Origin of the sequence: Mucilaginibacter aquaedulcis (assembly GCF_030409325.1) — a bacterium.
GTDB lineage: Bacteria > Bacteroidota > Bacteroidia > Sphingobacteriales > Sphingobacteriaceae > Mucilaginibacter > Mucilaginibacter aquaedulcis.
The window spans coordinates 1,730,148-1,787,818 of sequence record NZ_JAUFPR010000002.1 but is presented as its reverse complement, the minus strand read 5'-3'; the positions used below and the strand labels follow the sequence as shown (position 1 = coordinate 1,787,818).

Genomic DNA, 57,671 nt, shown 5'->3' with positions numbered 1-57,671 from the left:
TAAGCAAGTTATCAAGTTTTTTACTTGTTTTCGCTCCAGGGAAGGGATGAGGCTTTGCCGCTTAAAAGATCAGCGCGGCGTTGTTCAAGGTCGATGGAATGTTCTGTAACCATGTCCGGCACGCCTTCAATCCGGTATTCATATTTCAGTCCGTCTAAAAATGCTATGAGGACTCTTTTTTGCTGATCGTCCTGAATGTCAACTTTTAACGTTTCCATACACAAATTTAATTTTTATTTGATTAAAACTCAATAGTAACAATAGAACGCTATAGGTGTTTTTGTATTGCCTGTTTAAGCTGTTGCCGGTTCAATTGAAGGACGCTTGAACTGACTATAGCAGATAGCACAAATCCGAAATCGAAAATCCCACATCCGAAATCCTGTAAAATCCTATCTTTGCACACTATGACAGCTTCACAGATACGACAGGCTTTTCTTGATTTTTTTGTTTCCAAGGGGCACACCATTGTACCCTCTGCACCAATTGTAATAAAAAACGACCCAACCCTGATGTTCACCAACGCGGGGATGAACCAGTTTAAAGATATATTTTTAGGCGAAGCACCCGCCAAATCATCACGGGTAGTAGATACCCAGCGTTGCCTGCGCGTAAGCGGCAAGCACAACGATCTGGAAGAGGTAGGTATCGATACCTATCACCACACCATGTTTGAAATGCTGGGCAACTGGAGTTTTGGTGATTACTTTAAAAAAGAAGCCATTGCCTGGAGCTGGGAGCTGCTTACCGAAGTTTACAAATTACCGAAAGACCGCCTTTACGTTACCTATTTTGAAGGCGACGAAAAAGAAGGACTTGAAAAAGATACCGAAACCTATGAGTTTTGGAAAGCCCTGGTTGCCGAAGATCATATTCTGCCGGGTAATAAGAAAGATAACTTTTGGGAGATGGGCGAAACCGGCCCTTGCGGCCCGTCGTCAGAGATCCATTATGATAGCCGCCCAGACAACGAGCGTGCCGAAGTAAGCGGAGCAACTTTGGTAAATGCCGATCATGATCAGGTTATAGAGATCTGGAATAACGTATTTATGCAGTTTAACCGCTTAAAAGGCGGCAACCTGCAGCCACTGCCTGCAAAGCATGTGGACACCGGTATGGGCTTTGAGCGTTTGGTACGCGTACTGCAAGGTAAAACCTCTAACTACGACACAGACGTCTTTCAGCCTATGATTCAGTTCATTGCTGAAAAAAGCGGTAAAACTTATAACAGTGCCGCCAAACCCGGCGATGCCGATTGGAACGAAGCCGTTGCCATGCGTGTACTGGCTGATCATATCCGCGCCATTAGCTTTGCCATAGCTGATGGACAGTTGCCATCGAACAATAAGGCGGGCTACGTGATCCGCAGAATATTACGCAGAGCTGTTAGGTATTCATACCAATATTTAGGATTCAAAGAACCGTTCTTAAATCAGCTGGTGCCTTTATTGGCTGATCAGTTTAAGGCTGTATTTGATAATCTCTACAGTCAGAAAGATTTTGTGCAGAAGGTGGTTTTGGAGGAGGAAAATTCTTTCTTGAGGACATTGGAGCAGGGTATAAAATATTTTGATGATTATTACGAAAAAACATTTGTTAGGACAGGAAAAACTCCTGACGGGAACGAGATTCAATTATTATTCCCGGGAGAAATGGCTTTTAAGTTGTATGATACCTACGGTTTTCCTATAGATTTAACTCAACTCATGGCTCGTGAGAGGGATACTTTGATTAATATGGAGACATTTGAAACTGCTCTCCAACAACAAAAATCCCGTTCCCGTGCTGCTACTGCCATTGATACTGGTGATTGGGTTGTTTTAAAAGATAATGATACAGTTGAGTTTACCGGTTACGATGAAACTGAAACGGTTGCTCATGTGGTAAAGTACCGCAAGGTAACTGCCAAGGGTAAAGAGCAGTATCAGATTGTTTTGGATAAAACTCCTTTTTATGCAGAAAGCGGCGGACAGGTAGGGGATAAGGGCGAATTAGTTTTCCCGGATGGCGAAATTGTAAAGGTAACCGATACTAAAAAAGAGAACGGCCTTATTGTACATTTTGTTGATCAGCTGCCCGAAGATATTGACGATGCCCTAACCGCCATTGTTGACCCGGCCCTACGCAACCAAACCAACAGTAACCACTCGGCAACGCACCTGCTGCACGCCGCGTTGAAACAGGTATTGGGCAGCCACGTGAACCAAAAAGGTTCATTGGTGAATCCGGATTACCTGCGGTTCGACTTCTCGCACTTTGCCAAGGTAACCGATGAGGAGCTGGCGCAGATCGAGGCTATCGTGAACCAAAAAGTACGTCAGAATATTCCGTTGAAAGAAGAACGCAGCGTATTATATGCCGAAGCTATCAGCAGCGGTGTAACCGCCCTGTTTGGTGAAAAGTATGGCGAGTATGTACGTGTAATTACTTTCGACGATGAATTTAGTAAAGAGCTTTGCGGCGGTACGCATGTAAAGGCAACCGGGCAAATAGGCTACTTTAAAATTATTGCCGAAAGCGCTGTAGCCGCCGGGGTTCGCCGTATTGAGGCCATAACCGGTGTTGCTGCCGAAAACTACATCAATGCGCAAACCCTGCTGCTTAACCAGCTGAGGGAATTGTTAAAGAATCCGAAGGATCTGCCTAAAAGTGTAGAGAGCTTGCTTGATGAAAATTCAAAGCTCAAAAAAGAGATCGAAAAAACGGTACTTGAAAAATCATCAGGCTTAAAAAATGAACTGGCACAAAAGGTTGAGGTGGTAAACGGTATAAACTTTATTGCTCAAAAAGTAGCACTGCCTAATGCTGAAGCTGTTAAGAACCTTGCCTATCAGTTAAAAGACATCGTAACTGATCTGTTCCTGGTACTGGCAGCCGAGTTTGATGGCAAACCAAGCCTTACTGTAATGATAGCGGAAAACCTGGTGAAGGAAAAAGGCTTAAATGCAGGTAACATAGTTCGCGAACTGGCTAAGGAAATAAAAGGCGGCGGCGGCGGTCAGCCATTTTTTGCCACCGCTGGCGGCAGCGATGCCAGTGGTCTTGATGCTGCATTGGCAAAGGCTAAAAGCTTTATAGGGTAACTACAACTAAAATAATAAATCATCATTATTGTCATTGCAGGCGCAGTGTGCAATTGCGAATATTTGTCTGAATCAGGATTAAACAGATTTATCGGATTGAAGGATTTTACTTTTTTTTCAAATAATCGAGGTAATCAATCAATCCTAAAAATCGTGGTTCAGACAAATTCGCGATTGCTTTGTCGTTCCTCTTCGCCATGACAAATTTTTCATATAACAGTATAAAGATAGAATCGCTATTAAATCAATAGGTTTAATAGCGATATGAATTGCTTTTATGATATGGATAATGTTGTTTAATTAAAATTTTTCGGCTTGTTTAATAGTTAAATGGTGTTTATACTGTATTAACTTTTATATATTTGACCTTACAATCAGTAAAATTTTAGCTGAATTTTTATTTTATGACAGTTATTAGCAATGAGGTAAGTGACAAGTACGAATTGGTCATAGGCCTCGAGGTACATGCGCAGTTATCTACTTTAAGTAAGGCGTTTTCAGCAGATTCTGCCGCATTTGGCGCCGAACCTAACCACCACATCAGCGCTATATCGCTTGGGCACCCGGGTACTTTACCATTTTTGAATAAAAGGGCTGTAGAATACGCCGTAAAAATGGGCTTGGCCTGCAATTGCACCATTAATCTTAATAACTCTTTTGCCCGTAAAAACTACTTCTACGCCGATTTGCCAAAGGGCTACCAGATAACTCAGGATCAGGCGCCGGTTTGTTTAGGCGGATATGTACCCGTTCGGCTGTCAGACGGTACACAAAAAGACATCGCCATCCATCACATCCACATGGAAGAGGATGCCGGTAAAAGTATGCACGATCAGCACCATGCTGATTCATTGATCGACCTGAACAGGGCAGGTGTGCCGCTGGTTGAGATTGTATCACAACCGGATATGCGCAGCGCCGAAGAAGCTGCTCAGTTTATGACCGAAACACGCAAGATATTGCGTTACCTGGATATATGCGATGGCAACATGGAAGAGGGAAGTATGCGTTGTGATGCCAATATTTCGGTAAGGCTGAAAGGAGCCACCGAATACGGAAACCGTTGCGAAGTAAAAAACCTTAACTCCATACGCAACCTGCAGCGCGCAATTGAGCATGAGTTTGCCCGCCAGGTAGATATTATAGAAAATGGCGGTCATATTGACCAAAACACGCTTAATTTTAATGCCGATACAGGCGAAACATCGGTTTTACGTTCAAAGGAAATGGCAAATGATTACCGCTATTTCCCGGAGCCGGATCTGCAACCATTGAAACTTACCACCGAATATTTGGAAAAGATCAGGGAAAGCTTGCCTGCCTTACCAAACCAGCTATATCATAAATATACAAATGAGCTTGGCTTATCTGCTTATGATGCTTCGGTAATTACAGCCGATAGGGATTTGGCCTTTTATTTTGAAGATCTTATTACACATACAACCTTATATAAAGCTGCTGCCAACTGGGTTATGGGTTCGGTAAAGTCATATCTGAATGATCATGATGTTACTATTAGTAACTTTGGTGTTACACCGAAGCATCTGGCGGGGTTGATTAAACTTGTTGACGCTGGCGTGATAAATAATTCTGTAGCTTCGCAAAAATTATTTCCGGCAATAATAAAGGAGCCCGGGAAAACTGCTGAGGAACTGGCTAAAGAGCTTAACCTGCTGATCAGTTCGGACAATGACGATGTGAGCCGCTTTATACGCGATGCCATAGCCAAATTTCCGGACAAGGTAAAGGAATACCAGAAAGGCAAAAAAGGCGTTTTAGGCTTGTTTATGGGCGAGATCATGAAAAGTTCAAAAGGAAAGATCGACCCGCAGAAAACAAATCAGTTGCTGATAAAAGAGTTAGAATCAAAATAAAAGAGCCTCACCCCGCCATCTCCAAAGGATAGGGATGCAAAGGAGCGATTTAAAAAGCCCTCTCCTTTGGCGAGGATTAGGTGAGACCATTGAAAATCAAAATTAGATAATGAAGAACCGCATTATAGCATCAGGAATACTACTAAGCGTATTCCTTTTTTCATGTAAGGATAAAACCGCTTTTAATATTTCAGGAACACTTAAAAATCCAACAAGCGTAAAGATAGTTTACCTGCTTGAGGCCGATAGCAGCCAGGTAAAGGTTGTTGATTCAACCACTTTAAGTGAAGATGGCAGGTTTAAGTTTAAGCACGACGCACCATACGCCAACCTGTATAAACTGCGCACCGGCGATAATATATTTGACCTTATTGCTAAAAATGGCGATGACATTGAATTTACTACTGATTTAAAAGATAGCAGCCATGCTTACACCATTACCGGATCGGATGATTCTGAAAAGATAAAGGAATTTAATAAGATCAGTAATTTTTACGGTGATAAAAATAATAAGGTAGTATCTGAGTACCAGGAAAAATCACAGGCCCTGGGTAAACAGTCAGATTCGCTGCTGAAAGTTTATATGCCCGTATTTCAAAAAAACATGGCCGATTACAGCAATGCCGTGTTGAAGTTTGTTAATGATAACAAAAACTCGCTGGCGGGTTTTTACGCAGCTACATCGCTTGATGTTATTAAATATGAGTCGCAATTGATTGCTTACAGCGATGAAATAAAGGGAAGCTTTCAGGACAATCCGGGCGTGCAGCAGTTCATCAAACAAATGGAGAAAGCAAAGCCTATTTCCATAGGTCATAAGGCGCCTGATTTTACAACTGCCGGTATTGATGGTAAACCAATTAAACTGTCAGATTATAAAGGTAAATACGTGATGATTGATTTTTGGGCCTCATGGTGTATGCCTTGCCGCCAGGAAAATCCTAACGTGGTAAAGCAGTACAATACCTTTAAATCAAAAGGGTTTAATATCATTGGTATTTCATTGGATAAAGAGAAGGCTCAATGGCAAAAAGCTATTAATGATGATAAATTAACCTGGGCACATGGATCTGATCTTAACGGCTTTGAAGGTGCCACAGAAACGCTTTACCACGTTGAGGCCATACCTTCAAATTTTATCATTGATCCTCAGGGAAATATAGTTGCCAAAAGTATCACCGGCGCCGATTTGGAAGCTTTTTTAAACAAAACATTTAATAAGGTTCAATAAATCGTTAATATAAAGTAACCTTTAACAATTTGTTAATATTGAATTAACTTTTAGCTTTTGTAAAGCGTATACTTTTATACAAAAAATTTAACGTGCCATGAGCAACTCTTCCAAACAGAAAATACTTATTGTTGATGACGAACCAGACATTTTAGAGCTAATAGAATATAATTTGAAAAAAGAAGGTTATCAGGTGTTTTTGGCCCGCAACGGACAGGAAGCCGTGGCCGAAGCAAAAAAAGCATTACCTGATCTTATTGTACTGGATATCATGATGCCTAAAATGGATGGTATTGAAGCCTGCCGTATTATGCGCACCATGCCCGAGTTTAAAAACACCTTCATGGTATTTTTAACTGCCCGTAGCGAAGAGTATTCTGAAATTGCCGGTTTTAACGTAGGAGCCGATGATTATATAGCTAAGCCTATAAAGCCACGTGCTTTGGTTAGCCGTATAAACGCTATACTGCGCCGCAATGCACCTGCCGAAGATACCCCTGATAACAAACTGGAAATTGGCAACCTGGTTATTGACCGCGAAGCTTACCTTGTTTATAAAGATGGAGTTAAAGTGGTATTGGCTAAAAAAGAATTTGAACTGCTTTACCTGCTGGCTTCAAAACCCGGTAAAGTTTACACCCGCGAGGTGATCCTAAAAAACATTTGGGAAGATTCGGTAGTGGTTACCAACCGTACCATTGATGTGCATATCCGTAAACTACGTGAAAAATTAGGAGATGATTGTGTAGCCACCGTAAAAGGTGTGGGCTACAAGTTTGAAGCTTAAGACTGCAATATCCCACGCGAGGGATTTAGAATGGTATTTATAAATTTCCGAAAAGATAATTATAAAAAAGCGGCCCTGATTTCAGGGCCGCTTTTTTGGCTATTGTGGGCTACATAGATTAGCCGGTAAACTTGCCGGTAATGTCTTTGAATTTGTCGGCAGCTTTTTCCTTCAGATCATCGGTGATCTCCTGGATTTTGCCACCTGCAAGGTCTGATGCCTTTTCTTTTAACTCATCTATCTCGTCGCCAATTTTATCCTTGGCGTTTTCCCACATGTCGCCGGCTGATTCTTTGATCTTATCAAAAAAACCTTTTTCTTCTTCTGGTTCAGTACTCATGATGCTTTTCTTTAAGTTATGAATGATCGTATCTGATTAATGGTACCCTTGATAATTAAAGTTAGTAATTGTTTTTCAGTTAATTAACTATTACAGTATACATTTTTTTCACAAAATATTGGCAATAAAAAAAGGGTACCAGATCATGATCCAATACCCTTTTTTGTAAGTTTTGATAAGTGCTTACTTAGCAGATGCAGCCTTTTTCTTCACGGCTGTAGCTGCTTTTTCAGTTTTAGCAGCTACGGCTTTTTTTGCGCCCGCTGCTTTTGTTTTAGCGGTAGCTGTAATTGTTTTTGCCTTATCAGCCGCTTTGGCTTTTACGTTAGCCGCGGTTTTTTTTGCTGTCGCGGTTTCTTCTTTGGCTTTGGTTGTTATAGCTTTTGCTTTGGTATCGGCTTTGGCTTTCACATCGGCGGCGACGGTTTTTGCCTTAGCTGCTGCGGTATCGGCCTTTTTAACAACAGTTGTTTTGGTTGCAGCAGCTTTTTTAGCAACAACTTCTTTTTTATCAGCTGCTTTTTCTTTTATCTCTTCTATTTTATCTTCGGCTTTATCTTTAAGTTCTTCGGCTTTGTCTTTGGTGCTATCCCAAAACTCTTCAATAGTTTCTTTAACCTTTTCAAAAAATCCCTTTTCTTCAGGTTTACTTTGTTGTTTGCTCATGATTGTTTTTTACAGATTAGGTGTGTACAGTTTGTTTAATTATGATATTTAACCATTGCAATTAAGGTTTGTTTTACAATGTGTTAACAAATGGTATTAATAATACCAACTGTAATAGGTGTTTAAATTATAAACCGTAATTTTGCCGGCTATATTTAAAATATGAAGTTTCCGAAATTTGCCGACCTGATATTGTTTGAGAATGATGATGTGATAGTTGTGAACAAGCCACCTTTTTTAAGTTCACTTGATGAACGTGAGGGTGGAGAGGTCAATCTACTGCGCCTGGCCAAAGCTTACTGGGACGATGCCCAGATCTGCCATCGCCTGGATAAGGAAACTTCCGGAGCGCTAATTATCGCTAAAAATCCTGAAGCCTACCGCATGGTATCTATGCAGTTTGAAAAACGACAGGTAAAAAAAGTATATCATGCCATTATTGATGGTACACATACTTTTGATCACCTGTTGATTGATCTGCCTATTTTAAACGTAGGCAAAGGTAACGTAACCATCAGCAGGCAGGAGGGGAAGAGGGCTGAAACCTGGTTTCAGTCGTTAAGATACTTTAAACACTACACCCTGGTTGAGTGCCGCCCGGTTACAGGCCGTATGCACCAGATCCGTATACACCTGGCCACGCAAAGAGCTTCTATAGCTGGCGACGAAATGTATAAGGGTGAGCCGGTTTTTCTATCTAAAATAAAACGTAAATATCATTTAGGTAAAGATCAGGAAGAACTGCCGATCATGAAACGCTTCGCGCTGCACGCTTATGAGGTTACCTTCCGCATTAATCCCGAAACTGAGATCACCATACACGCTCCCTATCCTAAAGATTTTGAAACGTTGTTGAAACTGCTCGAAAAGTTTGATAGTTAGCATACAGATTAAATAATTAGCAGTTGCATGTTTAAAATGCCTCGTTTTACGCTTTTACTATTATTTATTTGCTGTTTTAGCACTGTTTTTGCGCAGCAGCGTGTAAAAAATGATAGTCTTTTGAACTTTATACAAATAAAGGACGAAAACTTGCGTGAACAAAAGCTGGTAACTTATATTAAAACAAACTTTCAGGACTTACCGCTTGACGGACTTAGATTAGAAAAGGATTCTTTAATTGGCTTGATCTCCAACTCCAAAATTTACAATAGTGATGCCCTGATCCTCTTAGCTGAAAGCATTTATGAAAAAAGGTTGTTGCGGTTTAGCGAGGCAAAAAAACTCATGCTGAGCGCTGTTGAGAAAGTTCAAAAAAAATCAAATCACTTTTTACTGTATACATTTTTTAGCCAATTGGCATTTATACAAACCGATGAAGGGGATGCTATTGATGCTGTTTACAGTTACGAACTGGCCAAAGGTGAGGTAAAAAAGCTGAACGATCCTTATTTGGAGGCTATATTGTATGTTAATATCTCTGATATTTATTACAGGATAGGTTTATATAGCCAATCATTGTTTTATTTGGATAAGGCCCAGGATTTAAGCAGCAAACATCAACTGCATCAGGTAAATTTTTTGAGGCTGGTGAATTACAACAAGGCGGAGAATTATTTTCGTACCAATAATTATGATTCATTAAGCTTTTATCATAAAAACTTACTTGCGCTCAAGGGCCAAAGCAACAAGCTTTATACTTCACAAAAACGTACAGGATATTATTTACTATTGCTAAAGCATGATTACAAGGCCGCTATCCTGAACATTAATTTATTGCTGAAGGATAGTTCATACGTAAAAGATGACATTGACGAGCAGCACCTGGCAAGTTCGTATTTTTTTAATAAGCAGATTGATTCGGCCGGCTATGTAATTAATGATTTACTGCAGCGCCCAATGCTAATTAATCATCCCGAAATAAAATTTCAGTTATATGAAATGCTTGGAGAAATTGCCCAGATAAAAAACGATAATAAACAGGCTGCTTTGAACTTTAAGTTATCGCTTCAGCAATCAAAACAAAACATTAATAATTTAACGCAGGTGGGTAATGTAGCTTCGCAGATGAAAATAAGCGATGTGCAAAGTTTATACTACGAAAACATGCTAACCTATAAAAAGGAGCAGCTAAAGCTGAGGTTTATAGTGGCTGTAGCCTTTTTAATAGTCATAATTATTGCCATATCATATCGTACCACAAGGCAAAAGCGCCATTATGAAAAGCTTTTGCATACGGCCCGGATGCATGAACTGGCCAATATAAACTCGCACGAGGTACGTAATCACCTGTCAAATATACTGGGTTTGCTTGATCTCATGAATGATGAAGATAATGAGGGAAGCGAACTCTATAGAACAAAACATTATCTGCACTACTCGGCCGAACAATTAGATAAGGCTCTGAAAAATGTTTCCAAAAAACTAAGTAACTAACAGCTAAGCACAGTTGTAGCTTTCTTATAGTTATCAAAAAATAACAGTTCAACTTTTCCTGCTTAACTTAATTAATAACTAAGTTTTTATTTTAGTAACTTATTAAAATGGTCTGTATTTTAGTATTTTACGTTTTTGATAAAATCGGTGTGTTTTTCGGGGTGGAAAATATGAAATTGTTAAAAGTTGTTTTTATTAACCCTGATTTTATGTATTTGAGCGGAAAAAGTGTGGTTTGTTGAAAAAAATTATAAAAATTTCACAAAAAAATAATGATTTTTATAAAAATAGTTTAAATTCGCCTTAATAATTAGCTGGATTAACAGAAAAACTATAATTAGAACCACAACTTTACAAATTAACTTAAAAATGGCAACTAAACTCGAGTACATTTGGCTTGATGGGTACAAACCAACACAAAGCCTGCGTAGCAAAACTAAAATTGTAAAAAGCTTCAGCGGTAAAGTTGAAGATTTAGATAACTGGAGCTTTGACGGTTCTTCAACAGAACAGGCACCTGGTGGCTCATCAGATTGTATCTTGAAACCAGTTTTCACTGTTCCCGATCCACAAAGAAAAGATGCTTATTTAGTAATGTGTGAAGTGCTTAGCGCTGATGGCCAACCACATGAATCAAATGGTCGTGCTCACATTGAAGATGATGATAACGATTTTTGGTTTGGTTTTGAGCAAGAGTACTTTTTATGGGATCCTAAAACCGACAAACCTCTTGGTTTCCCGGCAGGTGGTTACCCAGCCCCACAAGGCCCTTACTACTGCTCAGTAGGTGCAAACAACGCTTTCGGCCGCGAAATTGTTGAAGAACACTTAGATGCTTGTTTAGAAGCCGGCTTAAATGTTGAAGGTATCAACGCTGAGGTTGCTGCTGGTCAGTGGGAATTCCAAATTTTCGCTAAAGGTGCTAAAGAAGCTGGTGACCAGATCTGGGTTGCACGTTACTTATTAGAAAGAATTGGCGAAAGCTACGGTGTGGCTATCAACTGGCATTGCAAACCATTAGGTACTTTAGACTGGAATGGTTCTGGTATGCACGCTAACTTCTCAAATACAACTTTACGTACTGCTAACAGCAAAGAAACTTTCACCGCTATCTGCGAAGCTTTCCGTCCTGCAGTTGCTGAGTGTGTTGCTGTATATGGTGCTCATAACGAACTGCGTTTAACGGGTAAACACGAAACAGCTTCAATCAATGATTTCAGCTATGGTGTATCTGACCGTGGTGCTTCTATCCGTATTCCATTGTACACTGTAGATCATAACTGGAGTGGTTACCTGGAAGATCGTCGTCCTAACTCTGCTGCCGATCCGTACAAAGTAGCTGCAGTTATCATCAAAACTGTAAAATCTGCGAAAGTTTAATCCCCTTATATACTTTAACTCCTTCCCCCGGTTCAAAAAACCGGGGGATTTTTTTTGTAATGGGAAATGATTTTGCAGATACTATAGCGAAAATGACGCTTGTTTAAAGAAGAAATAATTACTTAAAATACTTACCCGATTTAATCTGCGTCAAATGCTCAACAGGGAGGTTGTAAACGTAAACCCAGCATTCAATTGGGCCGGTAGCTGTTTCTATCTCTTTTATCACCCTGATAAACAAATTTGGCTGTTCCTGGTCGTCACCAAAGCCTTCGTAATCATCAATGGAAGTTAATATCTGGTTGGGATCATCCATCAGGTAAATACTGCCATGTACATATTGTTCGCCATGAACATGAGCAATGGCTCCAGGGTATTCGCCCATATCATAAAGCTTCCCTTTAAATTTGCCCTCCATTAAAAAAGTACAATGCTGTTGAAGGTAAGCACCATAGCTGTTTTGGCTGTTAAGCAGGGTGCCGTAAACAAATAAATGGCGGTTAATTTGCTCCATTAGTGGTTAAAGTATAAACAAAGGTAAGGGCAAATTCGTATTATTGCTATAATCAACAGGGCTTGAAATTTTGCGGTTCAGTATCGTAATAATTGTAATCCACCCTGTACATATTACCATGAACGAGCAGCAGATCAAAGCATATTTAGAAGAAAATAAGATAGATAAAATAAAATTCGCCTTTGCCGATATTGATGGCATTTTACGCGGTAAGGTGATTCATCCTAAAAAATTTATAGATGGCCTGCAAAGCGGATATGGCTTTTGCGATGTGGTTTTTGGTTGGGATAGCAGCGACGTTTGCTATGATAATGTGCAGTTAACCGGCTGGCACACCGGCTACCCCGATAAACTTTGCCGCATTGATCTCTCCACGCTGCGTAACGTTCCGTGGCAGGATAATATACCTTTCTTTTTAGCTGATTTTAGTGACCCCAAAGGAACCGACCTGCCAGCTTGTCCCCGCAGTTTGCTGAAACATATCATTAAGCAATGTACGGATATGGGTTACCATGCCGAGTTTGCCCAGGAATTTGAATGGTTCAACTTCAGGGAAACGCCGCAATCTATCAACGATAAAAACTTTACCAACATCAATACCCTAACACCGGGTATGTTTGGTTATTCTATACTACGTACATCAGAAAACAGCGATTTTTATTACGACCTGTTTAATCTGCTCACGCAATTCAATATCCCTATTGAAGGACTGCATACCGAAACCGGTCCGGGCGTATACGAGGCCGCCATAGCGCACGATGAGGTTTTAGCTGCTGCCGATAAAGCTGTGTTGTTTAAAACCGCTGTAAAAGAAATAGCCTACAAACATGGCATTATGGCTTCGTTCATGGCTAAATGGACAGAAACTTTACCTGGCTGTAGCGGCCATATCCATCAAAGCTTGTGGACGGCAGATCAGGGTGAAAACCTTTTCTATGATGCCAATGATAAGCATAAAATGAGCGATCTGCATAAGCACTATCTTGCAGGGCAGCTTTATTGTATGCCTCATTTATTGCCTATGTATGCACCAACTATTAATAGTTATAAGCGTTTGGTAGAGGGTGCCTGGGCTCCAACAACCCTTACCTGGGGAGTTGAAAACCGCACAACCGCCTTAAGGGTTATTAATACAACTCCCGGCCTTACCCGCCTGGAAACCCGTATACCTGGTGCCGATACCAATCCGTACCTGGCTATGGCCGCCGCGCTGGCCTCCGGCCTTTATGGTATCAGGAATAAACTAACCTTAGGAACGCCGCAAACCATAGGCAATGGCTATCAGGACAAGAAAAATGGAGTGCTTGCGTCCAATTTATATGATGCCGCTGTAGCCATGCAAAACTCTGGCATAGCAAAGGAGCTGTTTGGTGAAGGGTTTGTTGAACACTTTACGCAAACCCGCCTTTGGGAGCACCGCCAATACGCTAAACATGTAAGCGATTGGGAATTGAAAAGATACTTTGAAATTATTTAATCCCGGTTCATACAAAATCAGATCGATCCACTTAATCAGACAAAAATCAGACAAAAAATAATTATACAATTTGTTTAATATTGCACCCGCAAATTCCAATTACAAACCAATATTAAAATGGATTATTCCATAATTGTTAAAAAGGCGTGGGAGGGGTACGATGCTTCAAAAACCATCAGGCTTATTGAAGATATCAGTGCTATGGTATCAACCAACCATGTGTATCGCATCACCTTTGATGATGATGATATTATTATTGCTAAGTTATCTTACTTTGGCAAGTTTGAAAATTTTAAAGAAGATCACCGTATTATTCAAACCTTAGCAAATAACCTGCTTTATCCGTTTGAAAACCTGCTGGCGCGTTCCTTATTAAAAAATAACCGGGTTTACATTTATCATCACAAGCATAGTAAAACAGATGTATGGGTGGTTTTTTACAACCCAACCCGTATACTCCAGCGCTTACCCCGCCGGCTCGATGAAAATCATATCAAAAAACTTGGCCAGCAAGTTGGTAAGTTTCATAAAGCCTGTTCAAGGGTTAAAAATGTGCTGCCTAAATCGTCAAAAACATTGCGTACGGATATTTCGGCATTGCTGAGCCAACTTAATACCAATAACAGTGAATTTGGCACCGGTATGCAGGCTGATTTTTTAAAATATCATTGCGAAACTTTTTTAAAGAACCGCTCAAAATACAACATGAGCTCGTTCGAGATTATCCCGGTATTTATCGATTGGAATATTGGTAACTTCTCGGTAACGCCCAATCTCGAGCTTTATTCGCGCTGGGATTACGATTGGTTCAGGATGAGTTACCGCGTGCTTGATTTTTATTTCTTCAGCCGCGTAGTATCAGATATTGGCGATCGTACCGTGTTCAGCTACGTGATCAATACCATGATGGAAGATCGTTTTATTATTTTCCTGAAAGAATATCACAAAGTAAACCCCTTAACTGCCGATGAGATCAGGTTTATGAAAGAAGCTTACCGTTTTTTTATATTGAATTATGTAATTAAAGACGGTAAACACTTTTTTAGCGAGCAATACGCCCAAAAACTACAGTCGGAGGCTTTTAACGTTTATCTGCCATCGGTTGACAGGGACTTTGACGCTGAAAAAATAATTGAAGCATTAAAATTAAAGTAGGCAATGATGTAATATTTGAGCATATTGCGGCAAATATTACATCAAAACTTAAAGCATGACCCGAATAGATAACTTTAAATCAATTATTGACAGATACAAGGTTGTTTTTTTTGATGCTTTTGGTGTATTAAAGAATTATAAGGGTTTACTTCCCGGAATTGAGCGCACATTCGCTTATCTTGAACAGCAGCAGAAAGAATATTACATTGTTACCAATGACGCATCGCGCAGCCCGGCGCAGTTGGCCGAATCATACCAGATTAAAGGTCTGCATACCATAACACCCGATCATATCATATCGTCGGGCATGCTTACCAAGGATTATCTTGATCTTAAAGTGAACGATGGGATAGTGGCTTATTTGGGCACACCTGATTCAGCTCATTATATTGATAGCTCAGGTCTGCATACCCTGCCTGTGAGCCAGATTGATGCAAGTAATATTGACAAGGTAAATGCCCTGATCTTTTTAGATGATGAGGGATTTGACTGGTTTGAGGATCTGAATAAAACAGTAAATATACTCCGCAAACGAGCTATTCCGGCCATCGTAGCCAATACTGATCATGCATATCCCGTAACCAAACATGATGTATCAATAGCTATTGGTGGTATAGCCAGCATGGTTGAGAAAATTGTAGGGAAGGAATTTATCCGTTTCGGCAAGCCCGACTCACAAATGTTCATGTTTGCGTACGATTTGCTTCGCGACCAAGGGCCTATCAACAAAAAAGATATTGTGATGGTAGGTGATACCCTGCAAACCGATATACTTGGTGGCAATAAATTTGGATTAGATACAGTATTAGTACTCTCTGGTAATACCCAGGCTGTAGATGCCGAAAACCGGATCAACGCAACGGGTATTGTACCTACTTACATCTGCGATTCGGCAGTGGTAGAATTTGGTGAGCTTGGTTTTTAACTTCTCCGTCTGCCAATAATTACTTAAAACAGAAAGACTATATTTTATTGCACCAGCTGTTCATGCAGGGCTTAATTCTTTATAGTTTTTTTTTAAAATGTCAGGGTGACAAATATTTTTTGTTTATAAATGTAAATTTAACATTTGTTTTTTTACTTTTGGTTCAGCAAAGGTATTACCCCTTGCCTTTAAGGCGTGTCTTAGCGCTGTATAAACCGAATTAATTAAGCTTGATGAATAACGAAAATTTTGATCTGAAGGAGCATCCGCATAGTCGTTTGAATATATTAACCGGCGATTGGATACTGGTATCTCCGCATCGCACAAAACGGCCATGGCAAGGTAAAGTAGAGAATGCGCAGGCTGATGAAAGGCCGGCATATGATCCTACCTGTTACCTGTGCCCTGGGAATAACAGGGCCGACGGAAGCAAAAATCCCGACTATAAGGGCAGCTATGTTTTTACCAACGATTATTCATCATTACTGCTAAATACCCCTGATGGCGGCTTAAATGACGATGAACTGTTGGTAGCCAACAGCCAGCGCGGAATATGCAGGGTGATCAGTTTTTCGCCAAGGCACGATCTTACATTGCCTGAAATGGAAACCAAAGATATCAGGAAGGTTGTTGATGTGTGGCAAACCGAATACCAGGAGCTGGCAACCAATTCATGGATCAAGCATATACAGATATTTGAAAATAAAGGTGATATAATGGGATGCAGCAACCCGCATCCGCACGGGCAGATCTGGGCGCAAAACAGCATCCCGGTTGAGGTAGCGAAAGAAACACAGCAGCAAAAGGTTTATTTTGAGCAAAAAGGCCGCAGTCTGCTTGCCGATTATGTGCAGCTTGAACTAAAACGCCAGGAACGTGTAGTTTTTGAAAACGAACATTTTGTTGTACTGGTGCCTTTTTGGGCGGTTTGGCCTTATGAAACCATGATAGTGAGCAAGCGCCATATTACCAGCCTGCTTTATTTTACCGACGATGAAAAAACGGCCCTTGCTGATGCTATTAAAAGGCTTACCGTTAGGTATGATAACATGTTTGAAACATCGTTCCCATACTCTTCCGGAATGCATCAATCACCGGTAAATATGGGCGATCAGCCTTACTGGCATTGGCATATGCATTTTTATCCGCCATTGTTGCGGTCGGCAACGGTTAAAAAATTTATGGTAGGTTACGAGATGCTGGCTAATCCCCAACGTGACATTACTGCCGAGTTTGCGGCCGAAAAACTAAGAAACTTGAGTGAAGTTCATTATAAATTAAAGGGATAAGTAAAAAATATTAATTTTAAGCCACAATATAAACCATCTATTTTATGAACAAGTTATTCAGAAACCTTTCGCTAATAATGTTACCGGCGTGCGTATCTTTGGCAGCCTGTAATCAATCATCTGACAAGAAAAAAACAACCATGACGGATAGTACCCAAACTCCAGCTTCGGCATTTGAAACAACAATTGATGGAAAGCAAACCCATCTGTACACCCTTAAAAACAAAAATGGTGTTACCGCTACGTTTACCAACTATGGCGGCCGTATTGTAAGCCTGCTGGTGCCTGATAAAACCGGAAAACTTACCGATGTTGTTTTAGGCTTTGAAAGTGTAGAAGGGTTTGAAAAATCAACCGAGCCTTATTACGGAGCTACTATTGGCCGTTACGGAAACCGTATAGCCAAAGGGAAATTTAAAATAGATGGTAAAGAATATCAATCATCTATAAACAACCCGCCAAATACGCTGCATGGCGGTAAAAATGGCTACCAGAGCGTAGTATGGGATGGTAAACAAATAGATTCATCAACCGTAGAGTTTACCTACCTGTCAAAAGACATGGAAGAAGGTTTTCCTGGCAATTTGAACGTGAAGGTTATTTACAGCCTTACCGATGATAATGAATTTAAAGCGGTTTACGAGGCCACTACTGATAAAAACACCGTTGTTAACCTAACCAACCATGCCTTTTTTAACTTAAACGGCGAAGGCAGCGGTACTATACTTGATCACCTGGTAAAGGTTGATGCCGATAATTATGTACCGGTTGATTCAACTTTGATACCGCTGGGCCCAATAGCAAAAGTACTGGGAACTCCATTTGATTTTACTAAACCAACCACCATTGGTAAAAGAATAAATGACGATAACGTACAGCTTAAAAACGGCAAAGGTTACGATCATAATTTTGTATTGAACAAGCACGACATCAAGACTCCTATAGCCACTGTAGTGGGCGATAAAAGCGGTATAAAAATGGAAGTGTTTACAGAGGAGCCAGGCTTGCAATTTTATAGCGGAAACTTCATGCAGGCTAAAAATGCTATGAAACGCGGGATTAAGGATGAGTTCCGTACCTCATTTGCCATGGAAACTCAACATTACCCAGATTCACCAAACCAGCCTCAGTTCCCATCAACAGAACTTAAACCAGGCCAGGTTTATAAAACACAATCATTGTATAAATTTTCGGTAGTTAAATAAACCGGATTTCATAGAGAATTAAAAGAGGGTCTTACCGGTAAGGTGAGGCCCCTTTTTTTTGGCAAATGATGGAATGGAAAATATATGGTATGATAATCAGTAACAAGTTTATGGAGCAAACAAAAAGTACAATAAAAAAACATTACAGCCATTTGTAATATTTACTTTTACTGTATACAATCCTTCAATAAAGGTGCGGTATATAAATTAAAATTGGTATCCATTGCTAACAGATAATCACGGTCGAAAAATTAATTACCTGCGCCTTGCGGTGACGGATAGGTGTAATCTGCGCTGTTTTTATTGTATGCCTGAAGATGGCCTGAATTGGCTCAGCCGTAAAGAGCTGATGAGTCATGACGAGATGTTGCGAGCCTGCGATGTGTTGGTAAAAATGGGTATCGAAAAGATCCGTATTACCGGTGGAGAGCCGTTTGTACGTAAGGATATCATGCCTTTGCTTACCGCTATATCAAACCTGAATGGCTTGCAGGAATTGAGCCTAACTACCAATGGCGTGCTTACTGCCCCATACGTGCCCGAGTTAAAAAAGATAGGTGTTCGATCGGTAAATCTGAGTTTGGATACCCTTGATGCTAACCGCTTTTTTACTATAACCCGCCGTGATGAATTTGCCAATGTTATGGCGGCTTTGGATGCTTTGCTGACTCACGACATAGAAGTGAAAATAAACGCTGTGGTTATGGATGGCAAAAACACGCAGGATATTTTACCCCTGGTAGCAATGACTAAGGATATGCCCGTGAGCGTGCGCTTTATTGAAGAGATGCCTTTTAATGGGGATGGTCATGTTTATGCAGGTTTACAATGGGATTATGTGCGGATTCTGGATGAAATAAAAAGTAAATATCCGCAGATACAAAAACTTCCTGACCCTTTAAATTCAACAGCTTACAATTATCATATACCTGGTCACCACGGCAATATAGGCATCATAGCGGCTTATTCACGTACTTTTTGCGGCACTTGCAACCGCATCAGGATAACTCCTCAGGGCGAATTGAAAACCTGTTTATACGATGATGGGGTATTGAACATCAGAGATATGATGCGTGGCGGTGCCGGCGACCATGAATTACGGGCTGTAGTGCTAAATGCCATTGGCCACCGGGCCAAAGATGGCTGGGAAGCCGAACATAAACGGGTGATACATCCGGGCATTCATGAATCCATGGCTACTATTGGTGGATAAATAATAGAAGTTAGTATCAAGTAGTGAATAAGAGTATCAAGTAGCGAGTATCAAGTATCAAGATACTATATTAATTATGGAGAGTTTTAAAATCTTGATCTCGTTACTGAATTACACAACAGTCTTGATACTTGATACTCGCTACTTGATACTAAATTATATCATATGACAACTGTTAACGAGGCCGAAAAGCTTATACTGGCGCAATTAAAAGATTATGGTACTGAAAGTCTGCCATTTGAGCAAACCATGGGTCGGGTTTTGGCAGAGGCTATAAAAGCAGATCGTGATCTGCCTCCGTTTAACCGGGTTACTATGGATGGCATTGCCGTTAGCTACCAGGCTATCACAAATGGCATCAATACCTTTAAAATAATAGCCACCCAGGCCGCGGGCGAGGCACCTGCAACTATCAGTGAGTTGGATGAATGTATTGAGATCATGACTGGGGCGGTACTGCCGGCATCGGTTGATACCGTGATCCGTTATGAAGATGTTGATATAAACAACGGGCTGGCATCCCTAAAAATAACCGACATAAAGCAAGGACAAAATCTGCACCTGCAGGGCGTGGATAAAAAGCAGGGCGATGTTCTGGCCCCAGCCGGACAAATGATTACAGCCGCGATCATCAGTGTTGCGGCATCAGTTGGTAAAGCGGAGCTCCTGGTAAAAAAAATGCCCCGCGTAGTAATCATATCATCGGGTGATGAATTAGTGCCTGTGAATCAAAAACCTGCCCTTTATCAAATCCGGATATCAAATAGCTATACCATAAAAGCTGTTTTGCAGCAACATGCTCTTCAACCCGATATTATTCATATTCCTGACGATCCTGATGTTACCAGGCAGCAGATAGAGCACTGCCTGCAAAATTACGATGTACTGCTGCTGAGTGGTGGTATATCTATGGGGAAGTTTGATTACATACCACAGGCTCTCGAAGATTCGGCGGTTGAAAAGGTTTTTCATAAGGTGGCACAGCGCCCCGGCAAACCTTTTTGGTTTGGCAGGCATGGTAACGGAGCGGTTGTGTTTGCGTTTCCGGGCAATCCCGTGGCTACCTTTATGTGCCTGCATAAATATTTTTTAAACTGGCTCAGGGCTGTTTTAGGCCTGCAGGAGCAGTCACCTTTATACGCGGTTTTAGATAAGGATTTTCAGTTTTTGCCGCCTTTACAGTACTTTTTACAGGTAAAATTGCAAAGTAACCCGCTTGGACAACTTACGGCATTACCAATTGAAGGAAATGGTTCGGGCGATTTTGCTAACTTAGCAGATACGGATGCCTTTTTAGAATTACCGCTTGAAAGGAGCGATTTTAAGAAGGGGGAAGTGTTTAAGGCACTACGTTTTTGATACTGGTTCACACAAAAAACAGTTCAGACAAAATGAATAACAACAAATAACACCATGTTAACCCATATTGATAAACAAGGCAACCCATCTATGGTTGATGTTGGGGGTAAACAGGAAACCCACCGCACCGCCACAGCCCGCAGTATAATGGTTTTGCCCGATGAGGTACTGCAACACCTTGCTAATGGCGATTTGATAAGCAAAAAAGGTCCGGTATTTCAAACGGCTATTATTGCCGGTATCATGGCTGCCAAAAAAACCGGCGACCTGATTCCGCTTTGTCATCCTTTGGGTATGGATAATTGCAGCATCAATATTCAAGTTAATGAGCGGCAGGAAATTGTGATTGAATGTACAGCCAGCATTACCGCTAAAACGGGTATTGAGATGGAGGCATTGGTAGGTGCATCCATAGCGGCGCTTACCGTTTATGACATGTGCAAGGCCATGAGCCATGATATAGTAATTAAAGAAACCAAACTGATAGCTAAAACAGGAGGTAAACGTGACTTTAAACGAGCATAAAAAACACCTTAAACTGGCAAGGCCGGCTTCGGGCGTTTATGGCCGTAATGAGTGGTCGATAGTAGGAGGGCCATGTACGGTAATAAAATTGCTGGCCCATGATGTTATCGGGGCATTATCGCCGGTGTACAAATGCGCTTATGCAGATACATCTCACAATGATGATATAACGATGGTTCCTGGCAGGCTCACCAACGGCGCCATGCTTGATTATACCGACCAGATAAATTATCAGCAATATAATTTCCAAAACCCGGTGTTCCCTTACCAGCTAAAGCAAAACTTTGCCAATGCCGATCTGGTGCTGGTAAACGGTAACCATCAACAAGCCAAGGCACAAGTAGTTATTATCGATCTTAATAAAAGGGCATCGTTATTAAAAAGGCTTGAACAGTTAACCAACGTACAGTTGTTTTTATTGGCCGATAACGTTGATGAGATCTTTGATTTTATACAGGAAGCCATCCCAAACTGGCAGCAGATACCGGTTTACCGCTTATCTGACCGGGAACGGATCATTGGCTTTTTTGAAAGCAATCTGAAACTATCAAGGCCTGTTTTAAACGGTTTGGTACTTGCAGGAGGTAAAAGCCTGCGCATGGGTTTTGATAAGGGTAACGTGAACTGGTATGGTAAACCGCAACGCTATTACATGGCCGATATGCTTAAATCATTCTGTAATGAGGTGTTTATATCGGTAAGGCAAGGTCAACAGAGTGAGATAGACCCGAAATATGCGGCGCTTGAAGATACATTTACAGGGCTTGGCCCATTTGGGGCAATATTATCTGCCTTTAGGGAAAAACCTGATAATGCCTGGCTTATTGTAGCCTGTGATCTTCCGCTGATGGATGAGGCCACCCTACGTAATCTGGTAGCCTGGCGCAACAGCTCATCAACAGCTACGGCTTATCATAGCCCTGTAACTAACTTTCCGGAGCCATTGATAGCTATTTGGGAACCTAAAAGTTACCCAATATTATTATCGTTCCTGGCGCAGGGATATTCGTGCCCACGTAAGGTGCTTATCAATACCGATATTAACCTGTTAAATGCTCCCGACCCGGATGCTTTAACCAATGTGAACACTCCTGAAGAATTGGAACAAATAAAAAGAGTTATCCATCAAAAAACTGCTGCTAACTGATGAATATAGATATGTCAAGATATAGCTGCCAAATGGCCCTGCCAGGTTTTAGTGAAGAAAGCCAGCAGCTTTTGAGCCAGGCACGGGTGTTAATTGTTGGTGCCGGTGGTTTAGGTTGCCCGGCTGCTCAATATTTAACTTCAAGTGGTATCGGCACATTGGGTATTGCTGATTATGATGTAGTATCGGTAAGCAATTTACATCGCCAGGTGTTATATACGCCTGCGGATATTGGTAAAAGCAAGGTAGCCATTGCCTGCAAGCGGTTACAGAAACAAAACCCGGATGTAAAGCTGGTACCTCATATTGAAAAAATAACCTCGCACAATGTGTTAAGTATTATACAACAGTATGATATTATAATTGATGGCAGCGATAATTTTGAAACCAGGTATCTGCTTAACGATGCTTGTGTCATGATCGGTAAACCATTAGTATATGGCGCTATTTACCAGTTTGAAGGTCAGGTTGCGGTTTGGAATATGGTTTATGATGAAGATACACGATCGCCCAATTACCGTGATCTTTTCCCGAAGGTTGATGCCACCCAGATCCCTAATTGTACCGAAGGTGGAGTAATTCCTACTTTGGCTGGGATAATTGGCTGTATGCAGGCTAATGAAGTAATAAAATACATTACCAAAACAGGCGAACTGCTGGTAGGAAAAATATTAATATTCGACGGACAAAGCATGCAGAGCCGCGTTATCAAAATCGGCTCCGTTTCCAGAACCCCTGTGAGGGGACTTTCGGCAACGGTAGATATACCTGTGGTATCGGTACATGAGCTAAAGGAACGGATAGCTGATGATTCTGTTGAGCTGGTAGACGTGCGTACAGAGCAGGAGCGCGACGCTTTTGATATTGGAGGCACTCACATTCCACTCGATGAGTTGGAGGGCTACCTGGCCTTTTTTACAGACCCTAAGCCCAAAGTGCTTTATTGTGCAACCGGCAAACGCAGTGATGAGGCTGTAAAACTCATTCTCAGAAAAATACCCGGTGCCAATGTGTTTTCCTTAGCCGGAGGGCTAAAGGCTTATACGGAAGAATAGAGCCGATTTCGGATTTCGGATGTTCGATTTCGGATTTATAATATTAAAACTTTCATCTTGAGCGATAGCAAAGGATCTGTTAACGAATAGATGCTTCTGTGGGGCTATCCATGACAACTTACCGGGCACACTTACGAAGTTTTTAAGACTTCGTAAGTGTTTAACTGCATAATGTCATATTATCTTCAGAGTTCTTCGATTTTTTAAGCTCAGCTTGACAAGTTAGGGGCACTTAGGGATGCGCCGCTACCCAAACATCACCATCCTCAAAAGCTTCTTTTTTCCAGATGGGTACGGTTTGCTTCAGGGTATCAATAACATAACGGCAGGCATCAAAGGCGGCATCACGATGAGCAGCAGATACTGCTATAATAACAGGAACTTCGCCAATTTGCAGGGTGCCAGTACGGTGATGGATCAGTACTTTTTGTACAGGCCATTTTTCAAGAGCCTGCTTGGCTATCTTTTCCATTTCGCTGATGGCCATGGGCTCATAAGCTTCAAAATCAAGTTTAAAAACGGTTTTGCCTTTGGTTGCGTTACGTACGGTGCCAATAAACACATCAATACCACCAGATTCGGGCGACATGATCCAATCAATACAGGATTGAATGTTGAGGACCTCGGCCGAAAGAAGTATTTGAATATTTGGCATTTTAAAATGATTAATGGATAGTAAGAATAAAAATAGATTTATGGATGGAAGGAATATGGATAAAGGATTGTGGAAATATTGTTGTTTTTTATCCTTCAGTCCTTAATCCTTTATCCCCCAGTCCTAAAGTCTAAAAGTCCTAAAGTCCCCAGATCCAGCTTATCCTCCGCTAACAGGCGGAATTATGGCTATTTCATCACGTTCATGAATAGTATCACCGGGCAGGGCATATTCATTATTTACGGCAACCATGTACGATGCCAGTTGCTTTAAGCGCGGATACTGCTGCTCAAGCAGGTATTTTAAATTATAAATGGTGGCATCGTTTGTTAATTCAAGACTAACCTGTGAAGTCCCGAATATTTCCTTTGCTACACCAAATGCCAGCACATTGATCTTCATATCTCAAAATTATATCAAAATAGCTTATAAAGCATGCTAAAAATAAATTAATTGAGCACAAAATCTCAACTTACAGTTTAGGCTTAAGCAAGCTTTAAGCGCCATGACGCACGGATACGCCCGGTTTTTCCCAACTTATAAAGTTGCTCTGGCGATGCATTCGCACGCAAATGTTTTAATGAACCGGATGATTGATAATCAGGCTCGGCTTCCTTATCAATCAGGAAACCTTCGCTTTTAAAAAAGATTTCAGCTGCTTCAAAGCATTCAAACTTATTTTCTTCTATGCGGTGCTCCTCAAAAAAACGCTGTAGTTTATCATTGGTTGTGAGGCTGAGCAGGTTTTTGTCCGATTTAATATAGATATCAGCTGTTATCCAGTAACCGCCTCTTTTTTCAAGCACATTACGGATATTATGGCAAAGCTTTTTCTTTTCATTGGTATCCAGGTAAACCAGCAAACCTTCATTTACAATGGCAAGTTCGCCGCCCGGAAAGTGATTGGTAATAGTTGCAAATTCAGCTTTATCCAAAGCATTAAGGGGCAGGGTATGTAAATTTCCTTTTGGTATTGCTTCGTTGTGCATCAATAGCTGAAGCAAGTTTTGTTTGGTGGCTATCACCTCGGGTAAGTCAGTATCAATGTAATACACATCATTATTCAGGGCGGTATTTAAACCGCGGAAGGAAAAGCCTGAAGATAGTTCTAAAATATTTTTAACCGGCAGACCCGATAAAAGCTGGTTGATGCTTTTGTACCTGTTTTCAAAATGCAGCACCCTGGCCCAAAACACAAAGTTTTTAAGGTTAAAATCGGGTTTATATTTTTCAGGATAAATAATGAGCTCGGCAGCCTGGCGTGCAAATGGTATATCTGTTAAGCCCTTTAATAACAATAATGATCTGGCTGAAGGACTGATCGAACTGTAATCGCGGTCTTTAGGAAAGGTGTGATCCGTGCTCATGATGGCTTTAGTCAATGGACTGCTGAAAAACGATGCAAACTGTAGTCTCGTCAAGAACAGCAAATTCCCTTAAACCCCAGGGCTGCTCTTTGATCACCTTTAAATTAGGATGCAGCACTTCTGGATGGTTAGCTTTGATCTCATTATAAATGGCTTCAATATCATTGGTATCAATCCTGAATTCGGGCCTGTCGCCTATAGCAAAGTCTTCTTCGCTGGCTACCACCTGAATGGTCACCCCATCACGGGCAAAGATGGCAAAACCCTCTTCCTGATATTTGATCTCAAAACCAAGGGCGGTAAAAAATTGAAGGCCGACATTGATATCGTCATAAATAACTTTCGGAATTATTTTAACTAAGCTCATTTGGTTATTATTTGGTTAAATAAAGTTCAGCACTTTTATCCGCTAAAATAAGATAATCTGTATTTTTTCTAAATAGCTCTCCTATGAAACAAAACAGCTAAATAATGTTTTTATCATTAAAAAAACATTATGTCATTTGATCAGTATCACGAGCCGGCGCATGAGCTATCTGCCGAAACCAGAACTTTTGCCCGCATGATTGTTTCCCTAACCGAAGAGGCCGAGGCTATTAATTGGTATGAGCAACGCATTGCCGTTGAAACCGATAAGGCCGCCAAAGCCATTATGCAAAATGCCCAGCAGGAAGAGTTTAAACACTTTGGCATGGACCTGGAGTTTTTACTGCGCCAGAAACCTGTATGGCGAACCACGCTGCAGGCAATCCTGTTCCAGAAGGGTGATATTGTAAAACTTGCAACCAAGGGAGAAGAAGCCGCGGAAGAATAATAGTTACGTAATGACTACCGGGTGTATAAAACTGATTCAGGGCGACATCACCAAAATAAAGGCTGATGCCATTGTGAATGCTGCCAATACATCATTATTAGGTGGGGGTGGGGTAGATGGTGCTATACACCGGGCTGGCGGCAAGGCTATACTGGATGAATGTATACAAATACGCAACCGCCAGGGTGGTTGCAAAACCGGGGAAGCGGTGATCACAACGGCGGGTAATTTACCTGCCAGGTATGTGATACATACGGTAGGCCCGGTTTATAACAAAGGAGATCAGGGCGAAAATGAATTGTTGGCTTTGGCTTACCGCAACAGCCTTAAACTGGCTGCGGAAAATAAGGTTGAAACCATTGCTTTTCCTAATATCAGTACCGGTATTTATCACTTTCCAAAGGACGAGGCAGCCGCCATAGCTGTGGCAACCGTTAAGACTTTTTTAGCAGACGATGATATCATAAAACAGGTGATATTTGTTTGCTTTGATGATGAAAACTACATCATATACAGGCGTTTGTTAAATGAAGGATATTGAAATAAATGCACCAGTTGCTTTTATTGAGTAATAGGTAAATATTGTTTATGTTAGCGTAATGCACCCTGCGCTTAAAAAATATCTGGAAGGTAAAATTGTCCTCTCGGCAGAGGATGAGCAGCTGATAGATTCCTGCTTTAAATTAAGATCAGGTAAACGCAACGAAATTTTAATAGAAAAGGGAAGTATAGCCAGGCATTCATTTTTTGTGGTGAAGGGATGCCTCAGGGTGTTTTTAACAGATGCGGAGGGCAATGAATCAACCCGGTTCTTGATATTTGAAAACCACTTTGGCACGGCCTTTCCAAGTTTTATACAGCAAAAGCCATCTGTCGCGGCAGTACAAAGTTTGGAACCATCAGAACTATTGATGTTAAGTTACAATGACCGGGAATTATTACTCAGGGAAGTACCTGGTTGGGAAACCTTTTACAGAAAGGGAATTGAGCAGGATTATATAGCATCTATACAACGGATTGAAAGCCTTATAACCATGGATGCAAAGGAGCGCTACCAAATACTGCTGCAAACTCAACCCCAGCTTATTCAAAGACTTCCCGGAAAGATCATTGCCGATTATTTGGGCATATCACAGGAAACGCTAAGTCGTCTTAAATCAAAAAAATGATTTATTGACTATTGTCAATCTTTTTGGTTAAGGTATTAGCTTGTTTTGTATTATAAACCAAGTAATTAATGAAAAGCTTAATTATATCTGTATTTATCCTGACGGTATTCAGTCCATCTGCTTTTTCGCAGGCTGGTGTAAATAATATAGGCCAGCGCACGTTTCATTTTAAGGATCAAAAACGAAACAGGCCGCTTACTACCGAGGTTTGGTATCCTACAACTGATACGTTAAAACAAAGCGATAAAAAGTTTTCGCCATTTGCCCGTGCCAATACCGTGCGCGATGGTAAATTACCATCAACCAAACTGCCGCTGATCCTGCTTTCGCATGGTACCGGCGGTGGCAGGCTGAACCAGGAATGGCTGGCCGATACACTGGTTAAAAACGGTTTCATTGTTGCCGCCGTTGATCATTGGGGCAATACCTATGATAATAAAATAGGAATTGAATTTGCAAAGCCCTGGGAACGCCCGCAGGATATCAGCTTTATTTTAACCGCTTTGCTAAATGATGATGGGTTTAAAGCCGTTATTGATCCCGATAAAATTGGCGCGGCAGGCTTTTCATTCGGGGGCTATACTGTTATTGCCCTTGCCGGTGGAAAGCTTGATTTTGAAGCCTTGCGCAGTTATTTTAAGGCCAAACCAAATGAACTTAATGTGCCTGAGTTTCCAACCTTATCCAAATATCTCGACGATAGTACTTTACTGGCTGGGGCCAAAACATATCCTCCATTAAAGGATAATCGGATCAAGGCTTTTCTATCCATATCACCCGGACTTGGGGTTGGTTTTACAAGTAATAAGCAAATGAAGGATATTACAGGTGCTGTGTTCATCATAGGGTCTGAAAGCGATAGTATTGTGCCTGTTAAAACAAATGCTTACCATTTTCATGAATTGATAAAAGGTTCGGAGTATTACGTTAACAAAGGGAAAGTGGGGCATTATGTAATGCTTCCTGAAGCTATTGATGAGGTTAAGAAAGAAGCCCCGGTTATTTTTACAGATAATGTTTCCGTAAACAGGCACCAGATACACCGGGATGTTGATAGCCTGGCGATTAATTTCTTTAAAAAACAACTGCAAGCCGTTGGGAAATAATGCTGTCTTGATTTTATATCCATCGCAATCGTTTTCGTAATCTCCTGTTGAAGTTTCGGTTAAACTGTTAAGTATCTTATATATTTGAAATTATAACCGCAATTTCATCTAAATGAGAAAGAAGAATTATCTGCCCCGCCTAAGCATGGCATCTGTCCTTGTAGCCGGGCTCGCGCTCTCGGCAACGGCACAACAAAAAAATATATACCATAAAGGCTGGGTCGATTTTAATAAGAACGGCAAAATGGATGTTTTTGAAGATCCGCAGCAACCCATTGAAAAACGTGTTGCCGATTTGCTGAGCCAAATGACCGTTGAAGAAAAAACCTGTCAAATGGCCACGCTTTACGGCTACAAACGGGTTTTAAAAGACGAGATGCCCGTTCCATCGTGGAAAAACGAGGTTTGGAAAGATGGTATTGCCAATATTGATGAGGAACTTAATAACCTTACCTCAACTACCGATAAGGCATATACGCAATATTCTTTTCCTTACAGCAAGCATGCGTCGGCTATAAATACCATTCAAAAATGGTTTGTGGAAGAAACCCGCATGGGTATTCCCGTTGATTTTACCAACGAGGGTATCCATGGCTTAAATCATGACAGGGCTACGCCATTACCCGCGCCAATATCTATAGGCAGCACATTTGATAAACAGCTGGTACGTGAGGCCGGACAAACCGTTGGCCGCGAGGCAAAGGCTCTGGGCTATACCAACGTTTATGCACCCATACTTGACCCGGCCCGTGACCAGCGCTGGGGCCGTGTAGTGGAGTGTTACGGCGAAAATCCTTTCCATATTGCCGAGCTGGGCAAGCAAATGGTTTTGGGGATACAAGAGGAGGGTGTGGCATCAACCATGAAGCACTTTGCAGTATACAGCGTGCCTAAAGGAGGCCGCGATGGCAGCGCCCGTACCGATCCGCATGTGGCACCAAGAGAGATGTACCAGGTTTACCTGTACCCTTTTCGCAGGGTGATACAGGAAGCACACCCGATGGGGGTAATGAGCAGCTACAATGATTGGGATGGCGTACCCATAACCGGCAGCTATTACTTTTTAACCGAACTGCTGCGCCAGAAATTTGGCTTTAACGGTTATGTGGTGTCTGATAGTGAGGCGGTTGAATACCTGTTCTCTAAACATCATGTAGCTGCCGATTATAAAGAAGCGGTAAGGCAGGCGGTTGAGGCCGGCCTTAACGTACGCACCAATTTTACCATGCCGCAAACCTTTATTATGCCGCTGCGCGAGCTGATCAAAGAAAACAGGCTATCCATGAAGCTCGTTGATTCAAGGGTGGGTGATGTGCTGCGGGTTAAATTCCGTTTGGGTTTGTTTGATGATCCTTATGTGAAAGACCCTAAATCATCAGATAAAAAGGTGCACACCGTGGCCGATGATGCCATGTCGTTAAAAATGAACCGTGAATCGATGGTGCTGCTTAAAAACCAGGGCGATCTGTTGCCTCTGGATAAAAGCAAGCTGAAAAATATTCTGGTTACTGGCCCGCTGGCTGCCGAAAAAAATTATGCTACCAGCCGTTACGGCCCATCGCACAACCCGGTTACCAGCGTACTTGAGGGAGTTAAAAAATATGTTGGCACGGGTGCAAACGTAAATTATGTAAAAGGCTGCAATATTGTGGATGCAACCTGGCCCGAAAGCGAGATCATTGAAACGCCTTTAACCACACAGGAGCAGGCGGGCATTGATTCGGCTGTGGCACAGGCTAAGCAAGCCGATGTGGTGATTGCTGTGGTAGGCGAGGATGTGAATACTGTTGGCGAAAGCATGTCGCGCACGGGGCTGAACCTTCCCGGCAGGCAATTAAAGCTGATTCAGGCCTTGCAAGCTACGGGCAAACCCGTAGTTATGGTAATGATAAACGGACAGCCGCTTACCATTAACTGGGAAAACAAATACGTGCCTGCCATTTTAGAGGCTTGGTTTCCCGGCCCGGAAAGCGGCCGTGTTGTTGCCGAAACCTTGTTTGGCGATAACAACCCCGGAGGTAAGTTGCCCATTACCTTTCCTAAAACCACAGGACAAATTGAATTTAACTTTCCTTTCAAGCCGGCTTCGCAGGCAGGTCAGGGAGGAGATAACAGCTGGGGTAAAACCAGTGTAAACGGTGCCCTGTACCCCTACGGTTATGGTTTGAGCTATACTAAATTTGATTACAGTAACCTGCAGGTATCGCCGGAGAAAGAAAACTCGCAGGGCGACATTACCGTAACTGTGGATGTAACCAATACCGGCAGCCGCAAGGGCGACGATGTAGTGCAGCTTTATCTGAAAGATGAAGTGAGCAGCGTTACCACTTATGAGTACGATTTGCGCGGCTTTGAACGCGTAAACCTTGCTCCCGGCGAAAAGAAAACCGTGCAATTTACCCTACACCCGGACGATATGGCCCTGCTGGATAAAAACATGAACTGGACAGTTGAACCAGGCAAATTCATGGTCATGATTGGCAGCTCATCGGTTGATATTAAGCTGAAGAAAGAGTTTGAGGTGGAGTAGGGCTGAAAGCTATAGGCGAATGATAATAGGTAGATACTTTTGAATTAAAAAAGACTTCCGAAGTTTTTAAAACTTCGGAAGTCTTTTTTTAAGCTTTATTGAGTTGTGACTTATATTAAATAATACTTATATAATAGATTACATACTGCCGGCTCGGATTTATTTCTTGGATTTTTTAAGCAATATCATAATTAATGGAGCGGCTGACGATTTTAGACGATACCGCAGTATGTTTTTTTACTTTCCAAAGCAATTGTTTTAGTAATTTTGTCGGTTTACCAAACATTACTAACTGTGATAATTACAGTTGTAGTTAATTACTTTATTTATATTTTTATACAATTCAAAACACTAAGGCTTTGCCTGTTGTAAACCAGTTATTAAACTATTGAATGGAACTTGAGAATAAAGGTGTAAAGGGCAGCCAGCTAAAGAATATGATTATTAAAAAGCTTTATTTTAATAAAGCTATGTCATGCGCGGGGCTGAGCGAGTTGTTTGATAAAAGCATACCATCAATAGCTAAGGCTGTAAATGAATTAATGGACGAAGGCTTTGTAGTTGAGGACGGCTATGCCCCTTCAAGCGGTGGCCGCCGCCCGCTCATGTACTCTGTAAAGGCAAATGCCATGTATGTGCTGGCTATTGCATTGGATCAGCTTACGGCACGTATTCAGCTCTTTGATCTGCTGAACAACCCGGTTGCCGATATGTTCACATCTGAGCTGAAACTGCTGAACAACCCCGATGCGCTTGTTCACCTGATTGACTATATCAATACGTATATCAAAAACTCGGGTATTGCCAAAGAAAAAATTGCCGGTATAGGCATCGGTATGCCTGGATTTATCAACGTTACCGAGGGTATAAACTATACTTATCTTGATGCAGGTGGACAAAGCTTAACCGCCTATTTAACCGCTAAAACAGGTATCACCACCTATATTGATAACGACTCGAGCCTGATTGCGCTTGCCGAACAAAAGTTTGGCATTGCCAAAGCTCAGAACGAAGTAATGGTGATCAATCTGGGCTGGGGTATTGGCCTGGGGATGATCGTTAACGGTAAATTGTTCAGGGGTCATAATGGCTTTGCAGGCGAGTTGAGCCACATCCCACTATCTGAAGATGGGGCCCTTTGCGAGTGCGGTAAGCGCGGTTGTTTGGAGGCCGAGGCTTCTATGCTGGTAGTTGCTCAAAAGGCTATAGCGGGCATTAAACAGGGGCGTATCACCAGTTTAAAATATAATAGTAATGATCACTCTAAACTGATGGGTGATGCATTGCTCGAAGCTGCTAATAACGGCGATCAATTTGCTATTGAACTGCTGTCAGACGCGGGATATAAAATTGGTAAGGCCCTGGCTATATTGATCCATATCATGAACCCGGCAATTATTGTATTAAGCGGTCGTGGAGCCAAAGTTGCCAAGATATTAATGGCACCTATTCAGCAGGCCCTGCATAAATATTGCATCCCCCGGCTTGCCGGCGGTACCGAACTGCTGGTATCTGAACTCGGTTTTGATGCGGAGCTGATAGGTGCAGCAGTGCTGGTAATGGAAAACTTCGATAAAACTGTAAAAGCTAAAGTAGGCAAAGCAGCTAAATCAGTTGCATAGCAAATGTGCAGATTTACCCAAACACTTTAGCAGAGTAATCCATAGCTTCCTGAAATTTAGTTAAATTAAGCTGCAGGGGCTCGTTTTGTGATTGAAGGTATGCTATCAGGTTTTCGGTAGCGATGTTGCCTGTGAGGTCATCTGCTGCCATGGGGCAGCCTCCGTAGCCTTTTAATGCTACATCAAAACGTTTGCAGCCGCTTTTGTAGGCCGCATCTATTTTGGGTTGCCAGGAATTTGGTGTAGAATGCAGGTGGATGCCAAATTCTGTTTCCGGAAATTTATTGCAAAGGTCGGGGTAAATACCGCTGATCTGTTCGGCTTCGGCAATGCCGATGGTATCGGCAAGGGCTATGTTAATGATGCCTTCCCGGGTCAGGCGTTCTGTCCATTGTTCTATAATTCCGGTACCCCATTCATCGCCATAAGGGTTGCCGAAACCCATAGACAGGTATACAAGCAGTTGCTTGTTGCTGGCCTGGCACAGCTCTTTTATTCTTTTTACATTGTCAAAAGCCTGGGGCAGGGTAGTATTGGTATTGCGCAGCTGAAAAGTTTCAGATATGGAGAAAGGGTAACCAAGATAAGTGATCTCCTCATGTTTAACCGCCTCTTCGGCACCACGGTAATTGGCTATGATAGCCAGCAGTTTTGATCTGGTACTGCTCATATCCAGTTTTTGAAGCGCCTCAGCGGTATCCTGCAATTGAGGTATGGCCTTAGCCGATACAAAGCTCCCGAAATCAATAGTATCAAAACCTACCTGTAACAGCAGGTTAATATAGGCCGCTTTAATAGCTGTAGGTACAAAATCATGCAAACCCTGCATGGCATCGCGCGGACATTCGGTTATTTTTATGTTCATTAGGTTTGGAGTAGTGAGTTTGAGTGCTGAGTTAAAAAACAATAAGTTAAAACTCATCAATTTTACTAACAACTCAAAACTTATCACACTCAACTCATAACTCAAAAAACTAATCTACCGTATTGGGTAAATGTGCATCCTCAGTTAGCCCTTCACGTTCAAATTTGCGAATGATAAGCCTGGTGCCTCCATTATAGGTTATGTAGCTTGATACCCAGTTAATGAACACGATCACCTTATTACGGCCACCTAAAAGCGATATCAGGTGTACAAACATCCAAACCAACCATGCAAAAAATCCCTGAAACTTTATTTTACCCAGATCGGCAACGGCTTTATTCCGGCCAATGGTAGCCAACGATCCTTTATCATTGTATTTAAAAGGCGAGGTTGGTTCGCCGTTGATCAGTTGCATAATAGTAGTACCTACGTGCTGCCCCATTTGTATGGCTACCTGGGCCACACCGGGATGGCCTTTGGGTGTTTCTTTGGTTATCATGGCAGCGACATCGCCAATGGCAAATACATTGCTGGTGCCAATTACACGGCAGATATTGTCAGTTCTGATCTTGTTGCCGCGCTCAATCATATCCTCGTCAATGCCTTCGGGTACTACACCCATAACACCTGCGCTCCAGATCACGTTTTTGGTGCGGATCACCTTGCCTCCTTCAAATTTCATTTCATCGCCGTCATAGCTCTCTACCTTCATGCCTAAAAGTACTTCAACACCCATGTTGGTTAAAAACTGTTTGGCAGCATGTGATGCTTCGTCAGAAAATGGGGCCAATACCTTTGGTAAAAAATCAACCAGGTATACTTTCATATCCTCCTTTTTTAGCTCCGGGTAATCTTTGGTAAGGATATGGTTGCGTAATTCGGCCAGTGAGCCTGAAAGTTCAACACCGGTAGGCCCAGCGCCCACCAGCACAAAAGTGAGGTAGGGATCGCGTTCTTCTTTACTTGGTTTAAGCAAGGCCTCCTCTATGTTCTGTAAAATGGAATAACGCAGGTTAAGCGCCTCGGGAATAGATTTCATGGGCATCGAAAATTTTTCAATGTCCTTATTACCAAAAAAGTTAGTGGTGGAGCCTGTAGCAATTACCAGATAATCGTAGGCAACAGGACCTATGGTAGTATCTAAAGTGTTGCTGTCAGCATTTATTTTTGTAACCTCGGCAATCCGGAAACGGAAGTTTTTCTGACTGGCGAAATTTTTACGCAATGAGAACGCTATTGACTCTGATTCAAGGCTACCCATGGCAACCTGGTATAAAAGTGGCTGAAAGGTATGGTAATTATGCTTGTCAAGCATTAAAACATCAACGGGCTTATCCTTTAATTTTTTGGCTACCTCAAGGCCGCCAAAGCCTCCGCCTATAATAACTACCAGTGGGAGTTTTGAGCTGTTTGTTAAATTCATAGAGCAGGTTGTATTGTTTCACTACAGCATTACAACAAACGTGCCCCTTTCTATATCAACTACATAGCCTGCTATGTTTTAAAACAAAAAAGGCCCCAAATATGCTTTGGGGCCTTGTGAAGTATAATTGAAATTTAATTATCTCAGATCTTTTTTACCGAAGTCGACAATAACCGGCGTAGCTACGCAGATAGAAGAGTATGTTCCGAAGATCACACCGATCAATAATGCGAACGAGAAACCTTTAATTACGTCGCCACCAAATATGAACAACACGATCAGTACGAATACCACAGTTAACGCGGTAATAATGGTACGGCTCAGTGTGCTGTTGATAGCCTGGTTAATTACAACTTCCGGATCATCTGTTTTAGCATGGTGCAGTTCCAGGAACTCACGTATCCTGTCAAATACTACCACTGTATCGTTAATTGAGTAACCAATAACGGTCAGGATAGCCGCGATAAAGGCCTGGTCAATATCCAGTGAGAACGGAAGGATGCCACGGAATAAAGAGAAGAACGATAATACCAGCAGGGCATCGTGCGCTGTTGCAACCATCGCACCCAAGCTAAACTGCCATTTACGGAACCTGATCAGAATATAAGCCGATATAACAAATATGGCAAACAACACCGTGTAGATAGCTGATGTTTTTAACTCATCGGCAATAGTGGCACTTACTTTTGATCCACCTAAAATGTTTTTATCAGTGATCTTGGTTTCTGGTTTGCTGCTCAGTGTATTGATCAGCGCGGTTCTAACTTTGTTATCACCTGATATGGTGTTATCGCTGAACAAGTAGTTAGTAGTGATACTGAACTTGTCTTCGCCCATAGTTTTAACCTCAGTACTGCGACCTAAAGTAGCATCAACAGCATCATGGATAGCTTCGGTAGTAACTGATTTGTTAGGGAAGCTAACGATAAAGTTACGGCCACCTTCAAAATCCACACCGTAGCTAAAGCCGCGGGTAAATATAGAGATCAAACCGGCAGTGATGAACACACCTGAGAAGATGTAGAATTTGAAACGGTTTTTTACAAACTTGAAGTTGGCATTTTTAAATGTATGAGAGCTCCAAGGGTTTGAGAATTTGATATCCCAGCCTTTGTCAAGCATCCACTCAAATATAACCCTTGAAATAAGTAATGAACAGAACAATGAGGTAATGATACCGATCATCAATGTGGTAGCGAAACCTTGAATAGGGCCCGAACCAAAGATGAACAGGATTAAACCAGTTAAGAATGTACTGATCTGTGAATCGAGGATTGAAGGCAACGCGTGTTTGAAACCATCGGCTATAGCTATTCTTAACGATTTGTCAAGGGCAAGCTCTTCACGAACACGTTCATAAACCAATACGTTGGCATCAACCGCAATACCTAAGGTTAATACGATACCTGCAATACCTGGCAATGTTAAAACAGCACCTAAGCTGGTTAATACGCCCATCAGGAAAAATATGTTGATGATTACCGCTACCACCGCTACAGTACCTGCACGGTTGTAATAAGCGATCATGAATATCAATACAACTACTAAACCTAAAATACTTGAGGTAACACCGGCATTAATAGCTTCCTGACCTAATGACGGACCTACGATAGATTCTGACACGATGTGAGCAGGTGCCGGTAAGCGACCGGCTTTTAATACGTTGGCCAAATCTTTGGTATCTTCAATAGTGAAGTTTCCAGAGATAGAAGATACACCACCTGAAATTTCGTTTTGAACGGTAGGGGCAGAGTATACGTTATCGTCCAATACAATGGCGATAGCTTTTTTGTTGGTACCTGATGATGCTTCGGCAGTAATGGTGCGCCATTTTTCGGCACCTTGTGAGTTCATCACCATTCTTACTTCCGGGCTGCCTTTAGGGTCAACGTCAGAGTTAGCATCGTTGATCACATCGCCTGATAACACAGGGCCGTTTTCTGCTCCGGTTAATTTGATAGCGTATAAAGCAAATGCTTTCTCTTTAGCATCTTTCAAAGGTTTTACTTCCCAAAAGAATTTCACGTTACGTGGCACTACTGATTTTACATCGGCACTGTTCAGGTAAGCGTTAACCCTGGCGGTATCTTTCAATGGAGCGTAGCCAACAACCGGGCCCTGGCCTAATGCCTGCTGACCGTTTCTGTCGGTACCCAGGTTTAACTGCATAATTGAAAGCAGCGGGTGTTGTGATGCCAATTGAGTTTTGCTTGCCAATGAGGCAGCAGAAGTATCTTTAGCAGCGTTCTTTTGAACTTTGCTTAACAACGAACCGGCTTTAGCAGCAGTATCAGTTTTTGCAGCGGCAGTAGTAGCAGCTGTTTTTGATGAGTCGGCTTTAGCGGTTTTGTTTTTTGCAGCCAGTAGGTTGTCAATGTTGATCAGGTACTGGTAAGCTTCAGTGTTATCAAAAGTTTCATAAAACTCTAACTTGGCCGAACCTTGTAAAAGTTTACGAACACGCTCAGGCTCTTTTACACCAGGTAACTCAACCAGGATACGGTTTGAACTTTGCTCTAACTGGATGTTAGGCTGGGTTACACCAAACTGGTTGATACGGGTATTCAAAACGGTGTATGATTGTTTAACCGCAGTGTTTGCCTGATCTTTCAGGTAAGCCTGAACCTCGCTGTTTGAAGCGTTGTACTTTAAGTGATCCTGATTGTCTTTTGTTGAAAAGATAGCGGCAAGTTTACCGTTAGGATTCAGTTTCTCATACTCGCTCACAAATAACGCGATATAATCTTTCTGAGTAGTCTTAGCGTCAGCCTGCAATTTGTCAGCATTTTCCAGAGCCTGGTTAAATACCGGATCAGGGTTGTTGTTTGCGATTTTCCTTACCAGTTCGTCAAGAGAGATCTGCATGGTAACGTTCATACCACCTTTTAGGTCGAGGCCCAGTGCAAGTTCTCTTTGTTTTACGTACTGATAATTGTGTTTGAACAACGGATATACCGGTTGTGAAGACATAGAATCCAGATAAGCTTTTTCTTTCTCCGGATCACCCTTTGAATATACTTTGGCATCACTTTCAACTTTACGTGCCACCCACGTGAATGATAGCTGGTACAAGCATACCGCGGCTAACAGAATGGCAAAAAATTTAATAACCCCTTTACCTTGCATCGAATTTTTATATGTAATTAATTAGTTTATAAGCTTTTTTTCAATAAGACGGCAAATCTAATAAAATTTCGCAACCCTGAAATTTTAAATTAAAACAATTTGATGACAGAAAATGTTACCGCCGCTGTAGTGTGATGAATGAATAGGTGTACTTGTTTTTTTCGTCGGGTTCAAAGTCTTCGCGCTCCGTCTCTTTCCAGTCTTGGTCATTTAATTCCGGGAAAAACGTATCACCATCAAAATCATGATCAATAATGGTGAGGTAAATACGATCGGTAAGCGGAAGGGCCTGTTTGTAGATCTCGGCACCGCCAACAATAAACACCTCTTCCTCATTTGCACAAAGGGCCAAAGCAGCCTCAACAGAACTCACCACTTCGCAGCCCTCAATGCTGATAGCCTGCCGGGTTATAATAATGTTGCGGCGTTTGGGCAAGGGCTTGCCAACAGAATCATAAGTTTTACGCCCCATGATAACGGTGTGCCCGGTAGTAACATCTTTAAAATGCTTCAGATCTTTCGGCAAATGCCAAAGTAGCTTATTGTTTTTGCCTATAGCATTGTTTTTGGCTATGGCTACTATGATAGATACGGTCATTTAATTGTTCATTCGTTTGAAAGTAATCATTTTGATTGTGTAGTGTGTTCAACTAACCACAACTTTATACCATCAAAAGTTAGTTCTCCCTTGCTGGCCGCTATTGTCATGCTATATTTTTCGTCTTCAGTCGCAATAATATCAATTTCAAATTCAAGAAGCGTTAAACGTAATAGGGTGTAAGCTGTTCTTTTATTTCCATCAAGAAATGGGTGATTAATTATAATGCTTTCAAAAATGGCAGTGGCCTTATCAGTTGCATCCGGGTATAGATCCTGTCCATCAAAGGTTGCGTTTGGTCTGGCTATAGCAGCTTCTAATCCGCCCTGATCTCTTATGCCTTTAACACCTCCAAATTTTTCGATTAAAATATTGTGTATTATTAGCGTTGTTTTTAAATCGATCATTGAGCAAGCCTTTGTAATAAGCTTTTATCCTCCAATAATATTTTTTTAAAATTATTGGTGAGTTTGATTTGCTCGGGTGTTTGTGTTTGAAGTTCTTTTACAAAATCTAAAATATCTTGTAATACAGTTTCGGGTACCTGGTCAAGTGCCTTTTGTATTTCATTTTTTATTTGAACCGATGTCATGCTCAAATTTACAATTTTTTTAATAGAAATGCCATTGAATTGATAAGCCTACACCGCAACAATACCCTTGATGTGCGGATGCGGATCATAGTTCTCCAAAGTGAAATCTTCAAATTTAAAACCGAAAATATCTTTTACCTCCGGGTTGATCCTCATGGTAGGCAGCGGGCGCGGTTCGCGGCTCAATTGCAGGTGGGCCTGCTCCATATGGTTGTTGTATAGGTGAGCATCGCCAAAAGTGTGGATGAAGTCGCCGTAGTCCAGATCACACACTTGGGCTACCATCATGGTGAGCAGAGCGTAGGATGCAATGTTGAAGGGCACGCCCAAAAATATATCTGCACTGCGCTGATACAACTGACATGACAACTTTCCCCTGGTTTCGCCTTTTTCCTTGTTGGCCGGATCCACGTAAAATTGAAACAAGCTATGGCAGGGTGGCAGGGCCATCTGGTTTACCTCGGCAACGTTCCATGCCGATACGATCATGCGGCGGGAGTCGGGATTATTTTTGATCTGGTTAACCACCTGGGCTATCTGGTCAATGTGGCCGCCATCGGGAGTTGGCCATGATCGCCACTGAACACCGTACACCGGCCCAAGGTTGCCATCGGCATCGGCCCACTCATCCCAAATGCGTACACCGTTTTCCTGCAGGTAGCGAATATTGCTGTCGCCGCTCAAAAACCAGATGAGTTCATGGATGATAGATTTCAGGTGCAGCTTTTTGGTGGTCACCATCGGGAAACCATCTTTAAGGTTGAAACGCATCTGGTAGCCAAACACACTTACGGTACCGGTTCCGGTTCTGTCGTGCTTTTGCGCGCCGGTTTCCAATACATGCCTCATCAAATCGAGATACTGTTTCATTTTTTTGTTTTTTGAATAGTGAGTTGTTGTTGAATAGCCGGATAATATGCTCAGGGTTTGAAATCCCTAATGAACCGATGTACCAACGAACAATTTCGGGACAAAGAAAAATAATCTACTTTTGGTATCCTACGGTTGTTTAAAAATAGATGCCGTGTTAATTACTTCTTTATATGATTTTGTTTCCGAACGCAAAAATAAACATTGGCCTCAACATTACCGAACGCCGGCCCGACGGTTATCATAATCTGGAAACCATTTTTTATCCCATCAACATCAAAGATGCTCTTGAGGTAGTAGCGGGCGAAGAGCTGAGTTTTACATCATCAGGTTTGGACATTCCCGGCAGGGTAGAAGATAACCTTTGCATCAAAGGTTACCACATGCTCAAAAAAGACTATCCGCATTTGCCGCCGGTGAAAATTCACCTGCACAAAAATATTCCGATAGGCGCGGGACTGGGCGGTGGTTCGGCCGATGCCGCTTTTTTTATCAAGCTCATGAATCAGCAGTTTAAGCTCGGGCTGTCTGTTGATGACATGACCAACTACGCCCGCAAGCTTGGTGCCGATTGTGCTTTCTTCATTGAGAGTAAACCTGTGTTTGCTTTTGAAAAGGGCGATGAGTTTGAAACCATCCGGCTCGACCTCTCCAAATACAAAATTGTTTTGGTAATGCCCGATGTTCACATTTCAACCGCCGAAGCTTTTGGCGGCATCAAACCTGCCATGCCTAAAGACTCGCTGCTGGAGCTGATTGCAGAACCTATTACCGAGTGGAGAAAGTTGATCAAAAACGATTTTGAAAATACCATCTTCAAAAATCATGTAGAGATACGGGGCGTTAAAGCATCGCTCTATGAAGCCGGTGCAATTTACGCCAGTATGAGCGGGAGCGGGGCATCAGTGTTCGGCATATTTGAGCAAACCCCCGACCTGAGTTTTCTGGAAGCGGAGAACGAAGTTTTTTACGATGTATAATTGATTTGGGATTTATTTTGATTTGTGATTTCGGATGTGCTATTTCGGATTTTGTAATTCGCTTCTCAGGACATCGCTTCGCGTAGTTTCAATAGGCTTACGAAGTTTTTAAAAATTCGTAAGCCTCCTTTGTAATAATTCACTTCTTAGCTGATCATTGTGAACGATGGAAATTGTAAAACTCCCAAATCAAATAAATCCGAAATCGCACATCCGAAATTCCAAATAAAAAAATCACACTCCCGCGTCTTCACTTACTCCGCGGGTAATGGCTTCCACCCAATCCGTCTCTCCCCATCCTTTTGCAACGGCGCTTAATAAGCGGCTGTGTACGGCGTTTACAAGCGGCATGGGAGTGTGTTGCTTGTCTGCGATAGTTTAAACGCAAGGCGCGCGTCCTTATAGCCTAATTCCGACTTGAATCTTACCGGCTCGTATTCCTTGTTTGCAATGAGCTTACCATAGTTTTGAAATATGGGCGCGTTGAATAAGGTAGAGCCAAAAAACTCGGCCACCTGTGCGCGGTTCAGTCCGCTCTTCTCGGCAAGGGTGTAAGCCTCGGCCATCATCTCCATGGAAGCCATGATCATAAAGTTGCCGGCAATTTTTATCACGTTGGCACCGCCCGGAGTTTCGCCAAAATCTATGATGCCCTGACCAAGTTTATCCAGCACCGGTTTGGCAATTTCCTTTGCCTGCTGCTTGCCCGATACACATACCCAAAGCTTACGAGCCTCGGCCGCATCTGGTCGGCCAAACACTGGTGCTGCCAGGTAAAAGTTCCCTGCTTGTTCATGGAGCAGGGTAAGATGTTCGGCAGTTTGAGGCAGGATACTGCTCATGGAAATGTGCACAGCATTTGGCTGTAGCGTTTTTAAAATTCCGTGATCAGCTACAGCCGATTCTCGCAAGGCCTCATCATCGGCAAGCATGGTGATCACAATGGGTACACCAGAGGCAGCCTGGGCAGGGGTTTGGCACCTGGTGATTTTGGTCTGGTCGAGCTCGTTGGCTTTGGAGATGGTGCGGTTGTAAACCTGTAAATGGTAACCCGCGCTGATGAGGTTTTTGGCCATCGGGATACCCATGTTTCCGAGGCCTATAAATCCAATTTTATTTTCCATGGTGTTTAGATAGTGTTAGCTGATGTAATCGCGGTCTTCGTCGCTTAGTGTATTAGGGCCTTCCTTTTTGCGGATGTTGTCATGGTAGCCCTCAATATCAAATTTTGCTTTCTTGGGCCGGCCAACCATGATGCCCAAAATAAATGCTACCACCGCTACGGTTGCCATCATGCCCAGTTTTGAAACATAAAAGTTGGCGAATAAAAAAGAGAACGGAACCTTGTCTGTGTTTTGTGCGAAGGCCGCGGTGAGTAAAATAGTGACCACTATTATAACGATTGTTTTAATGCTCATGGCGATTTGGTTTTACAGTTAATACAATATGCGGTTTTTAAATGTTTATAAAAAATCAACTTCAATTACGGCTCTCAAAATCCGACATGAAAATAGGGGTAGGGGTTATGAAATCTAATGGCGAAAAACTAAAGCAACTCTTCAAAAAATTACCGGGTTGGTTTTATAATTCTTCAGGAAATTTTGTGCGACAGGAAAATTCCGGTCTCTGAATTTTAACCAGCCGGGGCAGGTAGCTGTTCGTGTTTTTTTAATATCAAATGATTGCGGCAAAGAACAGGCCACCTCTCCTTTTTTTGATGATGACCCGGATGTTTTTTTGAAGTTTAGAGATGCGGAATTTCTCTGACGAGAGTGATGGATTTTTACGCTGCTTAATCTTTTTGTATACAACCGGGGTTGCTGATGCAATTTTATTTAATTCCTGATTTTGATGTTTGAAACACTAAGATTAGATTTTTTTGTTCTGCTTGCTATCTGTATTATATAGTTATATAACTTAATTTATATGGCTGATTAACAAATTTATAAATGTTAAAATTTAAGTTATATTTTTAATTGCTAATATTTTTAGTTTTTTGTGTTTTGAGTTAGCTTTCTTTTGTTTAATTTTTACTTTTAATAAAGTTTATAAATATCTGATTTTTAAATTTATATTTTATTTATATAAATTCAATTTTTGATTTTAATATGGCGAATTAATTAGTTAAAAATGCTCGTAATAACTTGGGTAAGCTTACTTTGAATTTTTTGATTAAATGCACTAACTAAAAACTGAATTTTGCCACTATTGAACTAAGATTGAAAAGAATGAGGTAGATGACGCTGAAAAATAATAATGCCTCAGAGAGCTTAAAAATGCCTCTTTATGGTATAGCTATTTACCCTCCTACCCGGGTGGTAGAGCGATGCAAATAGCCAATAATTGCTATTGAGTCAGATAAGAAACGTGTAGGAAAATATGCAGTTGTTGTCCGGGAAAAGAGGACGCGAAGAAGTCAGTAAAAACAAAAAGAGCCAAGGTTTAAACCCTGGCTCTTCTTTTTGTAATTTGTTTTTGAGCTACCGGATAAAGGAAAATTGTTGACAAAATGAGGACCGCGCCGACCCAAAAACCGGTCGTCATTTTGTTCATATCGCCAAAGAAAATAAAGGACATCAGGATGCCATAAACCGGTTCAAGGTTGGTGACAAGTGCTACCTTAAAGGCAGAAAGTTCACGCATTACAGACACGCCGGCAACGTAAGCAAGCGATGTGCAGATGGTGCCTAACAGTACCAGGTACATAATATCGTGCCCCTTTAAAATTAGCGAACTGTTGAAGCCGCCACTAAATAAAAGGTACAATGATATCCAGAAAAAGGCTCCGCTCAACTCATAAAATGCAATGGTTGGTGCCTCATGTTTCTTCACAAATTTTGAGTTGATGATGGAAAAAAGGCTTGCACATACTGCGCAAACTAAGCCTGCAATGATCCCCTTAGTGTATCGGGTTTCAAATTTAAATATCAGCACAATGCCAATGATGATTAACAATCCGGCCAGAATTTCGAGTTTGGAGATCTTCACTTTATTAATCAAAGGTTCCAGAACTGCCGTAAATAATGTGATGCTGGAGATGCAAACAAGGGCCACCGGAACGGTAGATAATTTGATGGAAGCAAAGAAAAGAACCCAGTGAGCACCTACTAAACCGCCTGTAAAAACCATCTGAAAGAACGTTTTTTTATCAATTTTTATCTCGGTTTTATTGAATTTGAAGTACAAAAACAACGAAATAAAGGCAATTAAAACGCGATACCATACCAATTGTACGGCAGAAATGGTGATTAATTGGCCTAAAATTCCGGTAAATCCCCATATAAAAACTGTAAAATGAAGGATAATAATGTTCTTATTTGGGCTTTCCGAACGTTTTTTTTGGGTCATTATTTAGGTGCTTTTAAGAGTAAATAGTAGCCCAGCAGGCCGAACATTGCGTTAGGGATCATCACCGTGAACAAGGGAGGAACGCCTCCTTTTATAGAAAACACGATGGCGAATTTCTCCAAAATGATGTACGCAAAACACAATAAAATTCCAATTCCGAGAGGTAATCCAACGCCGCCGCGAACCTTTCGTGACGATAATGCTACGCCTAAAACGGTTAAAACGTAGGCCGATAAAGGGTATATAAACCGGTGATATTTCTCAAAATAAAGGTTGTTTAAAACCTCCGGACGGCGCAATTTTTCCTTGTCAATATTCTTGTTCAACTCCTTTAATGACATGGCCGCATACACATTATCGTACACAATAAAGTCGGTTGGGTGCATATCAAGCACGGTATCTTTTTGAGGTACATTGGCCAGATATTTCTCTCTGAGCCCGTTTACATACTTAACATTAAAGTTTTTTAACGACCAAACACGCTTCACAGAGTCGTAATTTATGGTGCTTGCGGTCAATTTTTCACGCAGCGTGTCACCGTTAAACTTTTCCATAATGAATTGATAGCCAGTATGGTTGGTTTGATCGTAATTTTCCAGGTAAACATAGGTATGTTTGTCTATTTGCATGTGCACCTGACTCTTTGTAGGGTCGTTATCGGTAATTCCGTTAGCGTTTTCAAAGTCGTTTTTAAGGTGATTGGTATACGGAATAAGGTATACGTTGGCAAAAAACGACACTATAAATATGATGGTAGACGCTATAAAATAGGGTCTTAAAAAGCGGTTAAAGCTGGCCTTTCCACTCAAAATTGGTACAATTTCAGTTTGGTTTGCCATCTTAGCTGTGAACAATATTACCGCCAAAAAGTTAATTAGCGGCGATAGCATATTTAGATAAAAGGGTATAAAACCGGCATAATACTGAAACACGATATCGTGAAATGTAGCGTGTTTATTCAGGAAATTATCCAGCTTTTCCGACACATCAAACACCACGGATACCACTATGAAAACACCCATGGTAAACACAAAAGTGCCCAGGTATTTGCCAATAATAAACCTGTCAATAACCTTCAGGTAACGGTGTAAATAGGCCTTCATCCGTCAGATTATTTTTGTTTTTATGTAGTTAAAAATACCGTAAAAGGTATGTTTAGTATCCCTCATTTTTTGTATTTATGTTGAGTTATAACCGCTCGCCAAGGCGCTTAACCATCATGTTTTTCCAGTTATAAAACTCGCCGGCAATGATCTTTTCACGGGCTTCTTTAACCAGCCACAGGTAAAAATGCAGGTTGTGCAGGGTGGCAATTTGTGCTCCCAGCATCTCGCCCGAATGTATTAAATGGCGCAAATAAGCCTTGGTATAAACCCTATCGGCAAATAAATCACTGTCATCCTCAATGGCCGAAAAGTCGTTTTTCCACTTCTCGTTCTTGATATTGATGATGCCGTTTTTGGTAAAAAGCATGCCATTCCGGGCGTTACGGGTTGGCATAACGCAGTCAAACATGTCAATTCCTAAGGCTATATTTTCCAGTATATTAATAGGTGTACCTACACCCATTAAATAACGTGGTTTTTGCTGTGGTAATATATTGCATACAATTTCTGTCATGGCATACATCTCTTCGGCCGGTTCACCTACGGATAATCCACCTATCGCATTGCCCTCTCGCTCGTACGAAGCGATAACTTCGGCCGATTTTTCACGCAAATCTTTATATACCGAACCCTGTACAATAGGGAACAAAGTTTGGTTATAACCATACTTAGGCTGGGTGCTGTCAAAGCGATCGCAGCAGCGTTTTAGCCATCGGTGAGTCATGTCAATTGAGCGGCGGGCGTAGTGATAATCGCACGGATAAGGGGTGCATTCATCAAAAGCCATGATGATATCTGCACCAATTACACGCTGAATATCCATCACATTTTCGGGTGTGAAAAGGTGTTTTGAGCCGTCAATATGGGAGCGAAAGGTTACGCCTTCCTCCTTAATTTTGCGTACTTCGGTTAAAGAATATACCTGGTAACCCCCGCTATCTGTTAAAATAGGGCCGTCCCAGCCGTTAAATTTATGCAATCCACCAGCCTGTTCAAGCGTATTTAAGCCTGGCCTCAGGTATAAATGATACGTATTTCCTAAGATTATCTGGGCTTCAATATCATCTTTAAGCTCGCGCTGGTGTACTGCTTTTACGGTGCCGGCAGTACCTACCGGCATAAAAATAGGTGTTTGTATAGTACCGTGGTCGGTGGTTATTTCACCTGCCCGGGCTTTTGAAAGCGGGTCTTGTGCTGTTAAATTAAATTTCATTTTAAGATTGCAAAATTAACAAATAAAGCGGGTTTGCTTAAATGGTTGACAATGAAATATTCAACAGGCGAAATGGCAGGTACTCATCCCAATATCGCTACACTCGTCAATCCTCTCTTCGGCTTTGCCAGAAAGAGTGGAAGAACATAATAAGTTTTATTTGTATACATTATATATAGGTAAAAAGTCTCTCTTTACGGCGAAGCCGGAGCGAAGGATGGTAAGCGCAGCGAAGCCAGAATGAGTATAATATTTAGCTTTACATCCTATAAGCAATCAAATTGGTATGCGTTATTCATAAAATGTGGAGAAAAACCTCGAGGTGTGGGCAATAATCCTTAAATAAAGCGGTTTGTGCCACAGTTAATTCGGACGATTTTTAACAAATTTGCCTGATTATTATAGCTCATTGGAAACTTACTTACACATCGCGCTTTTTATTCTTTTTCAACTATGCTTTATCATTCAGTTATATTACCTGATAGGTGTACACAGTCGTTTAACCAGGTATAAACCAACTGAGCAATTACCTGAGGTGCTGATACCTGTGTCTGTAATTATCAGTGCCCGCAACGAGGCTAAAAATCTGCAGGAAAATCTGCCCGCCATATTACAGCAAAACTACACGGATTTTGAAGTGGTAGTGATCAACGATTGCTCGTACGATACCTCAGATATTGTTCTGGAAGATATGCAGCGTGAATACCCACACTTAAAAGTAGTTACCATAACTGAGCACGACCGCTTTAAAACCGGGAAAAAATTTGCACTTACATTGGGTATAAAAGCAGCCAAAAACGAGTATTTGCTGTTTACCGATGCCGATTGCAAGCCTGCATCTGAGCATTGGATAACCCTTATGGCCGCTAACTTTAGCAGCAGCGCCCAGATAATTTTGGGCTATTCACCTTATTATAAAACCCGTAATTTCCTGAATCCTTTTATCCGTTTTGAAACCATAAAAACGGCAATAAGCTACCTTTCAAGCGCACTTGGGGGCAACCCATATATGGGTATAGGCCGTAATCTGGCTTACACCAAAAGTTTGTTTTTTAGCCAAAAAGGCTTCGCATCGCACATGCATGTTATATCCGGAGATGATGATTTGTTTGTAAACCAGCACGCCACATCTGGCAATACGGCTATAGAGATACATCCCGATGCGTTTATGTACACCAGTGCTAAAACTACCATAACATCATGGTACAGGCAAAAAAAACGACACATGGGAGTAGGCAAGCTGTATAAAAATAAGCACAGGCGAATGTTGAGTTTTGATGCCATAAGCGGCTCGTTATTTTATATTTTACTTATATTATGCTTTATTTTTAAGTATGAGCCTTTACTGGCATTAGGTTTGTTCGTTTTCAGACTAATATTACAGCTAATTATATATGTCAAAATATTTAAAAAATTAAGCGGTAAAGACCTAATTTGGTACTTGCCAATTTTTGATATTATATACTATATGTACTTGAATGTTTTTGGGCTGATCGGGACATTTTTAAAAACTACCCAATGGAAATAAACGTCAATTTCACCGACAACGCGAAGAACGATTTTCACCTGGTTGTACGCGCTCGCGAAGGGGATCAAAAAGCTTATGCCGATTTGATGCACCGGTACAAGGATTCAATTTATTTTATGGTTTTAAAAATGGTAAACAACAAAGAGGATGCCATGGATCTTACGGTTGAAACCTTTGCTAAAGCCTTTGAAAAACTGGATAAATACCAGCCCGACTATGCATTTAGTACCTGGCTGTTTAGGGTAGCCACCAATAATTGTATTGATTTTATACGTAAAAAGAAGCTCAATACCCAGTCGATCCATAGCATGACCGATGAAGATGGCGACGAAAAACCGCTGCAAATAAAGGCCGATGTTTTAAATCCCGAGGAAACATCTATTAAAAAACAGCAAACTCAAGAGCTTAAATTGCTCATAGAAAGTTTGCCCCACAGGTACCGCAACCTGATCACACTGCGTTATTTTGACGAACTATCTTACGAAGAAATAGCACAGCAACTTGACCTGCCTTTAGGTACAGTTAAGGCACAATTATTTAGGGCCAGGTACTTGCTTGGCAACATTATTAATCGTTTTAACAGGGATGACATCTGATATTATACTTAAATATTTTCCTGATTTAACCGAGAAGCAACGGGCTCAAATTGAGCAATTGCCAGAGCTGTACAACCTTTGGAACAGCCAAATCAATGTAATATCACGTAAAGATATCGACCTTTTATATGAGCGCCATGTGCTGCACTCGGTTGGTATTGCCAAGGTAATGCCCTTTTTACCGGGCGAAAGTGTACTGGATGTGGGTACCGGTGGTGGTTTTCCGGGTATTCCGCTGGCTATTTTATTTCCTGAAACTAATTTTTATTTAGTTGATTCTATTGGGAAAAAGATTAAAGTAGTACAGGAAGTTGCCAAAGGTTTGGGAATAACCAACGTAAGGGCGGCCCATTTACGTGCCGAACAGGTAAACGAAAAATTTGATTTTGTGGTGTCGAGAGCTGTTACACAGCTTAGAGATTTTTATCCCTGGGTACGCGGAAAGTTTAATAAAGAGTCGAAAAATACCTTGCCTAATGGTATTTTATACCTCAAAGGAGGCGATCTGGAACAGGAAATAAGTGAGTCGGGCTTAAAGGTAAAACAGTATTACCTTAAAGAATATTTTACCGAGGAGTTTTTTGAAACCAAGCAGGTGATATACGTAAAAGGGTAGAAGCGAGAATACGAAGGGGCCTTACACGGGAAAATGCCGAAGCGGTTTTAGCCGTTCAGCAATTTGTTTAACAGGTTAAAATACCGGATTACACCTATTTTGTATCGGCGTACCCTGCTATAATAACTTCGTTTAGCATTTGCCGCGATCCTGATTCAACCTTAATATCATTTGATTTATCAATTGACTGCGCCTGATAATTGGGTGCCTTACCTACTTGGTTATTGTTTTGATCTACAAGGGTATAGGTAACGGGAATCAAGTAATTGCCTTTTAAATTCAGCGAAGTGCCATTATAATTTTTAATAACCCTCAAAACTTCATTATCCATAACATTATCAAGCCCTCTTACAATTTTTGCATCTTCAATTTTGCCCTTATTGATGTTAAATGATGCAATTATTTTTCCTGCAACATGATTATCTCTGGCAACTGTGGGATACCTTACATGTTTTGCTACATAAGAATAAAAATCATCAAGCGGGTCTTTAGGTGGTGGCGGAGGAGGAGGCATTTTTTGTTCAGTTGCATCCTTAGCTGGCTCAGCTGGTTCTTGAGGTGGCGGTGGCGGCTGTAAAAGCTTTACATCAGTTACCCTTACATCCCTTTTTACCTTAAGTGCTGATTTAGAGCTTTTAGGCGGAACTGGCGGCGGCGGAGGCGGCATGTTCCCTATTTTGGAAGGAGGTGCCGGAACATCCATTTTATCCGGGAAAGTATAGCCGTATTTGTCACGAAGCAGCTTTATGTCTTCTGCAGAAGCTGTGCTTTTACGATAGCTTTTCTTATTGCCTTGTTTATCGGTAATAGTTACCTCAAAATCAGTCCTGTTATTAACTACAGAGCCTGTTTCATCAATTTTAACACCGTTTTTGGTATCGGTACTCTTTGACCAAACCTTTGAAGTATCAACAAGTTTCTGCGGCGAAAGGTCTATCAGCGCATAGTTTTTGCTGAAACCCAGGGTGGAGGCACAAAGGGCCGCCACGCAAATGGGCACAGCTACGAGGTATTTTAGCCTGGCTAAATTCCCCGAACGTTTTTGGTTTAACATAATGATCCTCTTTTTTAATAAGTTATAATTGAAAAATGAATGCGTTACGGAAGAGCCGTTAAGCCCATAGGCATTGTTAACCAGGAACGATGAATAAGCCAAAACATCATTTCCGTGAGCCGCGGTTTGTTCATCGGCAATGTATTCGTGTATGGTTTTAAGGCTATTTTGCAGCAGGTAAACACAGGGATTAAACCAATTTACGATCTTGAGTATCTCCAGAAAGATAATATCAGCAGAGTGTTTCTGCCTGATATGCACCAATTCGTGCCTGATGATCATGTCATTTACTGCCGTGTTTGAACCAATAAACAGGTAGTTGAAAAATGAAAATGCGGTATTTGAATCGTTGATATTGATCATTTTATACCTGTTATCAACTATGATATTGGCCTTTTTGGCCATTTTTATAAGCCGGGTCAGCTTATATATTAATACTATGGTTAATATCAATCCACCCAGTAAATAGCAATAAAAAAGTATTTCGTTAAAGTTTATCATTCTGATTGATAGGTTGTTAACGGGACGTGTGCCTGCGCGTTTTATAGTTACATGAACAGCCATGCCGCCTCCTGCCGGTTTTAGTGCGCCAATTTGAATTATTGGTAGTATAAACGCTATGATACAGCTCATTAGCAGGTATACTCGGTTTAAAGTATAGTGTGTTTCCTTGTTTAAAAACAGGCAGTACCCGGCGTAAAATACGGCGAGATAGATGTTTGCTTCGAGCAGATAGTGGAGCCAGTTCATGATTTTTTGCTTTTAAGTTCATCAATCAAGGAGGTTAATTCGTCCAGTTCTTGTACGCCAAGCTTCTTTTCGTCAACAATAAATGACACCAAACTTTGGTACGAATTGCTGAAATAGTTCTTCATCATCTTATCAAAAGTGAACTTTTTGTATTCATCATCCGTGATGATGGGGTAATAAACATGCGAGTTTCCGTATGCTTTATGGTCAATAAAACCCTTGCCTTCCAATACCCGAACCACTGTTGACACCGTATTATAGGCAGGTTTAGGGTCGGGGATTTGTTCAATAATATCCTTTACAATGGCTTCTTTTAACTGCCAAAGTATTTGCATGATCTGCTCTTCGGCCTTGGTTAGTTCTTTAATTTTCATAGCAAACTATTTTTATAGTTGGGTTAATTAAAGTTATAAACTATTTATATAGTTTGCAAACTATTTTTGTAGTTTTTATTTTGTGCTAATATTTTTAGATTTTTTTTCTATTTTTAAATGCAAGTAAGGATAACAGCGAACCTGTTATTCAAGCGCACATCTAAACTTTATATGTCACTACACCATCAAGTAGCCTTATCATTTGTTAAAAATCTGGGGCCGGTATTGGCCAAATCTCTTATCGCGTACCTTGGAAATGAAGAGGAGGTTTTTAAAACCTCACCATCCAAAATGGTTAAAATACCCGGCATAGGTGATAAGCGTGCCACCAGCTGGGACTTTACTGATGCCCTGAATAAAGCTGAGAAGGAGCTGATCTTTATTGAAAAAAACGGAATAGAAACCATCTTTTATACCGATAGTAAGTATCCAAAAAGGCTAAAGAACTGTACCGATTCGCCTATATTATTATACGCGAAAGGCAAAATGGACCTTAATCCGCCGCATATTATAAGTATAGTGGGCACGCGAAACGCTACCGATTATGGTAAGCAGCTATGCAGGCAGCTTATTGAGGAGTTGCAGCAATACAATGTGTTAATTGTGAGTGGTTTAGCTTTGGGTATAGACGTGGCTGCTCATAAAGAATGTGTTCGACTGAATATGCCAACTGTTGGCGTACTTGGGCATGGGCTGGACAGGCTTTATCCCAACCAAAACAGGGGAACCGCCGATAAAATGCTGGAAAACGGTGGCCTGCTGACCGAGTATCCATCCGGAACCAACCCCGACAGGGAAAACTTTCCGCAGCGTAACCGTATTGTAGCAGGTATTGCTGATGCTACTATTGTGGTTGAAGCAGGTATAAAAGGTGGCGCGTTAATAACAGCCGAAATTGCCAACTCCTATAACCGGGATGTGTTTGCCTTTCCGGGTAGGTTGGGTGATGATTATTCTGAAGGTTGTAACTTTCTGATCCGCAACCATAAAGCGGGTTTACTTACCTGTGTGGCCGATCTGGCTTTTAGTCTTGGCTGGGAGAAGCCTGATCTGGCTAAACCTGTGGAGCAATTTGTTTTACCATTAGATTTATCAGCAGATGAAAGGCTGATATTTGATATTTTGCAACAGCATAAAATGCCTTTGGCTATAGATGATTTAACCATTAAAGCCAATATGCCCACCAGTTTGCTGGCCATGAACCTACTTAATATGGAGATGCAGGGCTATATCCGCTCTATGCCTGGTAAAACTTATAAAGTCAGTTAGGGGTGGAGTGGTATGTGGTGAGTAGTCAGTAGTCAGTTGTGAGTTGTGAGTGGTGAGTGGTGAGTGGTGAGTGGTGAGTAGAATTATGTTAAATAGAAATGCGATTGCCACGCTTCGCCCGCAATAACAAAAATTTAGATTCTTAGCTTGACATGCTAAAAAAGCAAGGGTCTATTTGAGATCATTATAAGTAGTATACAAGTATTCTAACTACTTCATTGCGATCAGCATGACAAATTCTATGAAGATAAACAGTGAAAAATCCTGTAAATCTCTTAGTAATCCCTAAATCATTTTTACCCTTTTGGCGAATCATAAAAAGACAGATGACCATCTTCGCTGGTGATGGTGCGCCAGTCGTCATTATCAAAAGTAATAAGGGCTACAGCACAGGTTGGCACTTCACGAAGCTGACCTGTAAGGTAATACAACAACTCGCTGATACCAGGATTGTGACCCACTAAAGCTATATAATCATACTCATTAGGCAGGTTATTGATCACATTAACCAGGGTAAGCTGGCTGGCCTCATATATTTTAGGCTCGGTAGCGGATGGGGGTAAGTGCAGATGTTCGACAAATATTTGGGCCGTAGTTAAGGTGCGCAGCGCCGGGCTGGTTACAAAGTATTCAGGAATAATTGATCTGTCTTTTATAATATCGGCCATAAACAGAGCATCTTTCATCCCGGATTGTTTTAATGGCCGGTCGAAATCGGCGTAACCGCTTTCATGGGTTGCTTTGGCGTGGCGAATTAGTAGTAGCTTTTTCATATGATTGTGGATAAGTTCAGGCTTAGTAACGGACTTCAATATAGGAGTAAGGGATCAAAAATTCAATAAGCTATACGGTTACTTATTTGAAAAATCAATAATATTACCCTCTGGCATATCATTCATACATTTAAAATGCCCGAGAGGACATTTTTCTAAACCAAATTTTGAGCAGGGCCGGCATGAAATATCAACACCCACAACCAATACATCCTTAACCATATAGGGTTGTACGCCAAGTAACCCGGGCACTGTACCACCCCAAACAGATGCAATGGGTTTATTAAACGCCTCCGCAATATGGGTGAGGCCGGTATCAAAACCAATGATGCTTTTTGCCTGTGATACCAGGAAAACTGATTCATCAAGCGAAGTAATACCGCAGGCATTATATATTTTATCGCCAATTTCGGCAGCTATGGTATTGCCATTTTCCTTCACATCATTGCCTCCCAGTAGTACAACGGGGAGGTTAAGCTTTTTGCAAATACTACTGATCTTGTAATTAGGCATGCGTTTGGTGAAGTGCGTTGCCCCAATTATAAAAGCCACATAACCATTTTGATGCGATGCGGGTAAAAGGTTGCTGAGTTTATGATTAGCCTTAATATAATAATCAATAGGTTGTCCGTCATTAACCACACCTAATGATTCAACGGCTTTCAAATACCGGTCGACAAGATGAGTAGGGGGGATCAATTTGAGCTTAAACTTTAAACTCAGCCATTTTTTTACGGGTTGTTTTTTATAGGTTGATGCCGGGATGCCGGTGCGCAGTTTAATAATGGCGGTACGCAGATTATTGTGCAAATCAACGATGTGATCATACTTTTCTGCCTTAATTTCATCAATGGTTTCCGATAATGTTGATCTCAACAATAACAGTTTATCAACGTATGGATTGTTATCGTATATGTATTTGAAAGCTGGTTTGGTTAAAAAATGCACTTCGGCTCCTGGAATCTGTTTTTTAAGGCAGCGTACAACGGGGGTGGTATAAATTATATCACCCATTGAGCTAAAGCGGATTACCAGTATCTTCATAGGGCTGTTTATCAGGTAATTTGCTTTCTGATCCTTTCAATGATAGAGGTAGATGAGTAGCCTTCTACAAAATTAATGGTTTTCACCTCGCCGCCATTGGCTATCACTTCTTTAGCTCCAACTATGTTCTCAACCGAATAATCAGCCCCTTTAACCAAAATATCAGGCAATAATGTGCTGATAAGGTTTAGCGGGGTATCTTCCTCAAAAACAACTAAGGCGTCAACAAAAAACAAGGCGGCAAGTATGGCTGCCCTGCTGCTTTGGTCATTAACCGGACGGCTCTCGCCTTTTATATGCTTAACGGAACTGTCTGCATTTAAACCAATGATGAGTTTATCGCCCAGTTCGGCAGCTTTGGCTAAGTAAGTGATATGGCCAATGTGCAGCAGATCAAAAACACCGTTGGTGAACACTACTTTTTTACCCTCGCGTTGCCAGTTTTGTACCTGTTTTTGCAGCGATGGCAGATCAGTTATTTTATTGACCAGTGTTTTTTCGAGATCAATTCGCATGATAATTGGTTTGCAGAAACGTTAAATATTAATCAAATACTTCATCAACAGCCTTACACATGATATGCCCAATGAGTATATGCATCTCCTGGATACGCGCCGTAGTATTTGAGGGGACAACAATGTTCAGATCACATAATCCGTTCATTTTACCTCCGGCATGGCCCGATAATCCGAGCGTTTTGCAGCCCAAGGTAGCGGCCGTTTCAAAGGCTTTTAAAATGCTTTCGCTGTTGCCGCTTGTTGAAATGCCAATAAACAGGTCGCCGGGTTTGGCATAGGCCTCTACCTGGCGGGCAAACACTCTGTTGTAATGATAATCGTTAGCAATGGCTGTAAGTGCCGAAGTATCAATGGTTAAGGCAATGCCTGGCAATGCCTGGCGTTCTTTTACAAACCTGCCTGTAAGCTCTGCTGCCAGGTGCTGGGCATCTGCCGCGCTGCCGCCGTTACCGGCAAACAGTACTTTGTTACCATTTTTTAGCGTTGTGATCATTAATTCACAAGCTTTTTCAATATCCTCGGTTAGGGTATCAATTACCAGCTGAAGCGTATCTTGATGATGTATTAATTCGTTTAAAACCATATTAGGTTGTACGTTTAGGGTTTAACGTGATACGTTTTGTACCCTTGATTTGTGTATTTGTATCTATAAAATTTAGCCACGTTCTATATCATTGATAATTTCATCAATGGTGGTAGTGGCACTGCCAACTTGCCTGATCACTATGGCAGCGGCATGGTTAGCCAGTTCGCAGGCTTCTTCAATAGTTAAACCGGCAGCTATAAAATAAGCCATCGTAGCCAGTACGGTATCGCCGGCACCGGTTACGTCAAAAACTTCGGTAGCTTTTACAGGCAACAGTTTATAAGAAGCCTCGCTCAGAATAACCATGCCTTCTTCCGATAAAGTTACTACCAGATATGCTGTGCCGGTTTGTTCAAAAATAGCTTTGGCTGCCTGCTGCAAGCTTTCAATTGAATTTATTTTTTCGGTTTTAGATGCATCGGCCAGTTCCTTACGGTTAGGTTTTATGATGTAAGCACCTTTGTATTTTTCATAGTTTAAACCCTTAGGGTCAATAATTACCTTTTTGCCTTGCTTATTGGCCTCAATAATAATTCTTTGCGTTAAGGATGGGGAGAATAACCCTTTGTTATAATCGGATAATACGATCATATCAGCCTTCTCCACATAACCTTTCAGGTGGTTCATCAGTTCATCGGCAATGCTATCTGATACAGCATCAGTGGTTTCCCGATCAATGCGCACCAATTGATGGCTGCCAGCCAAAACACGGGTTTTAATGGTGGTAGGGCGGGTTTCGTCGGTTATAATGGTGTGGGTTTCTACCCCTTCGGATGATAATATCTCCATAATTTGAGTACCGGCAGTATCGTTACCTATTAAGCCAGCTACAGTAACCTGGGCACCCAGGGTTACCAGGTTTTGAACCACATTGCCCGCGCCACCAAGTGTAACCGATTCGTTTTTAACGTTTACGATAGGTACGGGAGCCTCCGGCGATAAGCGTGATGCACTGCCTGTTATATAATGGTCAATCATCAGATCACCAATAACCAGAATTGTTGGTTTTTTATCTGATGACTGTATAGCGCGTATTTTATTTATCATTCTTGTTTAGTAGTTCACTAATACATTGGTTATCATGATTGATAATCCTTTGTTTTTAAGTCTTTTGTCTTTTCTCAAAATTAGGCCTTTACCGCCGCTCTCTTTTTTTCAAAAACCTGCGTAATTTCCTGTAACGATAACGCATTTAAACACATTTCCTTATAAAGACCGCCTTTTCGGGCGGCTAAAACACCGTAATGCATATCTAAAAAGCCTTCTACACGGTGAGCATCAGGATTAATGGATAGCCAAACACCCTTTTCTAAAGCATATTGGTGCCAGCGCCAATCAAGATCAAGCCTTAGCGGATTGGCATTAACTTCTATTACCACATTGTTGGCCGCGCAGGCATCAATCACTTTTTTATGGTTGATAGGATAACCGCCCCTGCTTAATAAGAGCCTGCCGGTTGGGTGGCCAAGTATGGTAGTATAAGGGTTTTCGATAGCTGTAATTAATCTTGATGTAGCTTTTTCCTCATCCATTTTTAAAATGGAGTGGACAGATGCTACTATAAAATCAAATTTTTGG

56 protein-coding genes (1 of these 56 only partly in view) are annotated in these 57,671 nt (G+C 41.4%); 28 read left to right on the top strand and 28 right to left on the bottom strand.

All coding sequences use genetic code 11. From position 1 onward, the window contains the following. Window positions 1-20: 20 nt before the first annotated feature. Window positions 21-218, bottom strand: a complete 198-nt coding sequence (locus QWZ01_RS11795) for a hypothetical protein (RefSeq protein ID WP_290323532.1) — start codon at window positions 216-218, stop codon at window positions 21-23. Window positions 219-407: 189 nt separating this feature from the next. On the opposite strand from QWZ01_RS11795, the gene alaS reads away from it, so the two are divergent. The 4 genes from alaS to QWZ01_RS11775 all read left to right on the top strand — a co-directional run bounded on the left by alaS (window position 408) and on the right by QWZ01_RS11775 (window position 6,975). Further along, entirely contained in the window at window positions 408-3,083 is a 2,676-nt protein-coding gene (gene alaS / locus QWZ01_RS11790) for an alanine--tRNA ligase (RefSeq protein ID WP_290323531.1), read from the top strand. 404 nt (window positions 3,084-3,487) lie between these two features. Next, on the top strand, window positions 3,488-4,957 hold the full coding sequence (gene gatB, locus QWZ01_RS11785; RefSeq protein WP_290323530.1) for an Asp-tRNA(Asn)/Glu-tRNA(Gln) amidotransferase subunit GatB: 1,470 nt from the start codon (window positions 3,488-3,490) through the stop codon (window positions 4,955-4,957). A 109-nt stretch (window positions 4,958-5,066) separates the two neighbouring features. Further along, window positions 5,067-6,188, top strand: coding sequence for a TlpA disulfide reductase family protein (locus tag QWZ01_RS11780; protein WP_290323529.1), 1,122 nt, complete (start codon window positions 5,067-5,069; stop codon window positions 6,186-6,188). Between the two features lie 97 nt (window positions 6,189-6,285). Then, complete coding sequence (locus QWZ01_RS11775) at window positions 6,286-6,975, top strand: response regulator transcription factor (RefSeq protein ID WP_290323528.1); 690 nt, start codon at window positions 6,286-6,288, stop codon at window positions 6,973-6,975. A 118-nt stretch (window positions 6,976-7,093) separates the two neighbouring features. On the opposite strand, the gene QWZ01_RS11770 is transcribed toward QWZ01_RS11775, so the two are convergent. Both QWZ01_RS11770 and QWZ01_RS11765 read right to left on the bottom strand, forming a co-directional pair. Beyond that, complete coding sequence (locus QWZ01_RS11770; RefSeq protein ID WP_290323527.1) at window positions 7,094-7,315, bottom strand: hypothetical protein; 222 nt, start codon at window positions 7,313-7,315, stop codon at window positions 7,094-7,096. A 183-nt stretch (window positions 7,316-7,498) separates the two neighbouring features. Continuing rightward, window positions 7,499-7,981 (bottom strand): hypothetical protein, encoded by a 483-nt coding sequence (locus QWZ01_RS11765; RefSeq protein WP_290323526.1) that lies wholly within the window; start codon window positions 7,979-7,981, stop codon window positions 7,499-7,501. Window positions 7,982-8,143: 162 nt separating this feature from the next. Between QWZ01_RS11765 and QWZ01_RS11760 the strand changes: the two genes are divergently transcribed. From QWZ01_RS11760 to QWZ01_RS11750, 3 genes are all read left to right on the top strand, one after another. Continuing rightward, window positions 8,144-8,863 carry an RluA family pseudouridine synthase gene (locus QWZ01_RS11760; protein WP_290323525.1) on the top strand — a complete coding sequence of 240 codons (720 nt, stop codon included), beginning with the start codon at window positions 8,144-8,146 and terminating at the stop codon, window positions 8,861-8,863. A gap of 27 nt (window positions 8,864-8,890) precedes the next feature. Continuing rightward, entirely contained in the window at window positions 8,891-10,357 is a 1,467-nt protein-coding gene (locus QWZ01_RS11755; RefSeq protein ID WP_290323524.1) for a hypothetical protein, read from the top strand. Window positions 10,358-10,726: 369 nt separating this feature from the next. After that, a complete protein-coding gene (locus QWZ01_RS11750; RefSeq protein ID WP_290323523.1) occupies window positions 10,727-11,737 on the top strand; it encodes a glutamine synthetase beta-grasp domain-containing protein in 1,011 nt (336 codons plus the stop codon). Window positions 11,738-11,855: 118 nt separating this feature from the next. Here QWZ01_RS11750 and QWZ01_RS11745 read toward each other — a convergent pair whose 3' ends face one another. Beyond that, window positions 11,856-12,251: a gamma-glutamylcyclotransferase family protein gene (locus QWZ01_RS11745; RefSeq protein WP_290323522.1), complete on the bottom strand. Its 396-nt coding sequence runs from the start codon at window positions 12,249-12,251 to the stop codon at window positions 11,856-11,858. Between the two features lie 118 nt (window positions 12,252-12,369). Between QWZ01_RS11745 and QWZ01_RS11740 the strand changes: the two genes are divergently transcribed. The 10 genes from QWZ01_RS11740 (at window position 12,370) to QWZ01_RS11695 (ending at window position 23,601) form a co-directional block, all read left to right on the top strand. Beyond that, window positions 12,370-13,728 carry a glutamine synthetase family protein gene (locus QWZ01_RS11740; protein ID WP_290323521.1) on the top strand — a complete coding sequence of 453 codons (1,359 nt, stop codon included), beginning with the start codon at window positions 12,370-12,372 and terminating at the stop codon, window positions 13,726-13,728. 117 nt (window positions 13,729-13,845) lie between these two features. Continuing rightward, entirely contained in the window at window positions 13,846-14,883 is a 1,038-nt protein-coding gene (locus tag QWZ01_RS11735) for a hypothetical protein (RefSeq protein ID WP_290323520.1), read from the top strand. Window positions 14,884-14,938: 55 nt separating this feature from the next. Then, window positions 14,939-15,808, top strand: coding sequence for an HAD-IIA family hydrolase (locus QWZ01_RS11730; protein WP_290323519.1), 870 nt, complete (start codon window positions 14,939-14,941; stop codon window positions 15,806-15,808). 233 nt (window positions 15,809-16,041) lie between these two features. Then, the gene (locus QWZ01_RS11725; RefSeq protein ID WP_290323518.1) at window positions 16,042-17,097 is read left to right on the top strand and encodes a UDP-glucose--hexose-1-phosphate uridylyltransferase; all 1,056 of its coding nucleotides are present in this window, start codon (window positions 16,042-16,044) and stop codon (window positions 17,095-17,097) included. Window positions 17,098-17,141: 44 nt separating this feature from the next. Further along, the gene (locus tag QWZ01_RS11720) at window positions 17,142-18,302 is read left to right on the top strand and encodes an aldose epimerase family protein (protein ID WP_290323517.1); all 1,161 of its coding nucleotides are present in this window, start codon (window positions 17,142-17,144) and stop codon (window positions 18,300-18,302) included. Window positions 18,303-18,525: 223 nt separating this feature from the next. Next, window positions 18,526-19,515 (top strand): GTP 3',8-cyclase MoaA, encoded by a 990-nt coding sequence (gene moaA, locus QWZ01_RS11715; protein ID WP_290323516.1) that lies wholly within the window; start codon window positions 18,526-18,528, stop codon window positions 19,513-19,515. Window positions 19,516-19,680: 165 nt separating this feature from the next. Next, a complete protein-coding gene (locus QWZ01_RS11710) occupies window positions 19,681-20,874 on the top strand; it encodes a molybdopterin molybdotransferase MoeA (protein WP_290323515.1) in 1,194 nt (397 codons plus the stop codon). A gap of 54 nt (window positions 20,875-20,928) precedes the next feature. Further along, window positions 20,929-21,399 carry a cyclic pyranopterin monophosphate synthase MoaC gene (gene moaC / locus QWZ01_RS11705; RefSeq protein ID WP_290323514.1) on the top strand — a complete coding sequence of 157 codons (471 nt, stop codon included), beginning with the start codon at window positions 20,929-20,931 and terminating at the stop codon, window positions 21,397-21,399. After that, window positions 21,380-22,546, top strand: coding sequence for an NTP transferase domain-containing protein (locus QWZ01_RS11700; protein WP_290323513.1), 1,167 nt, complete (start codon window positions 21,380-21,382; stop codon window positions 22,544-22,546). The genes moaC and QWZ01_RS11700 overlap by 20 nt, the downstream gene beginning before the upstream one ends. After that, on the top strand, window positions 22,546-23,601 hold the full coding sequence (locus tag QWZ01_RS11695; protein ID WP_290323512.1) for a HesA/MoeB/ThiF family protein: 1,056 nt from the start codon (window positions 22,546-22,548) through the stop codon (window positions 23,599-23,601). The genes QWZ01_RS11700 and QWZ01_RS11695 overlap by 1 nt, the downstream gene beginning before the upstream one ends. A gap of 232 nt (window positions 23,602-23,833) precedes the next feature. Here QWZ01_RS11695 and QWZ01_RS11690 read toward each other — a convergent pair whose 3' ends face one another. The 4 genes from QWZ01_RS11690 to QWZ01_RS11675 all read right to left on the bottom strand — a co-directional run bounded on the left by QWZ01_RS11690 (window position 23,834) and on the right by QWZ01_RS11675 (window position 25,990). Then, entirely contained in the window at window positions 23,834-24,256 is a 423-nt protein-coding gene (locus QWZ01_RS11690) for a molybdenum cofactor biosynthesis protein MoaE (protein WP_290323511.1), read from the bottom strand. 159 nt (window positions 24,257-24,415) lie between these two features. Next, window positions 24,416-24,658, bottom strand: a complete 243-nt coding sequence (locus QWZ01_RS11685) for a MoaD/ThiS family protein (RefSeq protein ID WP_290323510.1) — start codon at window positions 24,656-24,658, stop codon at window positions 24,416-24,418. An 83-nt stretch (window positions 24,659-24,741) separates the two neighbouring features. Continuing rightward, complete coding sequence (locus QWZ01_RS11680) at window positions 24,742-25,623, bottom strand: class I SAM-dependent methyltransferase (protein ID WP_290323509.1); 882 nt, start codon at window positions 25,621-25,623, stop codon at window positions 24,742-24,744. A 7-nt stretch (window positions 25,624-25,630) separates the two neighbouring features. Further along, window positions 25,631-25,990 carry a VOC family protein gene (locus QWZ01_RS11675; protein WP_290323508.1) on the bottom strand — a complete coding sequence of 120 codons (360 nt, stop codon included), beginning with the start codon at window positions 25,988-25,990 and terminating at the stop codon, window positions 25,631-25,633. Window positions 25,991-26,119: 129 nt separating this feature from the next. On the opposite strand from QWZ01_RS11675, the gene QWZ01_RS11670 reads away from it, so the two are divergent. From QWZ01_RS11670 to QWZ01_RS11645, 6 genes are all read left to right on the top strand, one after another. Continuing rightward, entirely contained in the window at window positions 26,120-26,437 is a 318-nt protein-coding gene (locus QWZ01_RS11670) for a ferritin family protein (protein ID WP_290323507.1), read from the top strand. Between the two features lie 10 nt (window positions 26,438-26,447). Next, window positions 26,448-26,978, top strand: a complete 531-nt coding sequence (locus QWZ01_RS11665) for an O-acetyl-ADP-ribose deacetylase (RefSeq protein ID WP_290323506.1) — start codon at window positions 26,448-26,450, stop codon at window positions 26,976-26,978. Window positions 26,979-27,036: 58 nt separating this feature from the next. Next, entirely contained in the window at window positions 27,037-27,606 is a 570-nt protein-coding gene (locus tag QWZ01_RS11660; protein ID WP_290323505.1) for a Crp/Fnr family transcriptional regulator, read from the top strand. A gap of 68 nt (window positions 27,607-27,674) precedes the next feature. Then, window positions 27,675-28,712 carry an alpha/beta hydrolase family protein gene (locus tag QWZ01_RS11655; RefSeq protein ID WP_290323503.1) on the top strand — a complete coding sequence of 346 codons (1,038 nt, stop codon included), beginning with the start codon at window positions 27,675-27,677 and terminating at the stop codon, window positions 28,710-28,712. A 112-nt stretch (window positions 28,713-28,824) separates the two neighbouring features. Further along, complete coding sequence (locus tag QWZ01_RS11650) at window positions 28,825-31,242, top strand: glycoside hydrolase family 3 N-terminal domain-containing protein (RefSeq protein ID WP_290323502.1); 2,418 nt, start codon at window positions 28,825-28,827, stop codon at window positions 31,240-31,242. A 392-nt stretch (window positions 31,243-31,634) separates the two neighbouring features. Beyond that, window positions 31,635-32,864, top strand: coding sequence for an ROK family transcriptional regulator (locus QWZ01_RS11645; RefSeq protein WP_290323501.1), 1,230 nt, complete (start codon window positions 31,635-31,637; stop codon window positions 32,862-32,864). A gap of 13 nt (window positions 32,865-32,877) precedes the next feature. Here the strand turns inward: QWZ01_RS11645 and QWZ01_RS11640 are convergent, their stop codons facing one another. From QWZ01_RS11640 to QWZ01_RS11610, 7 genes are all read right to left on the bottom strand, one after another. Beyond that, window positions 32,878-33,729, bottom strand: coding sequence for a hydroxymethylglutaryl-CoA lyase-like TIM-barrel protein (locus QWZ01_RS11640; RefSeq protein ID WP_290323500.1), 852 nt, complete (start codon window positions 33,727-33,729; stop codon window positions 32,878-32,880). 109 nt (window positions 33,730-33,838) lie between these two features. Then, window positions 33,839-35,152 (bottom strand): NAD(P)/FAD-dependent oxidoreductase, encoded by a 1,314-nt coding sequence (locus QWZ01_RS11635; protein WP_290323499.1) that lies wholly within the window; start codon window positions 35,150-35,152, stop codon window positions 33,839-33,841. A gap of 138 nt (window positions 35,153-35,290) precedes the next feature. Beyond that, entirely contained in the window at window positions 35,291-38,278 is a 2,988-nt protein-coding gene (gene secDF / locus QWZ01_RS11630; RefSeq protein ID WP_290323498.1) for a protein translocase subunit SecDF, read from the bottom strand. A 115-nt stretch (window positions 38,279-38,393) separates the two neighbouring features. Further along, entirely contained in the window at window positions 38,394-38,876 is a 483-nt protein-coding gene (locus tag QWZ01_RS11625; RefSeq protein ID WP_290323497.1) for a dihydrofolate reductase, read from the bottom strand. Window positions 38,877-38,902: 26 nt separating this feature from the next. Beyond that, the gene (locus QWZ01_RS11620) at window positions 38,903-39,283 is read right to left on the bottom strand and encodes a type II toxin-antitoxin system death-on-curing family toxin (RefSeq protein ID WP_290323496.1); all 381 of its coding nucleotides are present in this window, start codon (window positions 39,281-39,283) and stop codon (window positions 38,903-38,905) included. Beyond that, complete coding sequence (locus tag QWZ01_RS11615; protein WP_290323495.1) at window positions 39,280-39,468, bottom strand: hypothetical protein; 189 nt, start codon at window positions 39,466-39,468, stop codon at window positions 39,280-39,282. The genes QWZ01_RS11620 and QWZ01_RS11615 overlap by 4 nt, the downstream gene beginning before the upstream one ends. Before the next feature lie 48 nt (window positions 39,469-39,516). Continuing rightward, window positions 39,517-40,338 carry a thymidylate synthase gene (locus QWZ01_RS11610; protein ID WP_290323494.1) on the bottom strand — a complete coding sequence of 274 codons (822 nt, stop codon included), beginning with the start codon at window positions 40,336-40,338 and terminating at the stop codon, window positions 39,517-39,519. Window positions 40,339-40,511: 173 nt separating this feature from the next. Here QWZ01_RS11610 and ispE point away from each other — a divergent pair, with 173 nt between their 5' ends. Further along, on the top strand, window positions 40,512-41,318 hold the full coding sequence (ispE, locus tag QWZ01_RS11605; RefSeq protein ID WP_290323493.1) for a 4-(cytidine 5'-diphospho)-2-C-methyl-D-erythritol kinase: 807 nt from the start codon (window positions 40,512-40,514) through the stop codon (window positions 41,316-41,318). Between the two features lie 338 nt (window positions 41,319-41,656). Here ispE and QWZ01_RS11600 read toward each other — a convergent pair whose 3' ends face one another. The 5 genes from QWZ01_RS11600 to tgt all read right to left on the bottom strand — a co-directional run bounded on the left by QWZ01_RS11600 (window position 41,657) and on the right by tgt (window position 46,985). Further along, entirely contained in the window at window positions 41,657-42,442 is a 786-nt protein-coding gene (locus tag QWZ01_RS11600; RefSeq protein ID WP_290323492.1) for an NAD(P)-dependent oxidoreductase, read from the bottom strand. A gap of 15 nt (window positions 42,443-42,457) precedes the next feature. Further along, complete coding sequence (locus QWZ01_RS11595) at window positions 42,458-42,736, bottom strand: LapA family protein (protein ID WP_290323491.1); 279 nt, start codon at window positions 42,734-42,736, stop codon at window positions 42,458-42,460. 1,024 nt (window positions 42,737-43,760) lie between these two features. After that, complete coding sequence (locus tag QWZ01_RS11590; RefSeq protein WP_290323490.1) at window positions 43,761-44,666, bottom strand: DMT family transporter; 906 nt, start codon at window positions 44,664-44,666, stop codon at window positions 43,761-43,763. After that, the gene (locus QWZ01_RS11585; protein WP_290323489.1) at window positions 44,666-45,769 is read right to left on the bottom strand and encodes an LptF/LptG family permease; all 1,104 of its coding nucleotides are present in this window, start codon (window positions 45,767-45,769) and stop codon (window positions 44,666-44,668) included. The genes QWZ01_RS11590 and QWZ01_RS11585 overlap by 1 nt, the downstream gene beginning before the upstream one ends. Before the next feature lie 85 nt (window positions 45,770-45,854). Next, window positions 45,855-46,985: a tRNA guanosine(34) transglycosylase Tgt gene (tgt, locus tag QWZ01_RS11580; protein ID WP_290323488.1), complete on the bottom strand. Its 1,131-nt coding sequence runs from the start codon at window positions 46,983-46,985 to the stop codon at window positions 45,855-45,857. Window positions 46,986-47,394: 409 nt separating this feature from the next. Between tgt and QWZ01_RS11575 the strand changes: the two genes are divergently transcribed. From QWZ01_RS11575 to rsmG, 3 genes are read left to right on the top strand one after another with little or no spacing between them, the layout of a single operon-like run. Continuing rightward, a complete protein-coding gene (locus QWZ01_RS11575; protein WP_290323487.1) occupies window positions 47,395-48,513 on the top strand; it encodes a glycosyltransferase in 1,119 nt (372 codons plus the stop codon). Beyond that, window positions 48,504-49,109, top strand: a complete 606-nt coding sequence (locus QWZ01_RS11570) for an RNA polymerase sigma factor (RefSeq protein WP_290323486.1) — start codon at window positions 48,504-48,506, stop codon at window positions 49,107-49,109. Before QWZ01_RS11575 ends, QWZ01_RS11570 begins: the two co-directional genes overlap by 10 nt. Further along, window positions 49,099-49,725, top strand: a complete 627-nt coding sequence (rsmG, locus tag QWZ01_RS11565) for a 16S rRNA (guanine(527)-N(7))-methyltransferase RsmG (RefSeq protein WP_290323485.1) — start codon at window positions 49,099-49,101, stop codon at window positions 49,723-49,725. The genes QWZ01_RS11570 and rsmG overlap by 11 nt, the downstream gene beginning before the upstream one ends. A 94-nt stretch (window positions 49,726-49,819) precedes the next feature. Here rsmG and QWZ01_RS11560 read toward each other — a convergent pair whose 3' ends face one another. Continuing rightward, window positions 49,820-51,529, bottom strand: a complete 1,710-nt coding sequence (locus tag QWZ01_RS11560; RefSeq protein ID WP_290323484.1) for a M56 family metallopeptidase — start codon at window positions 51,527-51,529, stop codon at window positions 49,820-49,822. Further along, window positions 51,526-51,903, bottom strand: coding sequence for a BlaI/MecI/CopY family transcriptional regulator (locus tag QWZ01_RS11555; protein ID WP_290323483.1), 378 nt, complete (start codon window positions 51,901-51,903; stop codon window positions 51,526-51,528). Before QWZ01_RS11555 ends, QWZ01_RS11560 begins: the two co-directional genes overlap by 4 nt. Before the next feature lie 171 nt (window positions 51,904-52,074). Here QWZ01_RS11555 and dprA point away from each other — a divergent pair, with 171 nt between their 5' ends. After that, entirely contained in the window at window positions 52,075-53,172 is a 1,098-nt protein-coding gene (gene dprA / locus QWZ01_RS11550; protein WP_290323482.1) for a DNA-processing protein DprA, read from the top strand. A 296-nt stretch (window positions 53,173-53,468) separates the two neighbouring features. Here the strand turns inward: dprA and QWZ01_RS11545 are convergent, their stop codons facing one another. From QWZ01_RS11545 to QWZ01_RS11520, 6 genes are all read right to left on the bottom strand, one after another. Continuing rightward, window positions 53,469-53,945, bottom strand: coding sequence for a SixA phosphatase family protein (locus tag QWZ01_RS11545; RefSeq protein ID WP_290323481.1), 477 nt, complete (start codon window positions 53,943-53,945; stop codon window positions 53,469-53,471). 78 nt (window positions 53,946-54,023) lie between these two features. Then, window positions 54,024-54,989, bottom strand: coding sequence for a glycosyltransferase family 9 protein (locus QWZ01_RS11540; RefSeq protein ID WP_290323480.1), 966 nt, complete (start codon window positions 54,987-54,989; stop codon window positions 54,024-54,026). Between the two features lie 11 nt (window positions 54,990-55,000). After that, window positions 55,001-55,504 (bottom strand): D-glycero-beta-D-manno-heptose 1-phosphate adenylyltransferase, encoded by a 504-nt coding sequence (rfaE2, locus tag QWZ01_RS11535; protein WP_290323479.1) that lies wholly within the window; start codon window positions 55,502-55,504, stop codon window positions 55,001-55,003. Window positions 55,505-55,532: 28 nt separating this feature from the next. Continuing rightward, the gene (locus QWZ01_RS11530; RefSeq protein ID WP_290323478.1) at window positions 55,533-56,090 is read right to left on the bottom strand and encodes a D-sedoheptulose 7-phosphate isomerase; all 558 of its coding nucleotides are present in this window, start codon (window positions 56,088-56,090) and stop codon (window positions 55,533-55,535) included. 72 nt (window positions 56,091-56,162) lie between these two features. Next, complete coding sequence (rfaE1, locus tag QWZ01_RS11525; protein WP_290323477.1) at window positions 56,163-57,140, bottom strand: D-glycero-beta-D-manno-heptose-7-phosphate kinase; 978 nt, start codon at window positions 57,138-57,140, stop codon at window positions 56,163-56,165. An 80-nt stretch (window positions 57,141-57,220) separates the two neighbouring features. Then, window positions 57,221-57,671, bottom strand: the 3' end of a protein-coding gene (locus QWZ01_RS11520) for a DNA polymerase/3'-5' exonuclease PolX (protein WP_290323476.1). It continues 1,235 nt past the right edge of the window; the window shows 451 of its 1,686 coding nt (coding positions 1,236-1,686); its start codon lies beyond the right edge, outside the window; the stop codon is at window positions 57,221-57,223.

Bases quoted from the DNA above. Each gene is read 5' to 3' on its own strand.
- QWZ01_RS11620 (WP_290323496.1), bottom strand. From the start codon at position 39,283: ATGATCGATTTAAAAACAACGCTAATAATACACAATATTTTAATCGAA.
- moaC (WP_290323514.1), top strand. From the start codon at position 20,929: ATGTTAACCCATATTGATAAACAAGGCAACCCATCTATGGTTGATGTT.
- QWZ01_RS11585 (WP_290323489.1), bottom strand. From the start codon at position 45,769: ATGAAGGCCTATTTACACCGTTACCTGAAGGTTATTGACAGGTTTATT.
- QWZ01_RS11555 (WP_290323483.1), bottom strand. From the start codon at position 51,903: ATGAAAATTAAAGAACTAACCAAGGCCGAAGAGCAGATCATGCAAATA.
- QWZ01_RS11755 (WP_290323524.1), top strand. From the start codon at position 8,891: ATGTTTAAAATGCCTCGTTTTACGCTTTTACTATTATTTATTTGCTGT.
- QWZ01_RS11725 (WP_290323518.1), top strand. From the start codon at position 16,042: ATGAATAACGAAAATTTTGATCTGAAGGAGCATCCGCATAGTCGTTTG.
- alaS (WP_290323531.1), top strand. From the start codon at position 408: ATGACAGCTTCACAGATACGACAGGCTTTTCTTGATTTTTTTGTTTCC.
- QWZ01_RS11570 (WP_290323486.1), top strand. From the start codon at position 48,504: ATGGAAATAAACGTCAATTTCACCGACAACGCGAAGAACGATTTTCAC.
- gatB (WP_290323530.1), top strand. From the start codon at position 3,488: ATGACAGTTATTAGCAATGAGGTAAGTGACAAGTACGAATTGGTCATA.
- QWZ01_RS11600 (WP_290323492.1), bottom strand. From the start codon at position 42,442: ATGGAAAATAAAATTGGATTTATAGGCCTCGGAAACATGGGTATCCCG.
- QWZ01_RS11655 (WP_290323503.1), top strand. From the start codon at position 27,675: ATGAAAAGCTTAATTATATCTGTATTTATCCTGACGGTATTCAGTCCA.
- QWZ01_RS11740 (WP_290323521.1), top strand. From the start codon at position 12,370: ATGAACGAGCAGCAGATCAAAGCATATTTAGAAGAAAATAAGATAGAT.
- QWZ01_RS11780 (WP_290323529.1), top strand. From the start codon at position 5,067: ATGAAGAACCGCATTATAGCATCAGGAATACTACTAAGCGTATTCCTT.
- QWZ01_RS11730 (WP_290323519.1), top strand. From the start codon at position 14,939: ATGACCCGAATAGATAACTTTAAATCAATTATTGACAGATACAAGGTT.
- QWZ01_RS11645 (WP_290323501.1), top strand. From the start codon at position 31,635: ATGGAACTTGAGAATAAAGGTGTAAAGGGCAGCCAGCTAAAGAATATG.
- QWZ01_RS11685 (WP_290323510.1), bottom strand. From the start codon at position 24,658: ATGAAGATCAATGTGCTGGCATTTGGTGTAGCAAAGGAAATATTCGGG.
- QWZ01_RS11615 (WP_290323495.1), bottom strand. From the start codon at position 39,468: ATGACATCGGTTCAAATAAAAAATGAAATACAAAAGGCACTTGACCAG.
- QWZ01_RS11710 (WP_290323515.1), top strand. From the start codon at position 19,681: ATGACAACTGTTAACGAGGCCGAAAAGCTTATACTGGCGCAATTAAAA.
- QWZ01_RS11675 (WP_290323508.1), bottom strand. From the start codon at position 25,990: ATGAGCTTAGTTAAAATAATTCCGAAAGTTATTTATGACGATATCAAT.
- QWZ01_RS11680 (WP_290323509.1), bottom strand. From the start codon at position 25,623: ATGAGCACGGATCACACCTTTCCTAAAGACCGCGATTACAGTTCGATC.
- rfaE2 (WP_290323479.1), bottom strand. From the start codon at position 55,504: ATGCGAATTGATCTCGAAAAAACACTGGTCAATAAAATAACTGATCTG.
- QWZ01_RS11775 (WP_290323528.1), top strand. From the start codon at position 6,286: ATGAGCAACTCTTCCAAACAGAAAATACTTATTGTTGATGACGAACCA.
- QWZ01_RS11625 (WP_290323497.1), bottom strand. From the start codon at position 38,876: ATGACCGTATCTATCATAGTAGCCATAGCCAAAAACAATGCTATAGGC.
- QWZ01_RS11540 (WP_290323480.1), bottom strand. From the start codon at position 54,989: ATGAAGATACTGGTAATCCGCTTTAGCTCAATGGGTGATATAATTTAT.
- QWZ01_RS11745 (WP_290323522.1), bottom strand. From the start codon at position 12,251: ATGGAGCAAATTAACCGCCATTTATTTGTTTACGGCACCCTGCTTAAC.
- QWZ01_RS11695 (WP_290323512.1), top strand. From the start codon at position 22,546: ATGAATATAGATATGTCAAGATATAGCTGCCAAATGGCCCTGCCAGGT.
- QWZ01_RS11610 (WP_290323494.1), bottom strand. From the start codon at position 40,338: ATGAAACAGTATCTCGATTTGATGAGGCATGTATTGGAAACCGGCGCG.
- QWZ01_RS11770 (WP_290323527.1), bottom strand. From the start codon at position 7,315: ATGAGTACTGAACCAGAAGAAGAAAAAGGTTTTTTTGATAAGATCAAA.
- QWZ01_RS11760 (WP_290323525.1), top strand. From the start codon at position 8,144: ATGAAGTTTCCGAAATTTGCCGACCTGATATTGTTTGAGAATGATGAT.
- dprA (WP_290323482.1), top strand. From the start codon at position 52,075: ATGTCACTACACCATCAAGTAGCCTTATCATTTGTTAAAAATCTGGGG.
- tgt (WP_290323488.1), bottom strand. From the start codon at position 46,985: ATGAAATTTAATTTAACAGCACAAGACCCGCTTTCAAAAGCCCGGGCA.
- QWZ01_RS11635 (WP_290323499.1), bottom strand. From the start codon at position 35,152: ATGAATTTAACAAACAGCTCAAAACTCCCACTGGTAGTTATTATAGGC.
- QWZ01_RS11720 (WP_290323517.1), top strand. From the start codon at position 17,142: ATGAACAAGTTATTCAGAAACCTTTCGCTAATAATGTTACCGGCGTGC.
- QWZ01_RS11765 (WP_290323526.1), bottom strand. From the start codon at position 7,981: ATGAGCAAACAACAAAGTAAACCTGAAGAAAAGGGATTTTTTGAAAAG.
- QWZ01_RS11650 (WP_290323502.1), top strand. From the start codon at position 28,825: ATGAGAAAGAAGAATTATCTGCCCCGCCTAAGCATGGCATCTGTCCTT.
- QWZ01_RS11750 (WP_290323523.1), top strand. From the start codon at position 10,727: ATGGCAACTAAACTCGAGTACATTTGGCTTGATGGGTACAAACCAACA.
- QWZ01_RS11670 (WP_290323507.1), top strand. From the start codon at position 26,120: ATGTCATTTGATCAGTATCACGAGCCGGCGCATGAGCTATCTGCCGAA.
- QWZ01_RS11795 (WP_290323532.1), bottom strand. From the start codon at position 218: ATGGAAACGTTAAAAGTTGACATTCAGGACGATCAGCAAAAAAGAGTC.
- QWZ01_RS11660 (WP_290323505.1), top strand. From the start codon at position 27,037: ATGCACCCTGCGCTTAAAAAATATCTGGAAGGTAAAATTGTCCTCTCG.
- QWZ01_RS11530 (WP_290323478.1), bottom strand. From the start codon at position 56,090: ATGGTTTTAAACGAATTAATACATCATCAAGATACGCTTCAGCTGGTA.
- rfaE1 (WP_290323477.1), bottom strand. From the start codon at position 57,140: ATGATAAATAAAATACGCGCTATACAGTCATCAGATAAAAAACCAACA.
- QWZ01_RS11690 (WP_290323511.1), bottom strand. From the start codon at position 24,256: ATGCCAAATATTCAAATACTTCTTTCGGCCGAGGTCCTCAACATTCAA.
- QWZ01_RS11560 (WP_290323484.1), bottom strand. From the start codon at position 51,529: ATGAACTGGCTCCACTATCTGCTCGAAGCAAACATCTATCTCGCCGTA.
- ispE (WP_290323493.1), top strand. From the start codon at position 40,512: ATGATTTTGTTTCCGAACGCAAAAATAAACATTGGCCTCAACATTACC.
- QWZ01_RS11545 (WP_290323481.1), bottom strand. From the start codon at position 53,945: ATGAAAAAGCTACTACTAATTCGCCACGCCAAAGCAACCCATGAAAGC.
- QWZ01_RS11590 (WP_290323490.1), bottom strand. From the start codon at position 44,666: ATGACCCAAAAAAAACGTTCGGAAAGCCCAAATAAGAACATTATTATC.
- QWZ01_RS11735 (WP_290323520.1), top strand. From the start codon at position 13,846: ATGGATTATTCCATAATTGTTAAAAAGGCGTGGGAGGGGTACGATGCT.
- secDF (WP_290323498.1), bottom strand. From the start codon at position 38,278: ATGCAAGGTAAAGGGGTTATTAAATTTTTTGCCATTCTGTTAGCCGCG.
- QWZ01_RS11640 (WP_290323500.1), bottom strand. From the start codon at position 33,729: ATGAACATAAAAATAACCGAATGTCCGCGCGATGCCATGCAGGGTTTG.
- QWZ01_RS11665 (WP_290323506.1), top strand. From the start codon at position 26,448: ATGACTACCGGGTGTATAAAACTGATTCAGGGCGACATCACCAAAATA.
- rsmG (WP_290323485.1), top strand. From the start codon at position 49,099: ATGACATCTGATATTATACTTAAATATTTTCCTGATTTAACCGAGAAG.
- QWZ01_RS11595 (WP_290323491.1), bottom strand. From the start codon at position 42,736: ATGAGCATTAAAACAATCGTTATAATAGTGGTCACTATTTTACTCACC.